This window comes from Vreelandella neptunia (genome assembly GCF_022489065.1).
GTDB lineage: Bacteria > Pseudomonadota > Gammaproteobacteria > Pseudomonadales > Halomonadaceae > Vreelandella > Vreelandella neptunia_A.
In genome coordinates this window covers 230687-287434 of the sequence record NZ_JAKVTW010000003.1, presented here as the reverse complement: position 1 = coordinate 287434, position 56748 = coordinate 230687, and the positions used below count along the sequence as shown (strand labels likewise).

Sequence of the window (56748 nt, the reverse complement as noted above, 5' to 3'; positions counted from 1 at the left end):
CTGGCGCACCCGGAAGCTATATCGTGATCGGCAGTTTGATAGGCAACCGCATTAAAAGCCCCAGAATCGTTCAGGGCTTTAATTGGTTGATGGCGGGGTTGTTACTTGCCGTAGCGTTATCGATTGGTATCGAGCATGTGTGGGTACCGCTCACTGCCCAAAGCTAATGCCCAAACGTAGTGCTTGTAGGCCATCAAATTCGACCGTTACTTCATCGGAAAACAAAGGGTGGCCCTGCACTGCCAAATCCAGCGTTGCTTGGGAGCCGCGATAAGTGACAGTGACGGCGATGTCCGCAGAGGTGCTAACCGGCGCCAGCACATCATATTCAACGTTATCGATGCTAACAGCGGAGAGTCCACGATCATCCAACTGTTCTTGGATTTCCCGCTCAACGACAACGCCGTAATAGAAGTAAATGCCCGCGTAGCCAAGCGCTACTATTACGATTAGTGAAAAGAGCTTTCCCATTGTTTCTCTCAGTTTTATTGAGTCTTGAAGGGTGACAGCGGATTGCTGGGCTGAAACCGATGGCGGCGCCTCGCTGTGCGAGCATCGCCCATCAGCGACTCTGGGAGATTATCATCATCCGGGTTAAAACTGGTGGTCTTCACTCACCTCCCTACACGCCCTTACGCTTTCAGCCAGCTCACTCACCAGGCCATGCACATGCTCAACAGCTTCATCAGGCGTATTGGCATTTTCGATACAATCGACGAGCGCAGAGCCAACGACGACCGCGTCGCTATAACGGCCGATGGTGGCGGCTTGTGCAGCGGTACGAATACCAAAACCGACGGCGATGGGCAGTTCAGTATGTTCCCGCAGTTGGTTAACGGCGCTTTCCAACCTTTCAGGCGTAGGAGCGCTGCCGCCGGTGACGCCCGCCACGGAGACGTAATAAATAAACCCAGAGGCATTCGCCAGCACTTTGGGCAGTCGCTTGGCGTCGGTAGTCGGTGTCGCTAGGCGGATAAAATCGATACCGTGCTGGGCCGCTGGTGTGCAGAGCTCTTCGTCATGCTCTGGGGGTAGATCCACCACGATCAGGCCATCAACGCCAGCGTGCGCGGCGTCGGTTAGAAAACGCTCAACGCCATAGCAGAATATGGGGTTGTAGTAGCCCATCAGTACAATCGGCGTAGTACTGTTTTCTTCGCGGAAGTGACGCACCATTTCCAGCGTTTTGGCTTGGGTTTGGCCATTTTCCAGGGCACGCAGCGCGGCTTTTTGAATCGCGGGACCATCAGCCATCGGGTCGCTGAACGGCATACCGAGCTCGATGACATCCACCCCCGCTTTTGGCAACCCGTGCAACAGGCGGCGGGAGGTCTCCGCGTCCGGATCGCCAGCGGTTAGGTAGCTGACCAGCGCCGGGCGGTTTTGTTGCTTGAGTTCGGCAAAGCAGCTTTCAAGACGAGAAGTTTTTTTAACACCATCGTTCATAACGTTGTGCTGAATCGTACTCATACGTTTTTCACTCCGAATTTATCGCCAAGATGATGGGCCACACTCATCATGTCTTTATCGCCTCGGCCACTTAAGTTGACCACCATTAAGTGCTCGCGGGGTAGCGTGGGCGCGCGCTTGGCGACTTCGGCTAGGGCGTGAGCGGTTTCCAGGGCAGGAATGATGCCTTCCTGACGGCAGCAGACCTGGAAAGCTTCCAGTGCTTCGTCATCGGTGGCGGAAACGTACTCAACCCGCCCCTGCTCATGAAGCCATGCGTGCTCAGGCCCAATGCCGGGGTAATCTAGCCCTGCAGAAATGGAATGGGCGTCAATAATTTGACCATCTTCATTTTGCAGCAGGTAGGTGCGATTGCCGTGTAGTACACCTGGCGTACCGCCGTTTAGGCTGGCCGCGTGCAGGCCGCTTTTCACGCCCTTGCCGCCCGCCTCAACGCCGATCATCTTCACATCAAGGTCATCAAGGAACGGGTGAAATAGCCCCATGGCGTTGGAGCCGCCACCTATACAGGCCACTAGCGAATCCGGTAAGCGGCCCTTCTTTTCGAGCATTTGTGAGCGAGTTTCGTGGCCAATGACTGCTTGGAAGTCTCGCACCATGGCAGGGTAAGGATGCGGCCCAGCCACGGTGCCTATGATGTAGAAGGTATCATCAACGTTAGTCACCCAGTCGCGCAGCGCTTCGTTCATGGCGTCTTTAAGCGTGCCTGTACCTGAAGTAACGGGGATCACTTCCGCGCCCAGCAGCTTCATGCGGAATACGTTGGGCTGCTGACGCTCAATGTCGGTTGCGCCCATATAGATGACACAAGGCAAACCAAAGCGCGCCGCAACGGTAGCGGTAGCAACGCCGTGCATGCCCGCACCGGTTTCCGCGATGATGCGCTTTTTGCCCATCTGCTTGGCCAACAGCACCTGACCGATGCAGTTATTAATCTTATGCGCGCCGGTGTGGTTGAGCTCTTCGCGTTTGAGATAAATACTCGCCCCGCCGAAGTGCTCGGTCAGCCGTTCGGCAAAGTAAAGCGGGCTCGGCCGCCCCACGTAGTCGCCGTGAAAGTAGGCGAGCTGGCGCTGAAATTCGGGATCATTTTTGGCGGTGGCGTATTCGTCTTGCAGCTCTAAAATCAGCGGCATCAAAGTTTCGGCGACAAAGCGGCCACCGAAGCTGCCAAACAAGCCGTTGGCATTGGGCAGGCTCTTGGATAAGTCTACAGGTTGATTCATCACGACCTCTGAATGCGTTATCAAACAATGTAGTGACATTAGCGCAAGCAGGCCGAGAGAAAAATCGATAAGATGTCATCAACATGTGAGCTGGAGTCACGTATTAATGCAGAACAGCATGCCACCGCTTAGCGCCTTGCGCGCCTTTGAAGCTACCGCTCGGTTGGGTAGCGTCACCGCCGCTGCGGAAGAGCTTAGCGTGACCCACGGAGCCGTGAGCCGACAACTTAAAAGCCTGGATAATCACTTTGGCATTCCACTTTTCGCTAAAGCTGGGCGCGGACTGGTGCTTACGCCACATGGAGAGCAGTTGCAAAGTGGCTTAAGCGAGGCGTTTATCAAACTTCGCGATAGTTGCGCATCGCTCAAGCGTGATGTAGAGGAAGCGCCCTTTACCCTCGCCTGCCCTGGCAGCCTGCTGGCCCGGTGGTTAATCCCCAGGCTGGATCGACTGCACCGTGATTTGCCTGAGTTAAAATTGAAAGTGGTGGTGAGCGAAACCGAGCAGCCCGGCAATCAGAGTGATGCCAGTGCGACATTGGCGTTTGCCGAGCCCCCTTGGCCAGCAGAGGTAGAGGTATTCGAGCTACTGCCGGAACAGATCTGCGCGGTAGTAAGCCCCCAACTGATGGCCCACATCGACGCCATCAAGCCACAAACACTTTTTGCCAACAAGCTGCTGTACACCGCTTCCCGCCCCCAGGCCTGGCCACAGTGGGCCAGTGCCCAGGGTCTTGAAACGGCACAGCTGGAACAGGCGCTATGTGAGGGCCAAGGATTCGATCATCTTTATTACTTGATGGAGGCTGCAGTGGCGGGATTGGGTGTGGCGATCGCACCCCGGCTACTTGTGGAAGATGACCTGAAGAGCGGGCGGCTTGTCGCGCCCTGGGGAAGTATCGAAACTCCCGCCAGGCTCTGCCTATGGCTACCCGTCCGAACCAACATTCTGGCTCAACCCCGCCGCAGCGAGCCGCTGGCGGAGTGGCTTAAGCGGGAGCTGGGGAGATAAATGTGAAAAAATTAGTGAGGCTGGTTGTTATCCGGAATCTTGTGAATCGCTTCGGCTTTCAACCGCTCAACCAGCCAGACCTTGATTATTGATTGCCGTGTAACACCGATACGGGCTGCCTCACGATCCAGGGAATCAACCACCCAAGCAGGGAAGTCGACATTGATACGCCTAGGATCCTGGTTAACACGGTGTGCAGTGGATAACTTAAGATCATCAACGATATCTTCGCTATCCTGGTCAAATTTTTGATCAAAGTCGTTAGCTTTCATAGAGCTCTACCTCTCTTTTACGCGAACGCCTTACCGAAATGAGTCGGATTTTTTCATTTCGATAGGTGATGACGGCAGACCAATGCTTATCGCCAATTAGCCCTATCATCAAAAAACGCGGCACATCATCAGACTTAGCTTGGACTTCCAGCAAATCAGGGTCATTCCAAAGCGCCTGAGCAGCAAAAAAGTCAATTCCATGCTTTGCCCGATTGGCTACGCTTTTGACATCATCATACTCAAAGTCGCTCATGAGTATAAATTATTCCTTTTCTACTCAAACCGCAAGACGGCCAAATACCCCCATGCTGCTAAACAAGCGTGCCGAGACTACTTTATCCCGCCTTTTTACCTCTACTCACCCACTCAAGCGCTCACGGTTACTGGCCACCAGTTCAGTCAGAAAGTCCGCCACGGCCCGGGTACGGCCTGATTGGGTGAGATCCGTCTGAATAACGAGATAGATGGGCTGATCCATGCCAATATCCTGAGCGACACAGACAAGCCCGGCCTCCCTGGCCAGAAAATGTGGCAATACCGCTATCCCCAGCCCCGCTTTGGCTGCTGCGAGCTGAGTCGCTAATGATGTGGTGGTTAACGCGGGCTCACGCCCTTGCAGAACACGCTCAACCCACTGGGCCGCGGGCAAATTCGTTTGCGTTTCACCCCAGGTGATAAAGGCATCGGAATCGTAATCGCCTGCGTCATGATGAGCCTCTCGCTGCGCTTCATAGCCAACGCTAGCGTAAAGCCCGAACCCCAGGGTACCCAGGCGACGCAAGGTGACATTACCCCGCACTGGCTTGACCATTCTAAGCGCCAAATCGGCGTCGCGACGGTGCAGGTTAACGGTGTTGATATCGGTCACCAGCTCAAGCCTGATGCCGGGGTACTGCGCGTTGAACTGTGGCAATGCGGGCAGAATCAGCGCCGTGGCCAGGTTCTCGGCGGTAGCCAAACGCACCCTACCGCTAAGCTGCCTAGCGCTGGAAACTCCGCTGGCAAATGCCGCTGCAGCGGCTTCCAGGGCTTCGGCTTTTTCGATTAGCCCTGCCCCCTCCTCGGTCAGTTGATAACCCGACTGTTGGCGCACGAACAGCGGTAGATTCAAGGCGTTTTCCAGCCGCTCAATACGGCGAGAGAGCGTCGCGATGCCCAGATGGAGTTCCGCTGCCGCACCGCTCAAGGTGCCATGACGGGCCACTGCTAGAAAGGTGCGCGTGTCATCCCAAACCCACCCGCGGGGCATCTGCTTTTCAATATCGGAAATCAGGTTATCGAATTCGTTTATTTTTTTCATTATTGGATAGTGCCACGCTGTCACTACGCTACTCAAGAACGCTTCAAGGAGAAACATCATGCAAACACGCACGCTTGGCAGCAACCTAACTGTTTCCGCCATCGGCTTAGGCTGCATGGGAATGAGCGAGTTTTACGGCCCCCGGGACGATAGCGAATCGTTGCGGGTATTAGCCCGAGCGGTAGAACTAGGAATCGACTTTTTCGACACGGCAGATATGTATGGCCCGCACCATAACGAGGAATTAATTAGCTGTTTTCTCTCCAGCCAGAAGACCAAAGTACGTATAGCCACCAAGTTTGGTATTGTGCGCAACCCCGGTGAGTACCAGCGAAGCCTGGATAGCAGCGGCCATTATGCCCGCCTAGCTTGCGAGGGTTCGCTGAGGCGGCTGGGCATCGAACAAATCGATCTCTACTACGTTCACCGCGTTAACCCGGAAACCCCTATCGAAGAGACTATGGAGGGCTTGGTACAACTGGTTAAAGAGGGAAAAATTGCCCATATTGGCCTCTGCGAGGTTAGCGACGAGACCCTACGCCGCGCGCACGCCGTTCACCCGGTGACGGCGGTTCAAACCGAATACTCACTCTGGACACGGGATGTGGAGCGAACGATACTGCCCACCTGCAAGGAGCTCGGCATCGGCTTTGTGCCCTACTCTCCTCTCGGCCGAGGCTTTTTGACGGGCAGATTTCAAGAGAACGCTGATTTCGGCGAAGGTGATTTTCGTTCTAACTTACCTCGCTTCTCTGAACAGGCCATGGATACTAACCGCCGAATCGCGGAGGTGATTGGCGACATCGCAGCGCTCAAAAGCTGCACCCCTGCTCAGCTCTCGCTGGCCTGGCTGCTCTCCAAAGGCGACAACATCGTACCGATTCCGGGCACCAAGCGGTTGCGCTACCTTGAAGAGAATGCCGCAGCAGCGTCCATTAAACTAACCACCGATGAGCAACAAAAGCTCGAAGCGGCCATTGCACGCCTTCCGGTCATCGGCGAGCGCTATACACCGGAAGGCATGAAGGGGGTCAATGCGTGAGGAGTGGCTGCGACTTGGCTACTGAATAATCTCGCCAATCGAACGTTTGCCATCCAGCAGCAGATACTCTTGGTTTACCACATCGGGCTTTTGCACAGCGTGAAGTAACGCGTGGGCAACGTTGGCGCGGGAGATTTGGTTGTCGCCGGCTTCCTCTAGTGAGCTGGCAAACTGCTGACTGGCGGATTCGTCAGTCAAACGCCCAGGCTTGAGAATGAGGTAGGGCATACCGCTGTTGCGAAGGTGGGCATCGGCAGCAAATTTTGCGGCCATGTAGGGGCGCATTTTCTCGGGCGCCTCAAGCGGTTGTTCCGCGCGCATGGCGCTGATCATGATGTAGCGGGAAAGGCCCTTTTGTTTGGCGATATCGGCGGTACGAATGGCACCGAAAAGATCAATCATCAGCGTTTTGTCTGGCCCGGTGTGAGGCCCTGAACCCGCCGTAAAGACCACTTGGTCGCAGCCGTCAAAGGCGTGCTCAAATTCGCCTTCTAAATCAGCCACCACGGTATCGATGCCGTGCTCTTTGAACCAGGCTGCCTGCTCTTCACTGCGAATCATCGCTTTGATAGGCGTGCCCGCTTTTTGGGCCAGTTCGCAAAACTGTTTGCCTATCTGTCCGTTCGCGCCAATCACTAACGTTGTCATAACGGCTCCTTGTGAATTAGTTACTTATTAATAAGTGCAGGTATCTAAGCGTAATTCAACCTATTGCTAACTTATACTTCCACACTTTTACTTACCTACGTTAAAACCTTCCCAGCCATGCTACTCTACCAACGCCTTCAAGGCAGGCGGCCGGTCGCTATAATGAATCAGTGAGCGCTTTGCGCCTAGTCGTTACCAGGAGGAGCTCTATGACTGAGGAAAAACGCAGTGCCGGTATTGATGTGAGTAACGATGCTCATACCCGAGAGCACGTTATATATCGCAAATCCAGCGTATTTCTTCTATTGCTAAAGCAGACCTCTCGGCAGGCAGAACCAGTTATCTTGAGGCAGCAGAGTACTGCCATGCAATGCGTAACCAAGTCATGGAGGAGTATAGGAAACTGACAAGTGTGCAGGGGCTGGCGAGAGCAGAGCAGATTAAAAAAACACCACCTAGCCTTGCTGCTCTTTTTGAGCGATACGCGCAAAAACTATTTGTCTGTTCGTATGAAAACCTCTCCGCTGAGCAACAGCAACGCATACACCATGAGATTATTGAGGCTTCTGGCCGCAGCAATGCTGAGGTGTGATGCAAGAACTTCAACATTAATAATTGCCAGAGATACACGAGCGGGATATCGGTAATGCTATCTGCAAGCCCCCCTCTTGAATCCAGTTCTTCAATAAGAACGCTCCATTCAGCGCTCACGCATTCAAGCCACAACTCCAAACATAAGCCCAATGGCAGCGGTTAACGCCATCGCAAGCGCCCCCCAGAGCATCACTCGTGCTGCAGCTTTCCAGATAGGTGCACCACCGACGCGAGCTGCTAAAGCGCCCAACAAAGCCAGGAAGAGCAGTGAAAACAGTGCTACCAGAGGCGTTAATAATGATGATGGTGCCCACCAGGCGACCAATAACGGCAGCAGCGCCCCCGTGGTGAAAGTCGCTGCTGATGAGAGGGCGGCCTGGAGTGGTCGAGCCTGACCAGTATCGGTGATACCAATTTCATCCCGAGCATGTGCGCCTAGGGCATCGCTGGTCATTAATTGCTCAGCGACCTGGCTTGCCAATCCAGGATCTAAGCCGCGGGTGACATATATAGCGGCGAGTTCATCCTGCTCTAGCTCGTAATGATCAGCCAGTGCTTTGCGTTCGATATTGAGATCGGCATGTTCAGTGTCAGATTGCGAGCTAACCGAAACATACTCACCGGCAGCCATCGACATAGCGCCAGCCACTAGACCAGCAACGCCAGCCAGCATGATATCGCTCTGTGAGGTACTGGCGGCTGCAACGCCTAATATCAGGCTGCTGGTCGACACAATACCATCATTGGCGCCCAGCACCGCAGCGCGTAGCCAGCCTGTTCGGTGTGATCGGTGGTGCTCTGTATGAACTGCCATTCTTAGGCGCCTTTCATTGTTTGCTTACTGCGGTGTTACTCGCAGCACTCTGCCTTCAGGGCTATCGGTAAGTAGATACACTGCCCCTTCTGGGCCGACGCGCACATCTCTAATACGCTCTTCCAGTTCGCCGAAAAGGCTCTCTACATCTTCCGCGCTTGAACCGTCAGCAGATAAACTGATTCGGCGAACTTGTTGATCGACCAGGGCGCCGACTAACAGATCTCCCTGCCATTCAGAGAAAAGCTCACCGGTATAGATCGCCATACCCGAAGGAGCGATGGAAGGTGTCCATTCCAGTACAGGTGTCACGGTACCAGGATACTCTTTGAACGGCGTGACTCGGGCACCGGTGTAATCCAAACCGCCCGTCGCAATGGGCCAACCGTAATTGGCGCCCGCTTCGATAATGTTAATTTCATCGCCACCACGGGGGCCGTGCTCGTGAGCAATCAGGCGCTGATTTTCAGTATCAAATACCAGTCCCTGCACATTGCGGTGACCATAGCTGTAGATTTCCGGTCGGGCATCGTCCCGACCTACAAATGGGTTGTCTTCCGGCGCGCTGCCATCGCGATTAAGACGAACGATACTGCCGATATGATTGTGAAGGTTTTGGGCCTCTTCCCGGTAATCAAAACCATCACCCAGCGTCAGTATCAGCGTGTTATCTGGCAGCCAGGCCAAGCGGGCACCGAAGTGGGCACCGCCCTGTTTGGCAGGCTGCACTCTGAAAATCTCTTCGACGTTTTCCAGGCTGCTTTCTACCAGCTCGCCGGTGGCAAGGCAGGTGTGATTAGCATCTGCACTGCCGCAGGCGTAGCTAAGATAAACCCGCTGATCGTCTTCGAATTGCGGTGATAAAAGCACATCAAATAAGCCTGATTGTCCTGAAGCGTACACGTCTGGAACGCCACTAATAGACGCCACGAGTGTATTACCCTCGGCATTGAGTAAGCGCAGTCGACCAGGGCGTTCGGTCACTAACATGCGTCCATCGGGCAGAAAAGCGAGCGACCAAGGGTGCTCTAAATCTTCTGCTATTGTATCAACCTGGTAGAAGTGACTCTGCTGAGCTTGAACAGGTGGCACAGCCAAGAAGCTCGTTGTGCCGAGCACTATTGCCACGCTAGCGTAGCTATTAATTGGAGGGGAGCGACGTAAACATCTTAGAAGAACCGCGAATAACCAGCCCGCCAGTGCGGCGGTGACCAGCATTGCCACTAGCCCGAAAATACTGCGCGTGGCCGCGATCAACGTTGGCATGGGAGCAAAGAAATCGACAGTTTTCAATGTCACCAACAGCGCTACCACTGCCGACCCCGCACTCAATAGTGAATGAAACCTTCCACCCAGCCAACGCGAGAGCCATATCGCTGCTAATTGAGCTAGCGCAAAGCCAACTGAAAACAGCGCTGCATAGATGGGTGCAAAAGTGATGAGATCTTGAAGCGTGGTTTTCAGACGCAGCGAAGTGGGTATTTCAACGCCCATGCCCTGAAGCGCAGCGAGATTAATTTGAGTTTGAACCACACTGCCGAGCAACACGCCCACCAGCAGCACGATTATAAAACTGATAACAGAGGGCAATCGTCCTGGTTTTGTATGCATTGTTGAAATCCAATTGAAAGTAGCATTACACGCTTAAACTCGTGCTCTTAAGATTAGCAGCTCTATAACGTTGATAATGTATGTTAATACCGCTTTTTAAGTTAAATTTATTTTATACAGCTTTCCATATAACTCTCTTGCTCACCCTACGAGCACTCATTAAAATGCCGCGCCAACCAAAGAGAATTCAGCATGAAAATCAACGTGGTCGGCACGAGTGGCAGTGGCAAAAGCACCCTTGCAAGGCAGTTGGCAGAAGCGTTGAGCGCTCCCTGCTTTCAGCTTGATCAGTTGTTTTGGCGTGCTGACTGGAAAGGAACACCTGACGATATCTTTTTTGCCAAGCTGGAAGAGGCTTTAGCAGCTTCACCTGAAGGTTGGGTACTGGATGGTAATTTTGATCGCACTCGGCATATTAAGTGGCGAGATGTTGACATGGTGGTGTGGATTGATTACCCCTTCTTGCTGGTATTCTGCCAAGCCATAAAGCGTGCATTTAAACGTATTATCCGCCAAGAAGAACTCTGGCCCGGTACCGGCAATCGCGAGAGTTTCCGAAAAACGTTCTTAAGCCGTGACTCAATTCTACTCTGGTCACTAAAAACGTGGCGGCAAAACCGTAAACGCTACTTTTCCGATATGGTAAATCCACGCTATAGACATATTCAATTTGCGCGTTTGAACTCCAGAAGAGAGGCACAAGCATTGATCAGCAAGGTCTACTCTATTCGTGCCACGCTGCAACGCTAATGTATTCCTGCCATTTGGCTTTAACGCTGCAGGGCCTGTAGGCTTATTGAACAAATATTCAATTAAGGAGCTCCCATGCAACGTCATCCTTTGATTGTCGCTGTGTCGCTAGGCCTTTTCGCTGGTGCTGCTACTTCTTCCGCATTGGCAGAAACCTCTCCCTTAGAGCAGCAGCTAAAAGATCTGGAGTCATTTCAGGTAATTGCTCATCGTGGCGCCAGCGGCCATGCGCCAGAAAGTACCTTGGGCGCCTATGAACTCGCCCATGAGTGGGATGTGGATTATTTGGAGCTGGACGTACAAATCACCTCCGATGGCGAATTAGTGGTGTTTCATGATGATGCCATTGATCGCACCAGCGATGGGGAAGGCGCAATAAATGATTACACGCTGGAAGAACTCAAAGCGCTAGATACCGGCACTTGGTTTAACGAAGAGAATCCCGAAAGCGCCGACGCCGCCTTTGAAGGCACGCAGATGCTAACGCTGGATGAGCTATTTGAGCGTTTTGGCCACGATGCCCGCTACTACATTGAAACCAAGTCTCCCCAGTTGAATCCTGGCTTGGAAGAGGCCTTGGTAGCGATGCTGGAAGAGCACAATATGATCGAGAGTGGCCGTGTGCTAGTGCAGTCCTTCGAGCAAGAGAGTCTGTTGAAAGTCCACGAATTAAACGACAAGGTGCCGCTCATTCAACTGGTTTGGTATTACCCCAGCGAAAAGGAAGACGGGCGTTTAGTTGAGTGGACTGGCGTAACACCAGGGCCGGAGGAAATCACCGATGAAGACTTTCAAGCGGTAGCAGATTACTCGGTAGGTCTGGGCACCAACTTCATCTACGAAGGTGAGGAAGTCATTGATGCTGACTTCATCCAACAGGCAAACGCAAACGGCCTGCCGGTACATGTTTATACTATCAATGAAACCGATGAGATGGAGCGTCTGATGGAAATGGGCGTAAACGGTCTTTTCACCAACTACCCTGATCGTTTGCTTGAGCTCGTTGAGTAAACATTGACCGAATAGCGATGACGCCCAGCCTAGCTGGGCGTTTTTTATTTCACGATGCTAAGTCATTCAGACTCTAAGCTTACCTGTTCTGCCCTCTTTCGATCACGCCCTATTAAAATATAAACCACCGTTGACCGAGTATCAGACATCGGAGTCTTTCCAAGCAACCAATCAGTGAGGCCGTATGAAACGAGCGTATTAACTCATCACTTTCTAATACGTTGACATAACAGCCTGTAAATCTAATGAATTTGTTGTAGTGTTTACGAATAATTTGTGCCGAAATGGCATTATTTTTCTTACAAACACCTATTATTAACGATTGTCAATAGGAAAAACAAATATTCAAGGGTTTTCAGGGGGAAATTGTCATCAAACCATACATGCATCAGTTGCAGTTCATTTCTAAATGCTGCCTTAGTTTTGCATTCAATAGACATTGGAACAGCATCCACCGATGACATCGTTAGTTTTAACAGGCTGTTCGTTATCACGAACAGTTAGGGCTATCTCAGTTGCTGTGTTTATAGCGTACTTTTCACTGTCCACCTCTCCGGTCATCGCCCGAGAGTCACCTATTTTTTTGGTCGCAAACCCAGATGTAACCATCAACTTGCTAAACCGTGATACGGTACGGGCCATTTTCGCCATGCGCCAGCGTACTTGGCCAAACGGACAAGCAGCAAGAGTCTTTGTACTAGACAGTAATAATGCAGTGCATGCTCGCTTCACCAAAGAGCATTTGTCTGTTTACCCTCACCAATTACAGCTCGCTTGGGATCGAATGGTCTTTTCCGGTACCGGTCAAGCACCTGATCGCGTTAGTAATCAAGTGGAGATGCGCGATAGGATCGCCAGCACTCCTGGAGCTATAGGATATATTGAAAGGGAGTATCTGGATGATAGTGTCCAAGTCATTTCGATTGAGTGAATATAGAGTGGTTGCTGCACTCTTAGGTTTTTTCATATTTTTATTTTCTACTCACGCGCAAAGCGAAGAAAGCATCGTGGATACCTTACAGGTGCATGGTTTTCTAAGTCAGGCGCTGATTATTACAGATGATAACGACTTTTTTGGCCCCAGTAGCCAAGGAGCAGGTAGTTTTAAGTACACAGAAGCTGGCCTCAATGCCTCGATGCGTCCTCATCAAGATATATTAATCGCTGCGCAATTGCTTAGTCGCCGAGCAGGAGGCAGTGGTAGCGATGCACATCCAGAGCTTGATTACGGTTTGATTGATTATCAAATGATCTCAGACCAGCAGCGCACCTTTGGCATTCAACTAGGGCGGATTAAAAATCCTTTTGGGTTTTACAATCAAACACGCGATGTTGCCTTTACTCGCCCTAGCATATTATTACCTCAATCCATTTACTTTGATCGAACTCGCTCGTTGGGCCTATCAGGAGATGGGGTTACGCTATATCACGACGAAAAGCTTGTAAACGGTACTATCCGCTCTCAAGTTGGATTTGGTAGGGCGCGTATTGAAAATGATGTAGAACGAACATTAGGCCTTGATAGCTTTCCTGGTTCTTTAAAGCCTGGCAGTTCAGCAATTGGCCAAATCCGCTACGAGCATGATGGTGGGCGCATTATTACAGCCATTAGCGCTGCAAAAGCTAATGCGGAATATAGTTCAGATGGTCATCGTCCTGGTGATGGATCTTTTCAATTCCAGCCCTTGATATTTTCATTACAATATAATCAAGAGCTATGGACACTTACCGCAGAATACGCTACTAGGCATCTTAAGCTTTCCGAATTCGACAGTGTTGCCAATTCAAGCACACGAGGAGAAAGCTGGTATCTTCAGTTTACCCGCCGTTTTAACAATAACTGGCAGTGGTTGGTACGCTACGATAGTTTAGTGAATAATCGAAATGACCGTTCAGGTAAGACATTTGAAGCAAACGGCTTTGGACCTGCACATTCTCAGTTTGCAGATGACCTGACGTTTGGCCTGCAGTGGACTCCACATCCTCAGGTGATGATTGCAAGTGAATATCATCATGTCGATGGCACAGGGTGGTGGCCTAACCAAGGAAATGATGACGCAGTTGAAACCAGTAGACGTTGGAATATGTGGCTGTTTCAGGTATCGCTTCGTTTCTAACGATTTACTCGCTACTGGCTAGGATAAACTGCGATGAACACATCTGAATTTTTCCGGATTCCTCAGCGCCTTAGCCTCACTTGGCGCGTCATCGCTTTAAGCAGCCTTCTGCTCTTAGCGCTAGTGAGTCTGTTTACCTGGCTGGGGCACGAGAACCTAACACGCCAGTTTCAAGAAAGCCGCAGTCAACACCATGATCGTCAGCAGCGTGAAATTCGTTTAGCGTTAGCTCGTTCCTCTGACAACTTACGTCAGTTGGCGGGCTTGACCGCCGCATCTGCAAGCTTAGGTTCACCTTTGCAAGAAGGAAATAACATTGATGTTGAACAAGCACTAGATTCGCAATGGCCAGCACTTCAGCTTGAGGCAGGCATCGATGAAATTTTAATTATCAATACGAATGGCCAAGTGCTTGGCAGTTGGGGCTTAGGCAATACTGAATCGCAGCTACCCATCCTCAGTTGGGTCCGGCGAGTTATGAATACTGAACAGCCACTAACAACGCTTCGCTGCTCAACCAACTGCCAACAATTCGCTGCTGTGCCAGTATTGGTAGAAGGTGAAAGCGTCGGTATGGTGGTACTTTCTCGCTCATTGGCTGATGTTACCCGTCAAGCAAAAGAAGTCTCTGGCAGCGAAGTCGCGTTATTGGTTACAGGGCTAGCTGAAGACAGCCATATAACAGCCTCACGAAAGTTGGAAGGATGGAACGGTCACCTTTTAGCACTAACCAGTGAAGAACAAAGCCTAGTACCGTTGCAGCATGCGGCAGACGCCGTGCCCGTTCGACGTTTAATGGAAGCACCACTAAGCCTTCAAGATGCAGGCAGGCATTTGGAACTTAGCGCAGTACGAATGGAAGAGGACAACGAGCGTAGCAATATTGGCTATTTCCTGCTGATATCAGATATTACCGGTCAAATTGAAGCTATTAATAAAGATACTCGCACACTGCTGTTCGTGGGGGTGCTCGGCTGGATTGCCGCTGAGTTACTACTCCTTGCCATACTACTTGGCCCTATGGCTCGATTGCGCAGAGTCGCCGGACTACTGCCAGCCCTGGCCAACGGGAAGTTTAGTGATATACATGCCGCCATACCCAACCATCGTCGCGGCATTCCAGACGAAATAGACGTACTTGAAAGCATCACGCTGGAGCTTTCACACCAGCTCGCAATGCTTGAAGGTGAGGTTCAAGAACGCGGTAATCAATTAGCTGAGCGTATTGAGGAGTTGGCCAAGGAGCGTGACTTTGTCAATGGCTTACTCGATACCGCTCAGGTATTTATCATTGCTCAAGACAGTACGGGACGAATCAATCTAGTTAATGAATATACCCAACTGATGCTAGGAATGAGTCAAACGTCCCTGCTTGGACGTCTTTTTGTGGATGTATTTGATGCTGGCATTACTACCTCATTGAATACATTTACCCTTCCTCAACAAGAAGAACAAACACTTCGCACCCCCGACCAACACATACACACCATTGCTTGGTATCACGCGCCTTTACAAACGGGTAACCAAGTCAAGGTCTCCCGCATTTCGGTTGGCCTAGATATTACCGAACGCAAGGCTGCTGAAGCCCGGCTTACGTGGCTTGCCGAACGCGACCCGCTCACGGAGCTTTACAACCGACGCTACTTCCAAAATGCGCTGCAAATCGCAATTGAACGCGCGCCTAATGCACAAGGTGCAGTACTGCTACTGGACTTAGACCAGTTCAAAGAAGTTAACGAGCTGAGCGGGCACCACGTAGGAGACAATTTATTGCGTGAAGTGGCAGACACCCTTTTTCATAACCTAGGGCGCCGCGGTGTCATCGCCCGCCTAGGGGGTGACGAATTTTCGCTTCTACTGGAAGATGACAATGCCGAACAAGCGGTTAGAGTCGCGCAATATATCGTTCAGTTATTAGAAGGTATCGGCTTTGTTGTTGGAGAGCGACGGCATCGAGTTACAGCCAGTATCGGCATAGCCCTATTCCCAACCCATGGCAATACGCCTGCCGAGCTAATGGCTAGCGCCGATGTGGCTATGTACAAAGCTAAAGAGAGCGGGCTCCAGCAGTGGCACTTACTTTCCGAAGCCGAGAATGCCAAAGACGAGCTACAAGAGCGGGTTTATTGGGTTGAGCAAATTCACAATGCGCTAGAAACAGATAGTTTTGAGCTAATGGTGCAACCCATTATGCGCTTAGCCGATCAAGACATTAAACACCACGAGGTGCTACTGCGGATGCGAAACGCAGACGGCAGCCTAATTGCTCCCGCGCACTTTATTCCTATTGCTGAACAGAGCGGTCAAATCGTATTAATTGATCGCTGGGTCTTACGGCACAGTTTAAAAGCACTGAGCCGACTTCAGGATAGAGGCATTACGCTGGCCGTTAACCTTTCTGGTCAGTCTCTCCACGATGAAGGGCTAAAGCGTTACCTGGCTGAGGAATTAGCCACGAGTGGCGCTGACCCCCACCACTTAATATTGGAAGTCACTGAAACGGCGGCCGTTACCGATTTCTCTACCGCACGCGGCGTATTGCAGGCCGTGCGTGACCTTGGGTGCCGCACTGCTCTGGACGACTTCGGTGTTGGCTTCAGCAGTTTCCATTACCTTGGGCAGTTACCCGTTGATTATATTAAAATTGATGGCTCATTCATTCGAAGCTTACTGATTAGCCCTGACAGCCGTGTGATTGTCCGAGCCATAGCCGACATAGCCAAAGGCTTCGGAAAGCAAACAATTGCCGAATTTGTGGATCAAGAAGCTCTGTTACCAATATTAAAATCTTATGGCATAACTTACGGTCAAGGTTTTCACTTAGGACGGCCAGAAAAAATGAGCAACATGATAAAAAAACTATAATTCAGCCGCGAATTTCCTTCATAATTTTATTAAAATCACATTCTTTTAAAGGAAATTAAAGCATGATCTCTCCAGGAGCCAAAAAGCCTACAAGATCATTAGATCACGAAGTATTGAGAAATTTTTTAAACGACTATCGATTCATATTAGCTAAAACGCCCCAAGAAAAACAAAGAGCTTTAGAGCTACGCCATGAGGTTTTTTTAAAAGAGTTTAACTACGAAATGAAAGAAGATAAATCAAAAAAAATTGAGACAGACGGATATGACGAAAACTCTCTACATTGTTTAATCGAACATAAAAGAAGCGGTTTACTAGCTGGATGCATGCGCTTGATTATACCTTCAATTGACCCAACCTCTAATTTTAACAAATTACCTGTAGAAATACAGGGAGACAGAAGTCTAAACCACGAAACCATCCATCCCGCCAGAATGCCGAAGCTCGAGCAATGTGAGGCATCACGTTTAGCAATTTCAAGAAACTTTCGTACTTACCATAAAATAAAAAAACAAAATGAAAAAAAACTAACTGACCAAAATTTTACGATCGAAGAAGAAAACACGTTCCCGATGATAGCAGTTGCACTCTTTCTATGTACTTATTCACTAGCTATTTTAAGTGGAAAATACCATGTTTTTGCTATGATGGAACCTCGGCTACCTAGGTTACTAGCTTTATCAGGATTCCACTTCATACAAGTGAGTGACGCTATAGAGCACCATGGCACTAGGTATGCCTATTACATCGATCATATGAAAGCTGAACAAGGTATGCATGAAGGATTAAAACCTTTCCACGCAAAAATCAGGGAAGCACTTGAGCCACAACTTAAAGAACTACTGACTATAAAAGACAGTAGTTCAGTAGCTTGATTTTTATAAATCTTACTGAGCCTTGCTTTTATCACCTAATGAAATGGGCTGAAAATCATTAACCGTAACGCTAGTAAATTTCTCTAAGAAAAACACTAGCGTTTCGGGATACTGGAATCGCTCTTCGAATCGTTCCTGCCCCTCTTGTGTACGTCGCGTCACGCTGGCTTGGTAACCGTTAGCAGATTTTGACACTTTAACGCTATTTTCCCGCGTCCCATCACGCGTGACAGCTTTTAATGGAGAACTACTCGTTAATAAATTATCTAACTGACGAGCAGCTACGTGCTCTTCATCCGTCGCCCATAGAGGTTGATCGCGATTGCCATAGTGGTAAAGCATGATGACTAACAAAACGGAAAAAATGCTGCTGGTAAGCATCCACGTTAAGACGGCGCTGGAGAGCGGTGTAGTGAGCATTATGAATAACTGAAGCGCAATACCCACCGCCAATACCCCTGCTAGGGGCCGCCACATACGAGGATTCATAAACCCTCGTTTGAGGATATATCCCCACAGCCCAATCACCGCTAGCGCCCCTAAAAGCAAATACACGGGCGCTAACAGCGTTCCACCACCTGCCATTAAAGCGATAACACCTATGATCAGGATCACTGTGTAGAAAGCGGCTAACAGTCGGTAAGCGCGGTTTAGATTCATCGTTCAATCTCCATGCTGTATGACCGAGGCCATGGGTAGTGGCTCGGTCTTTGTTGTTCTCATCTGTCGTAATCGTCTATTGCTATCATCTTGCTTATACAGTTAAGGCCATCTCATTACGACTTAATGACGCGTCTATGTCATAACGACTCGTCAACGTATTAACGTATAGCTCTATTACAGCCCTTGCGCACCCCGGCGCAGCCAATCATGTACAAACGCAAGCTTATGACGCGCGGCTTCTGAGAGCACAAAGGGGTAGAGATCAGGCAAGCCCATTGAACGGTTAACGTGATTCACCCCCACCGTGAGCTCTGCCGCTACGTAAATCAAACGCTCCGGATCTGGTTCTGCATACGGCTCCCACTGATGGCTGGGCAGTTGCGGCGATGAGAGTTCTGATGCTGCAAAACTATCGGCTATGTCCGTTAAATGCAGCAGGTGTGCGGCAGTCTCAGCCCAGTCTTCATGAGGGTGTGCGGAGGCATAAGTCGTCAGAAAGCTCTCTTTCCAATTCGGTGGCGGGCCTTCTGTATAGTGACGTTGAAGCGCTGCGGTATAATCTTGACGCTCATCCCCAAACATCTCGCGAAAAGCGTCTAGAAAGTCATCACGCAGGCTTAGCCGCCACCAAAGCATGTGCGATATTTCATGACGCATATGGCCAATCATGGTGCGGTAAGGCTCATCAAGTGCCTCGCGACGGGTGGTGACAAGGACGGGATCCACTTCCGCCACACTAATGGTTACCACGCCTTCTATATGCCCCATCGGAACGGGTGTGCGACCCTCAGCCAGCAGATGGAAAGCTGGCGGCGCACCTGGGTCCTCCGGGCGGAACCAGTGCCAACGACCCAAATTATCGAGCACCCAACGTTTGGCCGCTTCGGTTTTCGCCCAATTGGGTATCGCATTGGGAAGTTCCGGGTCGGGTGCCAAAGCCGTCATGGCACAAGAGCGGCAAAAAGCGCCCTCTTCAGGTGCGATCCAGTTGCAGCCGATAATGTCCCGATTAATACAGAACGGTGGCATTGGTACAAAAGCTCGCGCCTGAGGGTCATAGGCAACGGGGGTACCGTCAGCAGTAGTGAGATTGTCGAACCAAAGAGAGCCGGAACCGACGGGGTTAGCAAATACGCGCATGCGGTGAAGCTCCTGATAGCGAGGAAAAGAGAATCTCTAATAACGAACAGAGCATTCGCTTTTCCAAAAATCCTATTAAAAAGTGTGCCAAGCCCTTATTTCACCTCAACGCTACTTCATTTCAAAACCACGTTTGATCAAGAAATCACGCATGTGAGGGCGAAGCTTGTTGTCGAAAAGTGGCTTAAGATTATGCGACCAGTCGGTATTTTTATTACTGTTGCTACGGGCTTGGTAGTAAGCCTGCATAGTGGCGTCGAAGGTTTGTACCTGCTCGCTATCATCAGTGTAGTAGTCTTCTTTAAGAACCGCTTCTACTGCTAGGCGGGGCTTTACCTCAGGGTCTTGATCAGGGTAGCCAAGACACATGCCAAACACGGGATAGACGTGATCGGGTAGGCGTAGCAGATCACTAATCTCTTGCGGATTATTGCGGATACCGCCGATATAGCAGATCCCCAACCCTTCAGACTCAGCAGCTACCGCTACGTTCTGTGCCATTAACGCCGTGTCCACAGTGGCCACCAGCAACTGCTCTGTCATGCCTCGGTTAACATTGGATCCAGTACGCTCCGACGCCTCCGTAGGACGCTTCATATCGGCACAAAACACCAAGAAATCTGAGCAGCTAGCAATGTAACCCTGCCCCCCAGCTAATTCGGCAATTTTTTCGCGGTTAGCCTGATTTTTGACATGGATAACGGTATACGCTTGAACATGGCTAGACGTAGCCGCGCCCTGCCCGGCTTGAATAAGCTCCACTAACAGTTCGTGGGAAATTTTCTTGTCGCTAAATTTACGAATTGAACGGTGAGATTTTAGGAGATCAATAACGTTGTTCATGAAACCTCGCTTATCTGAATAATACTTAATTGAATACAACTGAATCTAGTGTAACAGATTTGTACAGCCTAATGAGATTTGGGCAATGCTGTACGCATAAACAATGTCGACATTGACAACAATTACTTGTCGACATTGTTATTAATATTAGATCTTTAATGTTTATAGTTGATCACAGGAAAAAGCTAACAGATTGATAGTAAATGTTTAACCCGCCTATGGTATGCATAATGCTCTTACACTTTGTCGATATAACATAAGACAGCTATATACAACACCATTGCCACTTTGATGATGCAAGGAGCCTACCATGGCAACCGCAACAGACACGCCTCAAACCGTTAGCCACTATTTGCGCCCTATTGATCGGGAGGGGCTTTTAGGCTTCGCCGAAAAAGGCCGTAATAATCCTAAAATGCGCGGTACTAACAAAGTGCATACTGTTTGCGAAGGTCAGTATCGCACGCTGAACTATGTAGGTGAGCACCAGCCAGTCGTGGTTGATGAACCTCCACACCTATTTGGCCAGGATACTGCTCCCGCTCCTGGTGAAATTGTCCTTGCTGCGCTAGGAGGCTGCTTGGCCGTAGGCATTACCGCGGTCGCCACATGGAAACAGGTTAAGCTATCTAAATTGGAGATTTTTATTGAAGGGGATATTGGCAACCCTGCCGCTTGGGGCGCTGGGGGCGCTGAAATGATCTCTTCCGACATGGGTTTTCAGGATATACGGGTAAAAGTGGTGATTGAGGGTGATGCCTCACGCGAAGCTCTTGACGATATTGTCAAACACGCCAATTTCTATTCTCCCGTCGCTAATACTATGCGTAACCCAGTCAACTTCCATATTGAATTGGCAGACAGCTAGCCAATTGGCTACAGCCATTATCGCAAAGTAACCCCAAGGCCATTCCAAAGCCCTTGCGCAGACAGGGGCTTAAGATTGAAGACTTAGATTGAGGCCTTGCGATTGAGAGCTTAGCGATAAAGGGTTTTATCGATACCCAATTTTTGTAGCCGGTAGGCTAACTGACGAGGACTTAGACCAAGCTGCCGGGCTGCTTCAGTTTTGTTGCCACGTACCTTACGCAGCACGGCAATTAACTGGTCGGGATCGGCATCAGCTATACGTTGATATGGCCGTCCAACACCGTCAAACGGCAATCCATCTTGTAAAGCATTACCTATTCCTGCATAGGTGCGCCCAGGAATTACTTCAGCATCATCAATCCTTAGCTTACTCGTATTGCTTACTATTGAATTAACATGATGATTAGGCCCAGGATAGCGTTCAATTTGCGACTCATCATGCAGGATGTGCTCTATGTGAGCAGATGAAATACCCACGCCACGTGAAGTAAGCACGGCACGTTCGATGACATTTTCAAGCTGACGAATATTGCCAGGCCAAGGATAGCTATCCAGCCGACTGACAACGCCTGAGTCGAAATTCAGCTGTCGATCATGGCGCAAATTGAACACGTTAAGAAAATAGTGTGCCAGCAGTGCTACGTCACCCTCTCGCTCCCGTAGCGGCGGCAAACGCAGTGGTACCACATTAAGGCGGTAGAAGAGATCAAGACGGAACTCGCCATTATTAACCGCCTGCTGAAGATCCATATGAGTGGCGGTGAGTACGCGAATATCGACGGGGATTTCCTGATCCCCACCTACGCGCTGCAGACTGCGCTCTTGTAATAAACGTAGCATTTTAGTTTGCAGCTCTAGAGGCATGTCGCCAATTTCATCCAGAAACAAAGTGCCGCCATTAGCAGCCTCTACTTTGCCTGCACGGCTACGTATCGCTCCGGTAAATGCGCCTTTTTCATGACCAAATAGCTCAGCCTCCAATAAGTGCTCAGGAATGGCTGCGCAGTTGATACACACAAATGGATTTTTGGCACGCGAGCTATGTGCATGTATCAGTCGTGCGAACCGCTCTTTACCTGTGCCTGATTCGCCCTGAAGCATAATAGTGGCATCGCTATTGGCAACTTGAATCGCTTCATCAAGCGCTTGCTTAAGCTTAGAACTGCTACCGAGAAGCTGATCTTGGACTTTGTGGCGCTCTAACGCCGAGCGCAGCGCACTATTTTGATTCTCTAACCGCTCAGTACGCTGCCTAATTAACTCTTTGATGCGCAGCATTTGCCCAATCATGGCAGCAATAATGCGCAGCAGATGCAAATCGGTTTGGATACCACGCGGGCGATTGCGCAATCGATGACATGCCAAAACACCCACGGGCATTTCATCCAATAGGATGGGAACAGCGATAAATGCTACGACATCATTTGGAAGCACATCACGAGTAACCGCTCGAAAAAGAAAATTATCTTCTTCATCAATGTTCTGCACCACACAGACACGCCCCGCCTCCATGACACTGCCAGTAATACCTTCTCCCCGGCGATAGATACCCCGCGCTTTTTCAAACGGCTGCAGCCCATAAGCGTAGGCAATCCGGAGCATTTGATTATCAGCGTCTGGAAGAACCACACGACCCCGGTTTAGCCCTGCCAACTGCGAGAGCGAACGTAGTACCGCAGGAATCGTGGTATCCGCTTCTAACGAGCTTCCCAGAAAATGCGCCGCCTCAGAGAGGATCAAGGTATCTTGGTTGATATCCTGACTCTTGTGTCTCAATGGCGGCGTATTCATAGTGCTTCTCCCTGTAACTTCTGTTCGCGCAAGGCGTTTGAAAAGCTTATCTTAATCACTGTTTTGCCACCCGAGATATCGAATTAGCATCACGATAACGCTATCCAATAAGTAGCCAATAATGCCGATAATAAGCACTAAGGCAGCGAGCAGGTCATAAGCGAGAATATCTCGGGCATCATTAATCGCGTAGCCAAGGCCACTTGTCACCCCCAGGTATTCGGCGGGCACTAACACTACCCAGGCGATACCTAACGCCAAGCGAAAGCCCGCTAAAATATCGGGCGCTATAGCGGGCAACACAAGTCGCTGTAGGCTAGCTAGTGGTGAAGCCCCAAAGTTGCGCGCAATCTTGAAATACATCGGGTCGATACGCTGAACCGCAAAGGCAGTTGAAAACAGAATGGGCCAGAGCGCAGCCATAAAGATAAGAAAAATAATTGCCCCGTCCCAGGTCGCAAACGCTAGTACCGCGATGGGCATCCACGCCAAAGGGCTTACCATTCGAAGCAGTTGAAAAGGAAAGCCGGTGATTTGGCGTAATACCGGGGAAGCACCTACTAAAATGCCTACCGGCACCGCCACTAATATTGCCCATAATAACCCCATTCCAATACGGTAAAGGCTCGGCAAAACAGTCCCCATTAACGTGCCTGAAATAAATAGCTGCCAAGCTTGTGGCAGTGCTTGCGCTGGAGCAAACCCCGCAAAAGCCTGCGTTGCAGGATTACTGGCAATTAAGTAGCCACCGAACCACCAAAAAGCCAAGAGAATCGCTAGGCCAATCAATGGATACGCTATTTTGCCCATCAATTGGCGACGAAGCTTAATCCATGGCATGGCTCTCGGCCGGGCAGCTATATCTGCGCTGCTGATACTATGACTCATAGCTCAATCCTCTCTTCGCGCTCCCAGCGCTGGGCTTCTGGCGTATTGGGCAAGTGCGCCTCCGGATACTGCTCCATCGCTCGTCGCACAAAACGAGAATCCACTAAATCTTCTGCCACGAAATTAGGATCCAGCCCATTCAAGAACGTGGTATCACCGCCTACTAGCGTATCGTTCATTGCGCTAACCAACTGGCGCGTGGCCGATGCATAGGGAAAAGGAGCGAAATCGATCCGGCCGCTTCCCCACTCGCTATGGCGAATCGCCCTGGGGCTTGCGTAGTCATCAACGTCATAATGGCTCATGGCACGAATAACCACCTCTGCAGGCATCGGCAAATAACCTCGACCATCTCGCGATAGCATTTCGGCTGTTTCAACTTTGTTTTGCTGTGCATATATAGACGCTCTTACTAACGCATTGAGCGTTTTTTGGGTCCACTCTGGATTGGCTTCTACTTGGTTTTCGTTCATGCACACGACACAGCAAGGGTGGTTCTGCCAAATATCACCGGTAAAACGCAGCAACTTACCCCCCGCAAGTAATTCACCTGCGGCGTTAAAAGGCTCAGCAACGGTAAAACCATCAATGCGACCAGCAGCCAAGGCCGGTGGCATATCTGCCGGGGGCAGAATCATTAGATTGACCTGATTATCGGCCAAGGGCGCTGTCTGATCTTGAATCACAGGTTCTAAACCGGCATTGCGCAACGCCATCTGTAATAACGTATTGTGAATAGAGTACCAGTAAGGCACGGCAATTTGCTTACCACCTAAATCAGCAAATTCCTGCGCTCCACTCTGCCCACTAACGAGTACGGCGGAACCATTAATATGCGCCCAGGCCATAATTTTAACGGGGAAGTTATTGTTATAACGCATCCAAACAGGGATAGGGTTTAGCAAATGCACAAGGTTAAAACGGCCCCGGGTAAACCCTTCTACCAGCGGCGACCAGCCACGAATAAGCTCTGGCTCGGCCACTTTAAGCCCCTCTTCCTCAAAATAGCCTAATGCATGGGCAACTAAGAGCGGTGTTGCATCGGTGATAGGTAAATAGCCAATTCTTACTGTCCCGTCATCCGCCATCGCTTGGCGCATCATATTAGGCATACTCATCGCCGCCGCCAAACCGCCAGCGGCAGCCAGGCTATCTAGCATAAAACGACGACGACCAGCGTTAGTCACTTGATAGTCTTGCGGATCGTTAGGGTGGCAATTGCAAGGGGGCATAGTGATGACTCCAGCGATTAGCGGTTGAGAGGCAAAGAGGAAGAGCGACCATTGTTTTGGTCTAAGGGCCTTTCGTGGGCTGGCGTTTTGATTTTGTTAGTATTGTTAGCAATTGCATCAAAGCTTGTTTGGCGTGCCTGTGGCTGCCCTTCTACGGAGTGCTTAAAACGTGCCATCAAGTCTTCGCGCAATTTAGCAAACTTGGGGTCTATAGGGTTACGTGGGTAAGCAAGATCAATATTCATCACGCTTTGAAAGGTGCCTGGGTTACGCCCCATGACGACGACGCTATCCCCCATGGTGAGTGCCTCGTCAATATCATGAGTCACTAACACAAGCGTAATATTTTTCTCACGAGCGATATGACGGACTTCAAGCTGCAAATTGCGGCGCGTGAACGCATCTAATGCTGAAAACGGCTCGTCTAATAAAATAACGTCAGGCTCAACGGCCAGTGACCGCGCTAGGGCAACGCGCTGTTGCTGACCACCCGACAGGTCTTGGGGACGCGCCGCCCCCTTATCACTTAGCCCGACTAGCGCCAACATCTCATCAACACGCTGCGCTAGCGCTTCTGTCTTCCCGGTAAACTGAAGACCAAGCGCCACATTTTGACGAACGTTTAACCAAGGGTATAACCCCGGGCGCTGAAACATCATGTTCCACTCTGGATGTGGTTTGGTAACTTGTTGTCCGTTAATTCTCACGCAACCTTCCGTGGGCAACATCAAGCCAGCCAACATGTGTAAAAGAGTGGACTTTCCACAGCCGCTTTCACCAATGAGCGCTGTACTTCGTCCTGCCGCCATATCAAAGACTAAGTTTTCAAGAACATTCGGTCCTTTACCGCTGAAGCGATGAGTGATGCCATTAATCTGAATTGATGCACCCATGATGCGTCCTCTAGCCAAGCATGTATTTTTTAATTGGCGGATTCGCCTCTATGCTTAACCGTTGCAAAACTGATGCCGTGTCTTGGTAATTTTTTGATTTACTGGTGAAATTTAAATATGGAGGGCAACTTTGAACAAATTAAAACTCGCTAAGTAGCAAGGTGAGGAAGGATATCGCGCTCAAACGCAGACAATGTCGTCACTTATGTCTTGATTGTCGACATTGTACATATGGGTAACTTAATTAACTGATCAAACCCCATCAACATGCACTTTAAATAAATTAAATTATTTTAATTATTAAATAGTTAGCACTTTTTTGACCGTAACTGGCATGAATTCTGCCGTGTTAATGACAAAGAGACTCGATGCACCCTTACAAGGTGCTTTACCGAATCCAACCTTTGTTTGAAGGCTCAATCATGAATGCTATTAATCGTTTCACTCACCTAACAGAACGCCCCGTGCTAACAGAAATAGATCAATTAGTTCGTCAACAGTTGGCACCCCACACGGTTGCAATTGACCGTAAAGGATTTTATCCAGGCGATTTCATGCATGCATTGGGGCAGCAAGGCGCTTACCGCCTTCACCTTGCATCTCAGCAATTAAATACGGGTACGGATTTCACCCGCGCCATTTCAGCAATGGAATCTGTGTCACGAGAGTGTATGTCGACAGGGTTCTGCGTATGGTGCCAAGACGCGCTGGCTTGGTACTTAGAGCATGCAGATGACGCGAGTGTGAGAGATTACTGGCTACCTCAAATTAGTAGCGGCAAGCAGTTAGGCGGAACCGGGCTTTCCAACGCCATGAAACATTTCGCTAGTATCGAGCCACTTAAGATCCATGTACGACGAGTTGAAGGTGGCTACCTGGCCAATGGTACTCTGCCGTGGGTTTCTAATCTTGGGCCAGATCACGTCTTTGCGGCTATTTTTCAATTGGAAGGTAGTTCTCGCAACATTATGGCGCTCACCCGCTGTGACCAGCCTGGATTTCGCCTACAGCAGTGTACGGAATTTACCGCATTAGAAGGTAGTGGCACCTACGCCTGCCATTTTCAAGATAGTTTTATTCCTGACCAACAAGTGATTAGCCACGAGGTCGGCACACTCATCCCCCGTATTCGGTCAGGTTTTGTGCTGCTCCAAATGGGTATGGGGCTGGGTGTCATCCAGGGATGCATAGACATCATGCACGCGATGCGAGAAACCCATCAGCACGTTAATGGTTTTCTGGATGAACAGCCTGAAACCCTTGAAGTAGCGTTAAACGATGCCCGCAAAGCCACTGCGCTATTGGGACAGGAAGTCACAGGCGATGCGTCAAATGAATTATTTGCCGATGTTTTACAGCTGCGCTACGGCGCTTCAGAACTTGCGTTGCGTGCCTCGCAAGCAGCCATGCTGCATGCTGGCGCACGCGGTTATCTTGCCGATGCACCCGCCCAGCGTAAGCTTCGTGAATCCTATTTTGTGGCCATTGTAACGCCAGCTATGAAGCATATCCGCAAAGAACTCCATCGCTTGCATGCCGCTTAAAGGAATTTCACCATGACGACTGTCACTGACCAGCCTTACCGTCGCTATTTATGTATTGTCTGTGGCTTTATATACGATGAAGCCCATGGTGACCCCGACGGAGATCTGCCACCGGGCACGCGTTACGAAGATATCCCCGATGACTGGGAGTGCCCCGATTGTGGCGTGCGTAAGCAAGACTTTGTGCTACTAGAAGCGTTGCCAGCCAGCTCATCTGAAACCGTCATTAGTGATAACCGAGCAGACGGATTACCCAATAATGCTGAACAGATCGTCATTGTTGGCGGCGGTATGGCAGCGTGGGCACTTGTGGAGAATATTCGCCAGCGTGATCTCACGGTTCCTATTGTGGTCATTTCACGCTGTTCCAGCGACATTTACTACAAGCCCCAAATCTCAGTGGCGGCGACAAAAGGCCAAGCGCCTGATGAATTAATAACGAGCACTGGCGAGCATCAGGCCAACCGCCTCAATGTAAGCTTAGTCGCACGTACCCGAGTATTAGGCATTGACCGTGACCAGCAACGCTTGGTTACGCCCAGGGGAGGTATACCCTATCGCCAGTTAGTACTGGCACTAGGCGCTCAGCAGCCTAAACCTCGCTTAGCGGGTAATGCGGCTCATGAGGTAATGCAGGTTAACGATCTTATTAGCTATCGTCAGTTACGTGGAAAGTTGGATAGCCAACCTAAATCCCGCATTGTGATTCTTGGTGCGGGCTTAATCGGCTGTGAATTCGCCGATGATTTATCGGGTGCGGGGCATCAAGTCACGTTAGTAGATCTGGCGCTACGCCCGCTTGCACGCCTGTTACCAGAAGCCCTCAGCCATCAACTTACCGAGCAGTTTCAACATAAAGGCATAACGATCATCAATGAAATGACGCTCAACGCGGTTGAAAAGCATGAAGATGGGCACTTATCAGTCACACTCACTAACGGTCAGCACCTAGAAACAGATGTGGTTGTAAGTGCCTTGGGCCTCAGCCCCAATATTGTGCTGGCGTCACAAGCGGGTTTAGAGGTTCAAAAAGGCATCGTGATAGACGCTAAGCTACAAACCTCTGATAAGCATATTTTTGCTTTAGGCGACTGCGTTGAGCACAAAGCCCAGCTACTGCCCTACATTAGGCCGTTAAAAGCACAAGCTAGCGCATTAGGGGGCCTGCTCTGCGGTGAAACAAAACACTACGAAGGCAAGGCCTCCACCATTATCATTAAAACCCCTTCCTATCCAATAGCGGTATGGCCCTCTCAAGAACAAGGCGAGTGGGTTGAGCAGTCAACTGATGAACAAGGCGCAACGTTTTTACACTATAGCCACAGCCTAAATGAACCGCCGCGTTTAACAGGATTTGCCTTAACGGGGAGTTGCACACGCCATGTAAAGCAATATGAAGCTCAAATGAGCGACTAAGCATAGTGATGGCGAAGGTTGAGGTGCAGGGCAATTTAAATTAAAGGTCAGCCTATAACGGTAGATGAACAATTGCGCCGCGCACGCCGCGTTCGTCTACCCATAACTTACCTAACGTAATCGGCAGCTTGAAACGACGCTTCCCGGCGGCCCCAGGGTTGAAGAGTAGCTTGTCGGCTTGGCGCTCATTGCGGGGTTTGTGGGAGTGCCCGTGTAGAACGGCATCGCAATAGGTGGTTGGATCAAAATCCTCTAAACGGTGAACAAGATGTAAGTGCCGCTCATTAACGATTATATCCTGGCACATTGGCAAGTTTTCAGCCCAAGCAGCCGTGTCGATATTGCCTCGGACACAGTGAACGGGAGCTATTGCTGACAAGCGCTCTAAGATCGCTTTATCCTCATCTTTATTGCCTACATCACCCAGGTGTAGGATCAGCTCGCACTCTTCCAGCAACTCCAGTGCTTCATCACGAAGTAACCCATGGGTATCGGCAATGATCCCGACAGGAGAAACGATGCTGTAACGCGGTATTGATAGATTCATTAACACCCTCCATTGGTATTGTTAAATACGCCACGCACGCTGCTCACAGTTAGCAAAACAGTCTAGATAAAAATAGGTAATATCACTGTTATTTATTAGAATTTCATTGTCTATCTAATAAGTTAGCCTTCGGCAAGCTATACTGCTATGGCTATACGCTTGTGACTGCCCCTTGATGGAATAATAACGACGCCAGGAAGCCGACATGACCAATATCTCTCAAAACGCACCAGGGCAAGAGTGGAATGCCAGCGACTACGCCCAAAATGCTAATTTCGTACCTAAACTAGGCAGCGAAGTCGTTAAACTGTTAGCGCCTCAATCCGGTGAACGCATTTTGGATCTTGGCTGTGGCGATGGCTCGTTGACAGAGCGCTTAGTACAGTTAGGGGCTGATGTTCTTGGGATCGATGCTTCTGAAGAGATGGTAACGGCGGCACGTCAGCGTGGTATTACTGCACGTGTGGTCGATGGCCATCAACTGCCTTTCGACCATGAGTTCGATGCTGTATTTAGCAATGCGGCTCTGCACTGGATGCTTGACCCTCAGGCTGTTTTAGCAGGCGTTAAGCGTGCTTTAAAGCCGGGGGGGCGGTTTGTGGCCGAGTTCGGTGGTCATGGCAACGTCGCTGCTATTTGCACAGCGCTAATTGCGGCCCTTCAATTCCGTGGCATTAGCGCTCGAGGCCGTCATCCTTGGTACTTTCCTACTCCACATGAGTACGCTGGCATGCTGGAAACGGTGGGGTTTAAAGTAGAAAGCATTGAGTTGATTCCTCGCCCTACCCCCCTACCCACCGGCATGATTGGATGGCTCGAAACCTTTGCCAGCCCGTTTTTACATGGGCTTGATGAAGACGTACGTGAGGCCGTGCTGGAAAATACCTTAACGCTGCTAGGCCACAGCCTACGTGATGAGCAAGGAAACTGGACGGCCGATTATGTACGCCTGCGCGTTTCAGCACGCGCATAAAAGCTTTTAAACAAATAAGCGTTTAAAGCCGCCGATGAGACTATATGTACCTCGGCGGCTTTTATTTAGCTAAGACTTAAAACTCATCCCATTCGTCAACCGTGGCCTTTTGGCTTGGCGTCGTTTGCTGGCGGGGTGCTGATTCAGCGCGTTTATCAGCTTCTTGCTCTTGCGTGGCATGTTTGTGTGTTAGCGCAACACTGCTGGCTGCACTCTCATCAAGGCGGAAAGTAGCCATCAAATCGGCTAGTTCGCGGGCCTGTTCTTCTAAAGCACTGGCGGCGGAACTGGTTTGTTGAACGAGCGTAGCATTTTGCTGGGTCACAGAATCCATTTCAGTAAGGGCCGCGTTGATCTGCTCAATGCCACTATTCTGCTCCCGGGTTGCCGTCGAAATTTCACCCATTAACGTTGTGACCTGGTGAATGGCGTCTACCGTTTTATGAATCGTCTGCCCACTGCGCTCTGCTTGCTCAGCTCCACCGTTAATTTTCGTGGTAGTTTGCTCAATCAAACTACGTATCTCTTTGGCAGAATCTGCACTGCGCGTTGCTAATGAACGCACTTCGCTGGCGACTACCGCAAAGCCTCGGCCTTGCTCACCTGCACGGGCGGCCTCAACCGACGCATTAAGTGCCAAAATGTTGGTTTGGAAGGCAATTGAATCAATCACGCCAATAATATCGTTGACCTGGCTTGCGCTGGCGGCAATCTCGCGCATGAGTTGCACCGTCCGCTCTACCTCTTCACCACCTGACTCAGCAGACTGTGATGCCGCGACCGAAAGCTGGTCAGCTTCTTGGGCCGTTTCAGCATTTTTACTCACGGTGGTCGACATCTCTTCCATGCTGGAGGCAGTTTGTTGCAGTGCTGACGCCTGTTGCTCAGTGCGCGAGGAAAGATCCTGGCTTCCCGAAGAAATATCACCCGCACCACTGAAAACTCGCTCACTACTGCCACGTAAGGAAATAACCAGCTGCTTTAATTTCTCCTGCATAGCCGCTAGCCCACTGAACAACTGGCCAATTTCATTACGGCCACGATTTTCAATGTGCCCCGTTAGGTCGCCATCGGCAATCCGAGCGAAATGTTCACTGGCATCCCGCAATGGCCTTACAACGCTACGCATCATTGCCCACCTGATGGCAACCGCCGCCATGAGTGATATCACTAGCAGGGTGATAGCAATAACACCAATCACAGTGGCTAAGTGGTTCACCTGTTGAAGGACACTAGCGCCTCGGCCTTCGGTATAGGCAATAAATCCACTCATTGCCACATCCAGATCCGCACTTAATACCCCTAACTCCTCCTGCCTACGCTGAATTTGAAAAGGAGCAGCCTCTAGCAATGGGGAAATACCCTCTGTCACAAAGGCTTCATAAGCGCTGATAATCGCCTCGCGATGTGGCGCAAGCGTGCCTTCGGGATCGATAGGTAAAGCTCGAAACTCATTAAAACGCGTCTCTGCGGCAGCGACGGCCTCGGCGGCCATGGCGAGACTCTCTTGCCCTTTTTCTGGGTTACCTTGTGTACTAAAACTAGCCGAACGGTCTAGGAAGGTTTGTGCTCTAAGAGAGTGTACTTGTGTACGGTTGGCTAAGTTCGTGAGCCGTACGTTAGTGTCTGTCAGCTCCTCAAGTGCTTGAGAGCTGTTGTGATTTGCATAGAAACCAAGCGCACTTATCAACCCAATCATAAGCACCAGCAAGGCTAACGCGGCAGTCAGGCTCCATTTAATAGAGAGGTGCTTCATCCCGTTGATCCCTTTTTCATTTATAAGTCATTCAATTAGGTATCGGCGAGGGTCAGACCAACTGAAACGATTTGGAGTGATTTTAGACGTTTGTATAATGCGTAGGGTAAAGAGCCATCATCGTCTTTAAGACACCATCGCCACTTTTGGTCGGTTACGAGCAGCTTGCTGAGCAACCTCAACGTTTAGCCACGCGCCCGCTACACACTCCAACCGTGGCGCTTCGATCACACCTTGTATTCGTGCACACGCTAGTAGCGTGGCCTTGGTGTTGGCTTTAAGGACGCCCTCCACGTGGCCATCAATATCGACACGATTCCCTTCCAAATAAGACGTTACATAGCCGGTGGATGTCACTGTCACCGTGTGGTTAGGAGCAATCACCGTTCCCGTTACGCGGCCTTTAATAAGCACCGGTTCGTCAGCGATTACTCTGCCTGCAATATGCGTCGCTACCCCAATCCGGCTGCCCTGGTGGCGATGGTCTAAGACGGACTCCCCCTCTGCAGCAGTAAACGCTTCCAGCGGTGAAATCTCTTTATGGAATTCGCTATGCACAGGTGAAGCACTGACGGCAGAGAGGTGTTGCGGCGGTACGGACACACCAGAAACACGCTGTTTTCTCTTACACCGCTTGCCGTCCAATACAATCAGCGTCATGGCACCAACGCCTAGAATAATAAACCATGCTTGAATGCCCATGCCGCTACCCTATCGCCTCAGAGGTGGTTGTCCAGCTAACGTTATACGCCCTCTAAGGTGTGTTCGGCAGCGCGAATAGGCACCCTCACTCGGCTTAACTCCAAGCTTTGTTAAGCAAGTAAGCAGATTAAAGTGCTAGATGGAAATTTTTAGTGTTTAACGTGCGCCCATTGAGCGCTCGGGGTCTTTCAACAGGAGTCACCCAATGTTTAACAAAGCAAAGAATGCCTCAACAGAGAATAAAGCGGCGACGTTGATCGCGGCCGAGCCCCGTTCATCATCGTCTCCACCCCCGTCAAACAACAGTGCACGTTCAAGCCTCTCCGTTATCGGTAGTAACACGCAAGTAGAGGGCGATATTAATAGTGATGAAGACTTGACTGTAGAGGGACGCGTCAGCGGCATCATCACTTGTAAACAGCACACGGTGACACTGGGCGCTAATGGTTATATTAAAGGTGATGTTTTTGCCCACACACTGCATGTGTCAGGCGAGGTAAACGGTAACCTAGTGGCACTTCACCGCGCGACCATTCATAAAGGAGCTAAAGTCTCAGGCACCATTATTGCTCCGTGTCTGGTGCTGGAAGATGGCAGCACGTTCCACGGCAGCATCGATATGAACCCTGACAACGACGTGCTAAAAAGCGCTTTTAACGATGGTTCAGTCAGCACCAAAACATCATCAACTCTGAGCAGCACGTCAGGCTCTGCCGCTCCAAAAACAACCACAGACAAACCTGCCGCTAATAAGAGCCCCGCTGCTCAGCATGATCAAACCGAAGCGTAAGTGGTATCTAAACGTCTAACGGAACTGAGCACATACGGGACAGGCGGGATCACGGGGGACTTGAAAATGCCGCCACTGACCAATGAGCCCGTCAAATGTGGATAACCCCTGATGGGCAGTCCCAGCACCGCTAAGCAGCTTAAACGCCTCGACTGCCTGAAAGCAGCCGATTAAGCCTACCAATGGCGCCATCACCCCACTTTCTGCGCAACTGAGGGCTTCGTCGCCACTATCATCAGGTGGATAAAGGCAGGCGTAGCAAGGGGAAGCGGCATTTCGGGGATCAAACACGGCCAGCTGTCCTGAGAAACGAATGGCGGCACCGGAAATCAGCGGGATCCCGGCCTTCTGTGAAGCGGCGTTGACCGCATAACGGCTTGAAAAGCGATCCGTGCAGTCCAGCACCACATACGCTGAAGCCACTAAGCGCCCCAGCTCATCACCCTCTAGATGCTTGTCTAACGCCACGATCTCACAATGTGGATTAAGTGCTTGCATGCTGGCCTGAGCAGAGAGCGCTTTATTCAAACCTACGCTTTTCTGCTGATGCGCTATTTGGCGCTGAAGATTGGAAAGCTCTACGTGGTCGGCATCAGCAATCGTAATACGGCCTACCCCTGCTGCCGCTAAATAGAGCGCCGCCGGCGACCCCAGACCACCAGCACCAATAATCAATGCATGGGCAGATTGCAGGCGCTCTTGCCCTTCGATATCCACTTCGGGCAGCATGATTTGGCGGCTATAGCGCAGCAGCGCCTGATCGTCCATCATTGGCTTACTTATCCTCAAATTCCTCGAAAGCGGGGATGTGCAAATTGAAGCTCTCTTTCACCTCTTCCATTACCACATAGCTTTTCGACTCTTTTACCCCGGGAAGCGTTAACACTACATCGCCCAAGAGTTGACGATAGGCGGCCATTTCAGGGATTCGGCACTTTAAAATGTAGTCAAACTGACCTGATACTAAATGACACTCTTGAATCTGGGGTAGTTTCTCAACGGCACGCCGGAATTCATCAAATACGGCGGGCGATTGTGTTTCTAAACTGATTTCGACAAAGACTAATAAATTGGCCTTTAAGGCACGCGGATCGAGAATTGCCTGATAGCCTCGGATAATACCGGCCTTTTCCAAGCGTTTGACGCGCTCAAGGCAAGGGGTTGTGGATAAGCCCACTTCCGAGGCCAAATCTACGTAGGAAATACGTGCATTCTCCTGCAAGCAGCGCAGGATTTTAAGGTCGATACGGTCCAGCGTTCTATTTTTAGGTTTCATGCCAGAGTCCTTCATGCGAGCCCCTTGCTAAAGGTTGTACTCAATGGCGCTGAGTAAGCAGACCATTTATATACAAATTCTAATCAATCAGTTAGTTATTAATGTAGCCTATCAACATCCGCGCTTGAGAATTGGCGGCGGTTATAAAATTAGCGCTGTTGTTTGTACTCAATGAGTTTAAGTGGCTGTTATTAGGCGACCTAGAGTAACCCGTTCATTCGCCCCCAGGTCACGAACACTTTCAACGTTCTGATAACCAGCGCTACCAAGTGCCATGCGGACCATACCGGCTTGGGTATAACCGTGTTCCAGTAGCAGCCAGCCAGACGCTGATAAATAGTCCCGAGCGGAATGTACCAAGTGCAATAAATCAGCCATGCCATCAGCTTTTGCAACGAGCGCTGAGCGAGGCTCAAAACGAACATCCCCTTCGGCGAGGTGCGGATCATCGGCAGCAAGATAAGGAGGGTTACTAACAATGATATCGAAAAGCGTGCCTATCCCATCATAGCTTTCCAGCACGCCAAACCAGTCACTCTCTAAAAAACGCGCGTTCCCAATGCCTAAGGCCTGCGCGTTATGTGTTGCCAGCTTGACCGCCTCTTCACGCACGTCCACGCCGAGTACTTTCCAGCCGGGCTGCTCGCTGGCAAACGCCAACGCGATGGCACCAGTGCCCGTTCCAAGGTCAAGCAGTCGGCCAGTGGGGTTTGACGCTCGCGCAAGGGCAAGCTCGACCAGCGTTTCGGTATCGGGTCGGGGAATTAACGTATTGGGTGACGTCGCCAGGCGCAGCCCCCAAAATTCGCGCTCGCCGGTCAGGTAGGCGACAGGGGTGCCCTGAACACGTGCGTCAATGAGTGCATCAAAAAGGGTATGCTCTTGGGGCGAACACATCTTATCGCCCCAGGTGTAAAGCCAGGTACGGTCCCGCTCGAGTACATGGCACAGCAGCACTTCGGCATCGATACGCGGCGAGGTCGATCCCGCCGCGTGTAATCGCTGGGAAGCCTGCTTTAGCAGCGCATCAAGGGACATTAGGCGTCCTGAAGGGCTGAGAGCTGTTCCGCTTGGTACTCGTGAATCAGCGGGTTGATGACGTCGTCCAACTGCTCGCCGCTGACCACTTCGTTGAGTTTATATAAGGTCAAATTAATGCGGTGATCGGTAATTCTCCCTTGGGGGAAATTATAAGTGCGAATTCGCTCACTTCGATCCCCAGAACCCACCAACGAACGGCGCGCATCGGCCTGTTCCTGACGCTGGGAATCTACCGCGTTGCGCTTGAGCTTAGCCGCCAGCAGGGACATCGCTTTGGCACGGTTTTTGTGCTGGCTACGCTCTTCCTGGCACTCCACTACCACGCCGGTTGGTAGGTGGGTAATGCGGATCGCGGAATCGGTGGTATTTACGTGCTGGCCGCCAGCCCCGCTGGAACGATAGGTATCGACGCGTAAATCGGCTGAGTTGATATCAATATCACCCACATCCTCGACTTCAGGCATGACCGCCACGGTGCAGGCAGAGGTGTGAATGCGGCCCTGTGATTCGGTCGCCGGTACGCGCTGTACGCGGTGGGCGCCAGACTCAAATTTTAGCTGGGCGTAAACGCCATCGCCTTTGACGCGGGAAATAATCTCTTTGTAGCCGCCCTGCTCGCCATGACTGGCGCTGACAATCTCGACCCGCCAACCGCGTTTTTCAGCATAGCGGGAGTACATACGAAACAGATCACCAGCAAAGATGGCGGCTTCGTCACCCCCTGTACCGGCACGTACTTCCAAAAACACCCCACGCCCATCATCGGGGTCTTTAGGTACCAGTAGGCGTTTAAGTTCGGTATCTAGCTCGGTTAACCGTTCGCGCCCTTCGCTAAGCTCCATCTCCGCCAACTCGCGCATATCAGCGTCGCTATCGTGGCTGAGCTGCTCGGCTTCCTGCATATTGGTTTCGATATCACGATAACGCTGCCAAGCGGCTACCAGCTCTTCTAGCTCAGAATATTCTCGTGAATAGTCACGAAAGCGCTGCTGGTTATTAATCACTTCAGGATCCGACAGCAGCATTGCCAGCTCTTCAAAACGTTCTGTAAAGCTGTCTAAGCGTTGGCGCAAAGTCTCTTTCATGCGGGCGTATCATCCTTCTGGCGGTTAGCCGGGGGCGCAGGCGTGGTTTCAAAGGCAGGTTTTATAGGCAGCAGCAGGCGCGGTGCGGCATCCAGCAGTGCATGATGCTCTTCTGATGCGGCATCGCGTATGGCTTGAGTCGGCTGGTGCAGCAGGCGATTAGTCAACTGATGCGCCAACCGTTCAATGACTTTAGCAGGGTCTTCACCGCGCGCCAGCCGTTCAAGCGCCTGGTCTCGTGAGAGATCGCGCAGCGCTTCGCCATGCTGGCGATAGTCACGAATCAACTCTCCACCGTTGCGAATGCGTCGCTCATGCTGCCAACTGCCCACGCCGTGCTCAATCAGCGACTCCGCTTGATCAGCTGCAACTTGACGATGACGGCGATTCTCTTGAATCACCTCTTCTAAATCGTCAACGGTGTAGAGGAACACATCGGCTAGGTCGCCCACTTCAGGCTCGATATCACGCGGAACGGCGATATCGACCATGAAGACCGGCCGATGGCGACGCTTTTTGAGCGCCCGCTCAACCATGCCTTTCCCGAGGATAGGCAGCGGGGCCGCGGTGGAAGAGATGACGATATCGGCATGCTCTAGGGCGTCAGGAATTTCCTGCAGGGTAATCGCCGTGCCACCCAGCGGGCCTGCCACAAGTTCGGCGCGTTCGCGGGTACGGTTAGCGACAGTAAGCTGGCGAACACCGGCTTCATGCAAGTGCCGAGCGACCAGCTCAATGGTTTCCCCAGCACCAATCAGCAGCGCGCGTGAACGACTGAAGTCGTCAAAAATACGGCTAGCCATACTGACCGCGGCATAAGCCACAGAAACGGGATTTTTGCCGATACCGGTTTCAGTACGTACCTGTTTGGCCACAGCGAAGGTGTGCTGGAAGAGACGCTCTAGCTCACCACCTAAGCCTTTTGACTCTCTAGCCTGTTGATAAGCGTCTTTCAGTTGACCCAGAATTTGTGGTTCGCCCAGCACCATAGAATCCAGGCCAACGGCCACACGCATTAAATGGCGCGCGGCATCGTTGTCTAAATAATGGTAGGCACAGCGAGCTAGCTCATCGACGCGTAAATTATGAAAGCGTCCGAGCCAATTCAGTACCGCCTGTTCGCCAGCCGCATCCGTGACACAGTAAAGCTCCGTGCGGTTGCAGGTCGATAGCACCGCCGCTTCACTGATTTGTGGCAGGCTGCGCAATTCAGCCAACGCGGTTTCAAGCTGCGCTGGTGAAAAAGCTACCTGCTCACGCACGGCCACGCTGGCAGTACGATGATTTATTCCCAGGGCAAGAAGCGTCATGCGTTATGCGTCTTCGCTAGTGTGTCGGACTTTCGTCGACCGCTGGTCTTACGCGGCCGCACCGTCAATTAGGGCTTGCTATCACAGGTCTTTGACGTGGCTCAAGCAATGCATTTAAGTATGCATAAAGATTGCAGGCCACTTTTTCAAGGAGGAACATTCTATCACAGCAGGCTATCATCTGGCCCACACCACTTTGCCGCAGGCAGGCAAGCCGCTATGCTGAGCATTCGGCCACTTAATCGAGAGACGCATGCGACCTCGTTCTACACTTCTGGGCTCTACTATTGTGGGCTTTACACTGCAGGGCTTTTCATTCCAGGGCTCTGCTTTACGGCATTCGACTCTGCTACTACCCGTTGCCGCCGCGCTTTTCCTTAGCGGCTGCCAGTCCGCGCCTAGCCAGCAGGACGGGCCCCTGGGCACGTGGGCCGATGACCCAATGCGCGGCGCCCCACCCATTACCCGTGGTCTAGACGCTGCGGGGCTGAGCACGCTGCTTGGCGCTGAGCTGGCGGGTCAACGAGGCGATTATCGCCTTGCAAGCCAAGGCTATCTTGAGGCCGCTCAGCGCTATCGCGAGCCAGCGCTTGCCGAACGCGCAACATTTGCTGCGCGCTTTGGCAATGAAACCTCATTAATAGAGGCTTCAGCACTTCGCTGGCGTGAACTAGCCCCGCAGGCAGAGGCGCCCAATCGCTTATTGGCGGCTTTTTCTCTCCAGCGGGGTGACTGGCTCGACAGCCTTGAACAGCGTCTAGATATTGTCGAAGTAGGTGGCCATGGCGATTTGACCGCCTTTGCTGAAATCGCGGTGGCTGAAGAAGCGCCACTCACATTAATAGCTCAGCAGTTGCGCGCGCACCTAGCCCAGCCCAATGCTGATCAGTTAGAGCACCACAGCGATGTGCTGCTGGGCACGGCCCTGATTGAGGCGGCCCTTGGCGATACCGCCGTTGCCCAGCGGCGGCTTGATCAAGTCGCGCTGCTTGACCCTGAATCAGCAGCATTATGGTTGGTAAGAGCACGCCTTGCGCTAGAGGTGGAAGACTACTCGACCGCTCGGAGTGCAGCACAGCAAGGTTTAGATCTCGCCCCCGACGATGTGCGATTTATCTTACTTCTCGCTCAAGCAGAAATTCGACTTAACAATATCAGTGCCGCCGAAGTGCAAACCAACGCCCTGCTAGAGAGCCATGGGGGAAATCAGGATCTGCGTTTATCGCTGGCACAGCTGTATCTGGAAGAGGGCCACCCTGAACCCGCTCAACGCTTGCTCCAGCCGCTAATTGGCCAATCTGAAGTGCCGAATCTTGCCTATTTCCTGCTGGGCGCTATTACCCAAGCACAAAAAGATACCGATAGCGCGCTGCTTTATTACCGCCAAGTCAGCGAGGGTGATGAATTTTTGCCTGCTCGCGCAGCGGCGGCGCAAATGCTGATTGAGGAAGACCGCTTACTTGATGCCCGGGCTTTTCTGCGCATTGAGCGCATGCGCTACGACAGTTACTTTACCGAACTGGTGATGCTCGAAGTTCAACTGCTTGACGAAATGAACCAACCAGCGGATGCGAATGCGCTCCTAGATCGTGAAATCACCCGCACACCGGACGACGTCTCACTGCTTTATATGCGCGCCATGCGCCGCTGGGAAGCGGGTAACATTGCCGGAATGGAGCAGGATTTACGCCAAGTACTGCGCACCGACCCCGACAATGCTGAAGCGCTCAACGCGCTAGGGTATACCCTGGCAGACCTTGGCCTACCAGGGCGTTTACAAGAGGCTTTTGAGCTTATCGAGCGCGCCTACGAAGCCGACCCAGATAACCCCGCTGTACTCGACAGCATGGGCTGGGTCTATTTCCGGCTTGGGCAGCCTGAAGAAGCTCTACCCTGGCTTGAGAGCGCCTACACACAACTGCCTGATCAGGAAGTCGCTGCGCATCTAGCCGAAGTATTACAAGCGCTAGGGCGCGATGAAGAAGCTCGCCGGTTGATAGCGCAGATTATGCAGCGAACCAACTTGCATCCGCAGATTGACGACTTGCTTGAGCGCTATCCTGAACTAACGCCGCCAGGGGCACCCTAACCCTGCGAACCACCCTATTAAGCGCACCATTCATGCTACCCTTGCGCCGACATCACCTAACATGGAGCCTGTTTATGCTGACACTGACGTCCCCTTCACCGCGCTGGTCATTAACACGCCACTCTCAGCACCTGTCTACGCGCCTGTGGGCTGCGGGCCTTGCGCTAATGTTACTTGCCGGGTGCGCCTCCCAGGCCCCCGTCGATGAAAGTGGCCGCCAAGCAGGCCAGTGGGAGCGCCAGTTAGCTGAGGTAGAAGCATTCGACACCTGGACAATGGTTGGCAAAGCGGGCTTACGCACCTCTCAAGAAAACGTCAGCGCCAACCTTGACTGGAACCAAACGCCCTACTATTTTCGTATGCTGATCAGCGGGCCGTTTGGCGGCGGGCGCAACGTGCTTGAAGGTCGCGAGGGGCGTTTTTCACTATCCAATAGCGATGGTCGTTTTGAAGCAGAAACACCGGAAGCATTAATGCAGGAACAGCTTGGTTGGGCGCTTCCCGTCAGTGCTATGCCTGATTGGGTGCGCGGCTTACCCGGCGACCATGATAGCTTTCAGCTAGAAACCGACGAGCTTGGTTTCCCGAGCCACCTTGAGCAAGATGGCTGGGAAATTGACTATCGCGACTGGGAAAAATTTGCCGATATTTGGCTTCCGCGTCGGTTAATCATGAATTACGACGATGTTCGCATTACCCTCGTCGTGAACCAGTGGCAAGCCAGCGAAGAGTAATGGTGACTGTCTAGATGAACGCGGCACTAACCCTCCCCTCACCGGCCAAGCTTAACCGCATGCTGCATATTGTGGGCCGTCGTGAAGACGGTTACCACGCTCTGCAAACGCTCTTTCAGTTCATCGATCTTCATGATCATCTGACACTGGCTTCCCGGGATGACGGCGAAATCCAACTCAGCAGTGATATAGAAGGTGTCTATCACGATGACAACCTGATTGTTCGCGCTGCGCGTTTGCTCCAGCATCATAGCCGCACCCCGCTAGGCGCTACGCTGGCTATCGAAAAGCAATTGCCTATGGGAGGGGGCCTGGGCGGCGGCAGCTCAAATGCGGCCACCACGCTTGTTGGGCTTAATCACCTATGGCAGCTCAACCTGCCATTTGACGAATTAGCGCGCCTGGGGCTTCAACTGGGCGCCGATGTCCCTGTGTTTATCTACGGCCATAGCGCCTGGGCTGAAGGGGTAGGTGAACAGCTTACTGCGGTAACACTCGATACCCCTTGGTTCGTCATTATTCACCCTGGCATAAGCGTTTCTACCCCTGGCGTCTTCCAAGACCCGCAATTGACACGTGACAGCCGCCCCATTACTATGGCGCGCGCACTGCAGGGGGGAGCGCCGGAGTGGCGCAACGACTGTGAGGCCGTAGTAAAGAAGCGCTATCCGCCAATTGCGGAAGTTCTTCACTGGCTGGCACAGCACGCACCTAGCCGGTTGACCGGCACGGGCGCTTGTGTGTTTGCTGCTTTTGAAACGCAGCAATCGGCACAGGCAATCGCGCAACTAGCGGATCAACATTGGCCGACATGGGTAGCACGCGGGCTCAACACCTCTCCCCTACATGATGCTCTGGGTCGTTATTAGAACCGCTCTGGGACGTTGAAAACACCGCACCATTGCAGTAGGCCATTGTTGGGGTATCGCCAAGTGGTAAGGCACCGCTTTTTGGTAGCGGCATTCCCAGGTTCGAATCCTGGTACCCCAGCCAACTGAGCTCTTAAATGACTTAGCACTCGAATACAGTCTAAGTATGCTGTGTGTTTTCTCCCCCGATTCCCAACACTGCAAAGGTGGCTGCACGTGTCAAAATTGATGGTTTTCGCCGGGAATGCTAATCCCGCACTCGCTCAAAAAATTGCCGAGAGCTTAGACAGCCGTATGGGTAATGCTACGGTGGGTCAATTCAGCGACGGCGAAATCGCAGTCGAGATCAATGAGAACGTGCGCGGTAAGGATGTTTTCATCCTGCAATCCACCTGTGCACCGACCAACGACAATCTGATGGAGCTGATCCTGATGGTCGACGCTCTGCGTCGCGCCTCAGCCACTCGCATCACGGCCGTTCTGCCATATTTTGGCTATGCGCGCCAAGATCGTCGCGTGCGCTCGGCGCGGGTCCCCATTTCCGCCAAAGTCGTGGCTGACATGATGGTTAAAGCAGGCGTTGACCGGGTAATGACCATGGATCTTCACGCTGATCAGATTCAAGGCTTCTTTGATGTACCGGTCGACAACGTCTACGGCTCGCCCATTCTGTTAGATGACATTGAGCGCCAGAATTACAGTGACCTCGTCGTGGTCTCCCCTGACGTTGGCGGCGTTGTTCGTGCACGCGCCATCGCCAAACAGTTGAATGCCGATCTCGCCATTATTGATAAGCGTCGCCCTCAGGCTAACCAAGCCCAGGTGATGCACATTATTGGTGAGATTGAAGGCCGCACCTGTGTCGTGGTCGACGATATGATCGACACCGCAGGCACGCTATGTAAAGCCGGTGAAGCGCTGAAAGATCACGGCGCCAAGCGCGTTGTGGCTTATGCAACGCATCCGATTTTATCCGGCCCAGCGGTTGATAACATTACCAACTCCGTACTGGATGAAGTGGTGGTGACCGACACCATCCCGCTATCTGACGTTGCACGTCGAAGCGGTAAAATTCGCCAGTTGAGCGTTGCCGGCCTGATCGCAGAAGCGATTCGTCGGGTCAGCAACGAAGAATCTGTCAGCGCGATGTTCCACTAATTCGCTGACGATATAGCCCCCTTCTGGGGCCCCGGAAACGTCGCCTGTCTGGTCGCGGTCGGCGGCGTCTTCCTTACTTAAACTAAGAGGCAATTCCATGTCTGATTTTATCCTGAAAGCCAGCGTTCGTAACGACCTGGGGAAAGGTGCGAGCCGCCGCCTGCGTCGTGCGAACCAGCAAGTGCCTGCCGTGGTATACGGTGGCGAGAAAGGCGCGCAGTCTATCTCTGTCGAAAAAACCGCTTTCTACAAAGCGATTGAAGACGAGTCCTTCTTCTCCTCGGTCATCAAACTGATGATCGAAGGTAAAGAAGAGCAAGTGGTTGTCCGTGATCTGCAGCGTCACCCGTTCAAGCCGCTGCTGACCCACGCCGACTTCCTGCGCGTTGATGCAACTCACGAAATCACCATGAACGTGCCGCTGCACGTGACTGGCGAAGAGGCGTGCGTAGGTATTAAAGACCAAGGCGGTGAACTGCACGTACTGGCCAACGAAGTTGCGATCAGCTGCTTGCCGAAAGACCTGCCTGATTACTTGGAAATCGACATCTCTGGTGTTGAAATTGGCACCACGCTGCACCTGTCTGATCTTACCCTGCCGGCTGGCGTCACATCTGTTGACCTGTCTCACGGCGAAGATCACGACAACGCCATTCTCAACGTCACCAAGATGAAAGAGCGTCTTGAAGAAGATGATGAAGAAGGTGAAAGCGAAGGCGAAGAAGATTCCAGTGCCGAGTAATCACGCTGCTAAGCATTCTACTACCGGGGCCATGCCTTCATGGCCCTTGTGTTGCTAGGATGATGTTAAAATCAAGCGCCCCGGCGCTTGATTTTTTTTGTGAGGTGAGACGATGAGCCAGGTAACAGCCGTTATTGGATTGGGTAACCCCGGCGCAGAGTATGATGCCACGCGACATAACGCTGGCTTCTGGTTGGTAGACGCGATTGCGCAGAGTGCTCATACAGAGCTGCGTCCGGAAAAGAAATTTTTCGGCCACTACGCGAAAGTACGCCTAGGCGATCATGAGCTGCACCTACTCAATCCAGCCACCTTTATGAATCGTAGCGGTGCCGCAGTGGCAGCTTTGAGTCAATTTTTTAAACTGTCTCCTGAAAATTTACTGGTCGCCCATGATGAGCTCGACCTCCCCCCCGGCCAGGCGCGCTACAAAACCGGCGGCGGGCACGGTGGCCATAACGGACTGCGTGATATTATTAGCGCCCTAGGCGATCAAAAACAGTTTCATCGGGTGCGCATCGGCATTGGCCACCCTGGCGAGGCACGCCAAGTCACTAACTACGTATTGGGGCGCCCCGGCAAGCCCGAACAAGAAGCGATCGTACGTGCCATGGATGAGTGCATTGCCACATTACCACTAGTGCTAGCGGGGGACTGGTCAAAAGCAATGAACCAGTTACACAGCCTCAAGTCAGAATGAACTTCGCCGAAAGCTGTCTTGTTACGCCGGTGGCTGACGGCTAGCGCATCTCGTAGAATGGCGATTACTTTTACGCCCTACCACTTTATTTCCAGGAACATTTTATGGGTTTCAATTGCGGCATCGTCGGTCTGCCAAACGTCGGCAAGTCGACACTATTTAATGCACTGACGAAGTCAGGCATCGATGCAGAAAACTTCCCTTTCTGCACCATTGAGCCGAACGTCGGCATCGTTCCGATGCCGGACCCACGTCTTGATAAGCTCGCTGAGATCGTCAAGCCGCAAAAAGTGCTGCCGACCACCATGGAGTTCGTTGATATAGCGGGCTTGGTCGCGGGTGCTTCAAAAGGCGAAGGCCTGGGCAACAAATTCCTGGCTAACATCCGCGAAACTCAGGCAATTGCCCATGTAGTACGCTGCTTCGATAACGACAATGTTATCCACGTAGCCAATCAGGTCGATCCTCGCGCCGATATCGAAACGATCAACTTGGAATTAGCACTGGCTGACCTGGATACCGTCGAAAAAGCCAGCCAGCGCTTGGTTCGCTCTGTCAAAGGCGGCGATAAAGACGCTATTGCTACTAAAGCGATCCTTGATCGTATTCAGCCCCACGTGGCAGAAGGCTTGCCGCTACGCAGCTTTGGCTTAAGCGAAGAAGAGCAGCGCCAGGTGAAGAGCTTCGGTTTTTTAACCCTGAAGCCGACCATGTATATTGCCAACGTCAATGAAGACGGTTTCGAGAACAATCCCTATCTGGATATTGTTAACGAAATCGCTGCAGAGGAAGGCGCACTGGTGGTACCTGTGTGCAATCAGTTGGAAGCCGAAATCGCAGAGCTGGATGATGAAGAGCGCTCGATGTTCCTAAGCGAGATGGGCATGGAAGAGCCTGGGCTGGATCGCGTAATTCGCGCGGGCTACTCACTACTGGGCCTGCAAACCTACTTCACGGCAGGCGTTAAAGAAGTGCGCGCCTGGACAGTAAAAGAAGGCGCCACAGCCCCAGAAGCCGCTGGCGTCATTCACACCGACTTCCAAAAGGGCTTTATTCGCGCTGAAGTCGTCGCCTATGACGATTTTGTCTCATTGAATGGCGAGCAAGGCGCTAAAGACGCCGGAAAATGGCGCCTGGAAGGCAAAGAGTACATTGTAAAAGATGGCGATGTGGTTCATTTCCGCTTTAATGTGTAAATGGCCGCCAGCATACAATCAGCAATAAAATATTGACGGGAGGCGTGGTTGTCAGTATCATTCGCCCCCGTTGAAAGGCTACGTAGCTCAGCTGGTTAGAGCACATCACTCATAATGATGGGGTCCCCTGTTCAAATCAGGGCGTAGCCACCAAAGCTTATAAAAAAGCCCGCTGATTCTGTCAGCGGGCTTTTTGCATTACTCAACTAACGTCAGTCATTAACTCAACGTTGCGCGATTTAAAAAGTGTGTCAGGGCACGGGTTAGATACTCGACATCTTTAGTCCCCGCGGTTTCTCGAATCGAGTGCATCGCCCACTGGGGCACACCGACATCAATGGTCGGCACACCTAATTCCGTCGCAGTGATCGGGCCAATCGTGCTGCCACAGCCCATATCCGCCCGTGTCACAAATGATTGAACCGGCACATCCGCTTCACGGCAGACATCACGAAACAGCGCACCCGTAACGCTATTAGTGGCGTAGCGCTGGCTCGCATTTACCTTGATTACCGGGCCGCCGTTAATCGACGGGCCGTGCCGCTCATCATGCTTATCGCGAAAGTTAGGGTGGAGCGCGTGGGCATTATCGCAAGAGATCATTAGCGACGATTGAATCAGTTGAATCAGCGACTCGTCACCGCCCTTCTCACCTTCGCCGCCGCCAACTTGATTATTAATACGCTTAAGCACATCTGCCAAGAAGGGGCCTTGAGCACCACAGGCGCTAGCACTACCGACTTCTTCGTGGTCATTGGCGACCAGCAAAGCACCCTGAGTGCCATCGCAGGCCAAGAGCGCTTCTAAACCAATGAAGCAGGAGAGCAGATTATCCAGCCGCGCACTCGCGACTAATTCGTGCTTAACACCGACCAGGGAAGGTGGTTGAACATCGTAAAACCCTAATTCAAAATCGACCACTTCCACAGCGCGCAAGCCATGCTGCTCTGCTAACCACTCGGATACCAACTCGGTTAGCGTTGCTGTCTCGCTCTGCATCAATACCGGCGCCATTTGCGTCTGCGGATTAAGCGGGCGGCCGCTGTTAACATCGCGGTCAAGGTGAATCGCCAAACTCGGCACCATGGCAATAGCGCGGTCGACATTAAGCAGCACGCTCTCTAAACGACCATCGGCGTGGCGCACATGTATACGCCCGGCTAATCCCAGGTCACGGTCAAACCAAGGTGCCAACAACACGCCGCCGTATACCTGCACACCTAACTGCAGCCAGCCAGCAGAGCGCTGCGTAGCGTTAGGCTTTAAATGCAGCCCGGGGCTATCAGTATGAGCCCCCACCATGCGTAGCCCAGATAATGTTGACTCAGGCAATTGAAAAGCAATAATGGCGGAATCATTACGGGTAACGTAGTAGCGCTTGCCCGGTGTAAGCTGCCAATTCGCCTTCTCTTCCAGCCGCTGAAAACCGGCTTGCGCCAATCGCTCGGCCATGTTGCCTGCGGCGTGCCAAGGGGTCGGTGACTGGCGCAGAAAATCGCATAGACGCGTTAAACGATCAGCGTTGAAAGTCTCGGACATGGAAATCCTCATAACAGTAATGATTGAGTCTCATAGCGCAGGCGACCTGCTACAATACTCCCTCGACCTACGCAACTCATGGGTCATATGCGAGTCTAGGGAAGAATGAGTGTACACAAATCCGGGAGAGCTTGACTGATGAGCTTGTTTGCAACGCTTTCGCGTTCGGTCGCCCTGGCTGTCATGCTGGTTGTTACCAGCCCAGCCGCCTTAGCGCAACTTGAGCCGACCGACGAACAACGCCAGGCGGCAGTGGAAATCGCGGACTCGCTCCGCTACGGACACTATGCTGATATAAATTTTGACGAAGCTTGGTCACAAGACACATTCCAACGCTATTTGGATATTCTTGACGGCCAGCGTGCCTACCTGCTGCGCAGTGATATCGAGCCCTACCGCCATTTAGAGACTAGCATGTCAGACGCCATTTTTAATGGCGACCTGGATGACGCTTTTAGTCTTTATAACGCGTTTAGCGAGCGTCAACGTGCTCGCCTGGAGTCGTTGCTTACCCAGCTCGACGAAGGCCTTGATTTTAACTTTGATAGTAACGAACGCTTAGAAATTGATCGCGAGGAGTCCTCATGGGCTTCGCGGCAAAGTGAGCTCGATGAGCTATGGCGTAAACGACTCAAAAACGATGCCCTAACGCTTGCCTTAACCGATCAGGATAACGAACAGATTGAAACCAATCTGCGCCAGCGCTACGAAGGCCAACTGACGCGTTTGGAACAAACTGAATCGGAAGACGTGTTTGGCGTACTGATGGCGGCTGTGACAAGCAGTATCGACCCGCACACCGGCTACCTCTCCCCCCGCCAGGGTGAGTCATTCGATATTCAGATGAGCCTCTCCCTTGAAGGTATTGGCGCCCTACTTCAGTCTGATAGCGATTACGTTAAAGTCGCAAGCCTCGTGCCCGGCGGCCCAGCCGAACGTGCTGGCGTGTTAGAGCCCGCTGATCGCATTATCGCCGTTGGCCAGGAAGATGGCGAAATGGTCAATGTAGTGGGCATGCGCCTGGACAACGTCGTCGATCTGATTCGCGGCCCTAAAGGCTCTGTCGTTCGTTTGGATGTGGTACCTGCCCAAGCGGTCGATATGACCCGCTCGCAAATCGTCGAGATCACACGTGATACCGTCAGCCTTGAAGATCAAGCCGCTCACGGCGAAGTGATTGAAGTTGAACGCGACGGCGAACCTCACCGCCTTGGCGTAATCAACATCCCAACGTTCTACGTTGATTTCGACGCCTGGCAAGCCGGTGAAGAGGAGTATCGCAGCACCACGCGCGATGTCGCCAAAGAAGTCGAACGTCTTAAAGAAGAGGGCGTAGAAGGTATCGTGCTTGATCTACGCAACAACGGCGGCGGTGCCTTGCAGGAAGCCAACTCGCTCATCGGTCTGTTTATTGACCGCGGCCCCACCGTACAGGTGCGCGATGCCCAAGGGCGTATTCAGCTCTATGGCGACAGTGAAGCAGGTACGCTTTATGACGGCCCGTTAGGCGTTTTAGTGAATCGCCTCTCCGCTTCCGCCTCCGAGATTTTTGCAGGTGCGATTCAGGACTACGGTCGTGGCTTAGTGCTAGGCACACCGACGTTCGGCAAGGGCACCGTGCAAACGCTTAACGAGCTGAGCCATGGTCAGATTAAGCTAACCCGCGCCAAGTTTTACCGTATTTCTGGCGATAGTACCCAGAACCGCGGCGTGGAGCCAGATATCGACTTCCCCAGCCTGATCGATCCTGAACGTATCGGCGAAAGCAGCCTGGACAATGCGCTGGAGTGGGATACCGTGCAAAACGTTCAGTACCGTCGCTATGGCGAGCCTGAAAACATGCTGGACAAACTCATCGCCCAGCACGATGCACGCGCTCAGGACAACGCTAATTTCCGCTATTTAGAGCGTCAATCCACCTTGGCCCGTCAGCTACGCGAGCAGCACACCAGCGTAAGCCTTAACCGTGAACAGCGTAAGCGCGAAATGGAAGCCCAGGAAGCGGAGCAGCTCTCCCTGGAAAACCAACGTCGGCGTGCGCTGGGCCTTGATGAGCTGGATGAATGGATGGATGCCCGCACAGATAGCACCGAAGGCATCTCAGAAGGCCTAGACGATGCTGAAACGCCGCAAGGTAGTGAAGGTGAAAGCGAAGAGAATGAGGCCCTGGCGGTTGATCGTGCCTACGTGCTCGAATCAGCTGAAATCCTGCTCGATTACGCGCACCTGCAAGAGACTCGACGGTTAGCGGCTAAACGCTAATCTGCTTGAGTAAAACCTAACGCCGACCCTTCACAAGGGCCGGCGTTTTAGGTTGGGCTTCAGCAAAGCGCCGCAAGGCGAGCAGGCCGATCCCCCATACGGGTTAGCCGCTGAGTGAGTGCCGCCAATTGAATGGCGCTACCCTGCGTAGCCGCCTGGATAATATCGTAGGTCCAGGCAGGAAGCTGAGGAGCAAGGCGATAATAGACCCACTGCCCTTCACGCTGATCGCTGAGCAGCCCACATTGGCGCAACTGGGCCAAATGCCGCGACACTTTTGGCTGCGACTCCTGCAGTGCATGGGTCATTTCACACACGCACAGCTCCTGCTCTTGAGCGATCAATAGCACTAGCATCAAACGCGTTTCATCACTTAAACACTTAAATACTTTCAGCGCCTGGAGCGCAGAGTTGTTACCCACCATGAACTTCCTAAACCAATGGATTATTCATCTAGTTTACGTCACTAAAGCGGTTGACGGTAAGCGCCAATACTTCTCGTAGCGCATCCGCTCGCAACGTCAGACACGACAACGCTGCCAAGGGGTTAGCTGGCAGTAGATACAACAACTGAAAAGCGCTAGATATTAACGATTTCAACCAACGCAGAACAAGCTGGACGCTAATCAAAAGCAAACAGAGGGGCAAAAGCAAAAAGAAGGGAGAAATTAATTGGCTCCTCGAGCAGGACTCGAACCTGCGACCCAATGATTAACAGTCATTTGCTCTACCAACTGAGCTATCGAGGAATCATGCGCTATCCTACACGGCAAACCGTAAAAGATAGTTAAAGAGGTAATAATAGCAGTACAACTTGGCTCCTCGAGCAGGACTCGAACCTGCGACCCAATGATTAACAGTCATTTGCTCTACCAACTGAGCTATCGAGGAACATTTTAAGTTGTGCCGTGTTAAGCGAAGCCAAATCACTAATGAATATTAGTAATTTGATTGGCTCCTCGAGCAGGACTCGAACCTGCGACCCAATGATTAACAGTCATTTGCTCTACCAACTGAGCTATCGAGGAACTGCTCAAACACGGTGCGTAGTATACTCATAGAAATGTGCCGGTCAAGTATCGATTATGGATGAACGCTAGCCGCTGGTTTCCTCTATCCGTATAATGCGCCCTATTCATATAGTGGCTTGGTGATCATAATTACTGGCCACAAGACGACACTCCATTCATCCTCGTCCCCCGACGACTCATAGATGACAGGTACCGATGGCGAAGAAGCTCTTCATCAAAACGCACGGCTGCCAAATGAACGAGTACGACTCCTCCCGCATGGCGGATCTGCTCGGCGAATCTCACCAGCTCGAACTCACTGATAATGAGCGTGAAGCCGATGTTATTCTGTTAAACACCTGCTCGATCCGCGAAAAAGCGCAGGAGAAAGTTTTTCATCAGCTGGGACGCTGGAAAAAACTCAAGGATGCCAACCCCGATCTAGTGATTGGCGTAGGCGGCTGCGTGGCAAGCCAAGAAGGCGAAGCGATTCGCAAACGGGCACCTCATGTGGACATGGTATTTGGGCCGCAAACCCTTCACCGCGTGCCCTCAATGCTGGATGCCCGCAGCAATAATCAGATTGCCGCTGTGGATGTCACTTTTCCTGAAATCGAAAAGTTCGACCATCTGCCCAAGCCTAGCTCCGATGGCGCCACCGCCTTCGTATCGATCATGGAAGGCTGCTCTAAGTACTGCACCTTCTGTGTGGTGCCCTACACCCGCGGTGAAGAGGTCTCGCGTCCCTTTGAAGCGGTGATGGATGAAGTTATCCATCTTTCTGATCAAGGCGTGCGTGAAATTAACTTATTGGGCCAGAACGTGAATGCCTATCGTGGCGAGAACCAGCTTGGCGATGAGATTGACCTCGCCGAACTGATTGCTTGTGTTGCGGCAGTCGATGGGATTGATCGCGTCAGGTTCACCACCTCGCACCCGGTAGAATTTACCGATAGCTTAGTCGACGCCTTCGCTGATATTCCAGAGTTGGTGAGCCACCTGCACCTACCGGTTCAGTCCGGCTCTGACCGCATTCTCAATGCTATGAAACGGGGTCATACGGCGGCCGAGTACATCGAGAAAATGGAGCGTATCCGCGCCAATCGTCCGGATATCAGCTTCTCTTCTGACTTCATTATTGGCTTCCCCGGCGAAACAGAAGAGGATTTTGAAGCCACGATGAACTTGATTCACCAAATTGGCTTTGATCACTCGTTCAGCTTTGTTTACTCCGCACGCCCCGGCACCCCTGCCTCTGGCTTGCCGGATGAAACGCCTGAAAGTGTTAAGAAGCAGCGCTTGGCGATCCTACAAGAGCGTATCATCCAACAAACCGCGCAGATTAGCCGACGCATGGTAGGCAGCACTCAACGGGTGTTGGTGAACGGGTTTTCACCGCGCGACCCCGGCCAGCTTTCTGGACGCACCGAGAATAACCGCGTCGTTAACTTCCGCGCCGCCAACCCGACGGAGCTGATCGGTTACTTTGTCGATGTTGAAATCACTGAAGCATTCCCCAACTCGCTGCGCGGTGAGCTAGCCTCGCCCGAGCGCTATTGATCGTTCTCTTCGCACAGCAATTAACACAGGTAATTGCCCCGGCCATGGTCGGGGCAGTAAGCTGAACGATACACACACTAACGAGGGGTTCCCCACTCTTGAGCCAGCCAACACCTCAGGCCAATCGCATCATCACCTTAAGCCTTGAACCCAATGATCCGCAGCGCCTTGCTAGCCTTTGCGGCCAGCAGGACGAGCATTTGAAGCTGATTGAAAGCCGCCTGGATGTGACGCTGCGCAACCGGGGCAATGTGTTTCAATTGGCAGGTCCAGCCAACCGCATCAAGGCAGCGGCAAACGTGCTGGAACACCTCTACCGCGAAACTGCTTCTAGCGAGCTTGATGCCGACACCGTACACCTGTTTCTTCAGGAGTCTGGGCTTGAAGCGATAGAAGACGAAGTGGATGGCACGGAAAGCAGCGGCGAAGTGATCATGCGCACACCGCGCACCATGATCAAACCCCGCGGGCTTAACCAACAGCGCTATGTTTCCAGCATTCGGGAACACGATATCAACTTTGGCGTAGGCCCTGCAGGCACCGGTAAAACGTACCTAGCCGTCGCGGCAGCGGTTGAAGCACTCAACCAGCAAGAAGTGCGCCGCATTCTGCTCGTGCGCCCAGCAGTTGAGGCGGGTGAAAAGCTTGGCTTCCTGCCCGGTGATCTAGCCCAGAAAATCGACCCTTACCTTCGTCCGCTTTACGATGCCCTGTATGAAATGATCGGTTTTGAGCAGGTAGCAAAACTGATTGAGCGCCAGGTGATTGAGATTGCCCCGCTGGCCTACATGCGCGGCCGTACGCTCAATAACTCCTACATCATTTTGGATGAGAGCCAGAACACCACGCCAGAACAGATGAAAATGTTTCTGACCCGGATTGGCTTTGGCTCTACCGCAGTGATAACCGGCGACGTTACTCAGGTCGATTTACCTAAGGGTCAACGCTCAGGGCTGATCCAGGTGCTTGACGTATTAAAAGACACACAAGGCATTGGCGTTACCCACTTTGCTGCTAAAGACGTGGTACGCCACCCGTTGGTTCAGCGCATCATCGAAGCTTACGATATGTTCGAATCACAGCAGGAAGTGGAAGAGCGCGCCCAGCGCGAAGCGCGTCAGCAAGAGCGTGATGCGCGCATGCAAGCGCGCGAAGGCTCGTGGGTTGGATCGGATGGTTCACGATGAAAGAAGCCAGTGCAGAGGGTCTCCTTATTGATCGTCAGGCAGCGATCAATGAACCCCTGCTGCCCTCTCTGACACAGCTCACCCACTGGGTGAGCTGTGTGTTTGCACATCACCCCGATGATCAGCGCCGCGAAATCACTATCCGGTTTGTAGATGAGCGCGAAAGCCAAACACTTAACCGTGATTACCGCGGTAAAGATAAAACCACCAACGTCCTGTCGTTTCCGTTTGAAAGCCCGCCTGGGGTTGATTTGCCCCTACTCGGCGACTTGGTGATTTGTCATGCAGTCGTGGCCCATGAAGCCAGTGAGCAAGGTAAACCGATTGAAGACCACTACGCGCACATGGTGGTGCATGGCATCTTGCATTTAATGGGCTACGATCATATTGACGATGAGGAAGCTGAAGAGATGGAGCAGTTCGAGCGCGAGCTGTTGGCCGAGCTGAACATCCCTGATCCCTACTCTGACGACAACCACGCACCTGATGGTGAAGACGTCTAAGCGCCTACAACTTTATTATTTGTTAGCGGGTGCGTTAAATCAGGTAACTATGAATCTGGTACTATCCCCCGCTTCAGTGATAAAACAGCTACTTGTCTGCCCGCAAACGAGAGAATTGACGCATGAGCGAAGACCGATCGAGCAACCCTAATCAAAAATCCTGGCTCGAGAAACTCTTTGGCGCCCTTTCCGGAGATAATGACGAACCCAGCTCGCGGGATGAGCTGATGACGTTTTTACGCCATACCGCAGGGAAATTGAAGCTGGATCAAGACGCCATCATGATCATCGAAGGCGCGCTTGAGATCAGCGATCAGCAGGTTCGTGAAGTACTCATCCCCCGCTCCCAGGTCTCGGCCATCGCGCTTGACCAAACCAGCGACGGCTACCTACCGCTGATTCAGGAAACCGGCCACTCCCGCTACCCGGTGATTGGCGAAAATCTGGATGATGTAAAAGGCATTCTGCTGGTAAAAGACCTACTACCACTGCTTTCTCAGACCCAGGCGCAGCGAGATGCGTTTAAGCTTGATGATATCTTGCGCCCAGCGATGTTTATCCCCGAATCAAAACGCCTCAACAGCCTGCTTAAAGAGTTTCGTGATACGCACAACCATATGGCCGTTGTCGTTGACGAATACGGCGGCACAGCAGGTATTATCACCATTGAAGATATTCTTGAGCAGATCGTCGGTGATATCGAAGATGAGCACGATACCGATGAAGAGGATGATATCCGCGAAATAGAGAGTGGCCGCTACGCCATTCGCGCGCTAACCCCCATCGAAGACTTCAACGAACGCTTCGACACTGAGTTTTCCGACGACGAGTTCGATACCGTTGGCGGCCTGGTAATGCAGCAGTTCGGTCATTTACCTCGGCGCGGTGAACACACCATCCTAGGTGGCTGGCGTTTTGTCATTCTTAATGCCGATACTCGCCGTATTCGTCTGCTCGAAGCCTATCGCGACACTCGTCGTGAAGATGAAAAAGAGGACGACGAAGACCAAGAAGACACTCGAGATTAGGCTGCGCTAATCACTTCTCTCTCTGCACATCCTCGACCTTAACCGACGATAGGTTTATCGCTATGGGTTTACCCCCCGCGTTTTTGTTACAGCTGCTTGCCGCTTTAGTGGCAGGCGGTTTCACCACCCTAACGGCCTCTCCTTTTGAGCTTTGGTGGCTGGGCCCTGTCGCCATTGGTTTACTTTACACCGGCCTACACGCTTTAACGCCTGCCCAGGCGGCCCTTAAGGGCTGGCTATATGGCGTCGCCCTGTTTGCTAGCGGCACTTCTTGGGTGTATGTCTCTATTCACGACTATGGCTATACCGGCGTCCCCCTGGCGGTCTTTCTCACCACGCTGTTCGTGACAATTTTAGCGCTCTTTTTTGCCGGTACTTTTTGGCTTTACCGTCGTTTCACCTCGGCTCGGCTCGCATTTATTAGCTTTGCCGGCGCCTGGGTATTGGGCGAGGTGCTGCGTACCTACCTATTTACCGGCTTTCCATGGCTGCTGCTAGGCTCAGGCTACGTCGACTCACCGCTGGCCGCCTGGGCGCCCGTTGGTGGGGTTTACCTGCTTTCATTACTGGTAGCGCTTAGCGGCGCCTTCGCTGCAGAGCTGCTGCGTCGTCAGTGGTGGGCACTCGCGCCTCTAGCCGCTATTTGGTTAATTCCGCTGGCATTGCCACAGCAGTGGACCACTCCGGTCAGCGAGCCCACCCGAGTGGCCCTGCTGCAAGGCAACCTGCCACAATTGTTAAAATGGACCCCTGAAGGGCAACGCGCGGCGGCGAACACTTACAGCGAGCTCACCCGTGAAGTCGCTGACGAAGTTGATTTGATCATCTGGCCTGAGACCGCCCTGCCCATGATGGAAACCCAGGCACGCCCAGTCTTAGAGCGAGTGCAAGCGAGCCTGCCGCCTGACGTCGCCCTTCTGACCGGCATTGTTCAGCGCGATGAACAAGAACGCTACTTCAACAGCGTGATTGGCGTGGGCAATGTTGAGGGAAGCTACCAGAAAGAGCATCTAGTGCCCTTTGGTGAGTACCTGCCACTGGAGAGCGTACTGCGCGGCGCGATTGATTTTTTTGACCTGCCCATGTCGACCTTTACCAAAGGTGAGCATGAGCAAACGCCAATGCAGGCCGCAGGGATTAATATTGGCAATGCGATCTGCTACGAGATTATCTACCCACAACTCGTTGCTCGTCGTGCTCAAGACAGCGGTGTCATTATGACGGTATCTAACGACACTTGGTTTGGCGCCTCTATCGGCCCCCACCAGCATCTTCAGATGGCACGCCTGCGAGCGCTAGAGAATGGTCGTTATGTCGTGCGCGCCACCAGTAACGGCATTACCGCGATTATCGATCCCAATGGTCAGATCGTGGAGCGCGCACCGCAGTTCGAAACGACGCTGATAACTGGCGAATTCTACGCCATGGAAGGTTTGACACCGTTTACACGTTCAGGCAGTTGGCCCGCCTGGTTGCTAGCTGGCTTGATGCTTTTACCCGGCGTTGTTGCTGCGCGCCGCAAACGAGAAGTAAAAAGCTGAGACTTATTACTCGCTTGTAGAGATTAATACTCGACAGTAGAAAAATGGCCCGCGTCCTTTGTAGGAGGCGGGCCATTTCTTATGCTCAAACGAATGCCAATAGATTAGGCAGCGCTATTTTTCAACGTCGCCATATCGATCACGAAACGGTAGCGAACGTCGCCTTTTTCCATCCGCTCAAAGCCTTCGTTGATATTGTTGATGTCCAGCATCTCAATATCACAGGTAATACCTTGGTCGGCGCACAGCTTAAGCAGCTCTTC

General features: G+C 51.9%; 54 protein-coding genes and 5 tRNA genes (2 of these 59 only partly in view). 29 read left to right on the top strand and 30 right to left on the bottom strand.

Annotated elements, in window-relative coordinates:
• On the top strand, positions 1-167 hold the 3' end of the coding sequence (locus MLE19_RS07525) for a LysE family translocator (RefSeq protein WP_240717564.1). 469 nt of this gene lie to the left of the window's left edge; only the last 167 of its 636 coding nucleotides appear in the window; its start codon lies off the left edge, out of view; its stop codon occupies positions 165-167.
• Here the strand turns inward: MLE19_RS07525 and MLE19_RS07520 are convergent.
• The 3 genes from MLE19_RS07520 to trpB form a co-directional block, all read right to left on the bottom strand.
• The gene (locus MLE19_RS07520; RefSeq protein ID WP_240717563.1) at positions 151-471 is read right to left on the bottom strand and encodes a hypothetical protein; all 321 of its coding nucleotides are present in this window, start codon (positions 469-471) and stop codon (positions 151-153) included. The two genes, MLE19_RS07525 and MLE19_RS07520, sit on opposite strands and share 17 nt — an antisense overlap.
• A 123-nt stretch (positions 472-594) precedes the next feature.
• Entirely contained in the window at positions 595-1470 is an 876-nt protein-coding gene (gene trpA, locus MLE19_RS07515; protein ID WP_240717561.1) for a tryptophan synthase subunit alpha, read from the bottom strand.
• Complete coding sequence (trpB, locus tag MLE19_RS07510) at positions 1467-2696, bottom strand: tryptophan synthase subunit beta (protein ID WP_240717560.1); 1230 nt, start codon at positions 2694-2696, stop codon at positions 1467-1469. The genes trpA and trpB overlap by 4 nt, the downstream gene beginning before the upstream one ends.
• A 106-nt stretch (positions 2697-2802) precedes the next feature.
• Between trpB and MLE19_RS07505 the strand changes: the two genes are divergently transcribed.
• On the top strand, positions 2803-3708 hold the full coding sequence (locus MLE19_RS07505; RefSeq protein WP_240717558.1) for a LysR family transcriptional regulator: 906 nt from the start codon (positions 2803-2805) through the stop codon (positions 3706-3708).
• An 11-nt stretch (positions 3709-3719) separates the two neighbouring features.
• On the opposite strand, the gene brnA is transcribed toward MLE19_RS07505, so the two are convergent.
• The 3 genes from brnA to MLE19_RS07490 form a co-directional block, all read right to left on the bottom strand.
• Positions 3720-3980, bottom strand: a complete 261-nt coding sequence (gene brnA / locus MLE19_RS07500; RefSeq protein ID WP_240717557.1) for a type II toxin-antitoxin system BrnA family antitoxin — start codon at positions 3978-3980, stop codon at positions 3720-3722.
• Positions 3970-4233, bottom strand: coding sequence for a BrnT family toxin (locus tag MLE19_RS07495; protein ID WP_240717556.1), 264 nt, complete (start codon positions 4231-4233; stop codon positions 3970-3972). Before MLE19_RS07495 ends, brnA begins: the two co-directional genes overlap by 11 nt.
• Before the next feature lie 105 nt (positions 4234-4338).
• Positions 4339-5280: a LysR family transcriptional regulator gene (locus tag MLE19_RS07490; RefSeq protein ID WP_240717601.1), complete on the bottom strand. Its 942-nt coding sequence runs from the start codon at positions 5278-5280 to the stop codon at positions 4339-4341.
• Positions 5281-5338: 58 nt separating this feature from the next.
• Between MLE19_RS07490 and MLE19_RS07485 the strand changes: the two genes are divergently transcribed.
• Complete coding sequence (locus tag MLE19_RS07485; RefSeq protein ID WP_240717555.1) at positions 5339-6322, top strand: aldo/keto reductase; 984 nt, start codon at positions 5339-5341, stop codon at positions 6320-6322.
• Between the two features lie 18 nt (positions 6323-6340).
• Here MLE19_RS07485 and MLE19_RS07480 read toward each other — a convergent pair whose 3' ends face one another.
• Positions 6341-6970 carry an SDR family oxidoreductase gene (locus MLE19_RS07480; protein ID WP_240717554.1) on the bottom strand — a complete coding sequence of 210 codons (630 nt, stop codon included), beginning with the start codon at positions 6968-6970 and terminating at the stop codon, positions 6341-6343.
• Positions 6971-7382: 412 nt separating this feature from the next.
• On the opposite strand from MLE19_RS07480, the gene MLE19_RS07475 reads away from it, so the two are divergent.
• On the top strand, positions 7383-7562 hold the full coding sequence (locus MLE19_RS07475) for a hypothetical protein (protein ID WP_240717552.1): 180 nt from the start codon (positions 7383-7385) through the stop codon (positions 7560-7562).
• A 123-nt stretch (positions 7563-7685) separates the two neighbouring features.
• On the opposite strand, the gene MLE19_RS07470 is transcribed toward MLE19_RS07475, so the two are convergent.
• Together MLE19_RS07470 and MLE19_RS07465 are read right to left on the bottom strand one after the other, a co-directional pair.
• On the bottom strand, positions 7686-8378 hold the full coding sequence (locus tag MLE19_RS07470; RefSeq protein WP_240717550.1) for a VIT1/CCC1 transporter family protein: 693 nt from the start codon (positions 8376-8378) through the stop codon (positions 7686-7688).
• Between the two features lie 24 nt (positions 8379-8402).
• Positions 8403-9989, bottom strand: coding sequence for a PQQ-dependent sugar dehydrogenase (locus MLE19_RS07465; protein WP_240717548.1), 1587 nt, complete (start codon positions 9987-9989; stop codon positions 8403-8405).
• A 192-nt stretch (positions 9990-10181) separates the two neighbouring features.
• On the opposite strand from MLE19_RS07465, the gene MLE19_RS07460 reads away from it, so the two are divergent.
• The 5 genes from MLE19_RS07460 (at position 10182) to MLE19_RS07440 (ending at position 17607) form a co-directional block, all read left to right on the top strand.
• Positions 10182-10739: an adenylate kinase gene (locus MLE19_RS07460; RefSeq protein ID WP_240717546.1), complete on the top strand. Its 558-nt coding sequence runs from the start codon at positions 10182-10184 to the stop codon at positions 10737-10739.
• 75 nt (positions 10740-10814) lie between these two features.
• Complete coding sequence (locus tag MLE19_RS07455) at positions 10815-11750, top strand: glycerophosphodiester phosphodiesterase family protein (protein ID WP_240717544.1); 936 nt, start codon at positions 10815-10817, stop codon at positions 11748-11750.
• Between the two features lie 899 nt (positions 11751-12649).
• Positions 12650-13867 (top strand): hypothetical protein, encoded by a 1218-nt coding sequence (locus MLE19_RS07450; RefSeq protein WP_240717542.1) that lies wholly within the window; start codon positions 12650-12652, stop codon positions 13865-13867.
• 33 nt (positions 13868-13900) lie between these two features.
• Positions 13901-16732: a bifunctional diguanylate cyclase/phosphodiesterase gene (locus MLE19_RS07445; RefSeq protein ID WP_240717540.1), complete on the top strand. Its 2832-nt coding sequence runs from the start codon at positions 13901-13903 to the stop codon at positions 16730-16732.
• A 62-nt stretch (positions 16733-16794) separates the two neighbouring features.
• Positions 16795-17607: a PEP-CTERM/exosortase system-associated acyltransferase gene (locus MLE19_RS07440; RefSeq protein ID WP_240717539.1), complete on the top strand. Its 813-nt coding sequence runs from the start codon at positions 16795-16797 to the stop codon at positions 17605-17607.
• A 12-nt stretch (positions 17608-17619) separates the two neighbouring features.
• Here MLE19_RS07440 and MLE19_RS07435 read toward each other — a convergent pair whose 3' ends face one another.
• From MLE19_RS07435 to nfsA, 3 genes are all read right to left on the bottom strand, one after another.
• Positions 17620-18267 carry a hypothetical protein gene (locus MLE19_RS07435; protein ID WP_240717538.1) on the bottom strand — a complete coding sequence of 216 codons (648 nt, stop codon included), beginning with the start codon at positions 18265-18267 and terminating at the stop codon, positions 17620-17622.
• Positions 18268-18444: 177 nt separating this feature from the next.
• Positions 18445-19410: a zinc-binding metallopeptidase family protein gene (locus MLE19_RS07430; RefSeq protein WP_240717536.1), complete on the bottom strand. Its 966-nt coding sequence runs from the start codon at positions 19408-19410 to the stop codon at positions 18445-18447.
• 111 nt (positions 19411-19521) lie between these two features.
• Positions 19522-20253: an oxygen-insensitive NADPH nitroreductase gene (gene nfsA, locus MLE19_RS07425; protein WP_240717534.1), complete on the bottom strand. Its 732-nt coding sequence runs from the start codon at positions 20251-20253 to the stop codon at positions 19522-19524.
• 310 nt (positions 20254-20563) lie between these two features.
• Here nfsA and MLE19_RS07420 point away from each other — a divergent pair, with 310 nt between their 5' ends.
• Positions 20564-21121, top strand: a complete 558-nt coding sequence (locus MLE19_RS07420) for an OsmC family protein (protein ID WP_240717532.1) — start codon at positions 20564-20566, stop codon at positions 21119-21121.
• A gap of 110 nt (positions 21122-21231) precedes the next feature.
• On the opposite strand, the gene MLE19_RS07415 is transcribed toward MLE19_RS07420, so the two are convergent.
• Genes MLE19_RS07415 through MLE19_RS07400 form a run of 4 tightly spaced genes read right to left on the bottom strand, consistent with a single transcriptional unit; the run spans position 21232 to position 25927 of the window.
• Positions 21232-22914, bottom strand: coding sequence for a sigma-54-dependent Fis family transcriptional regulator (locus MLE19_RS07415; protein WP_240717531.1), 1683 nt, complete (start codon positions 22912-22914; stop codon positions 21232-21234).
• Between the two features lie 51 nt (positions 22915-22965).
• Positions 22966-23802 (bottom strand): ABC transporter permease, encoded by an 837-nt coding sequence (locus tag MLE19_RS07410; RefSeq protein WP_240717530.1) that lies wholly within the window; start codon positions 23800-23802, stop codon positions 22966-22968.
• On the bottom strand, positions 23799-25034 hold the full coding sequence (locus MLE19_RS07405) for an ABC transporter substrate-binding protein (protein WP_240717528.1): 1236 nt from the start codon (positions 25032-25034) through the stop codon (positions 23799-23801). Before MLE19_RS07405 ends, MLE19_RS07410 begins: the two co-directional genes overlap by 4 nt.
• Before the next feature lie 17 nt (positions 25035-25051).
• On the bottom strand, positions 25052-25927 hold the full coding sequence (locus MLE19_RS07400) for an ABC transporter ATP-binding protein (protein WP_240717526.1): 876 nt from the start codon (positions 25925-25927) through the stop codon (positions 25052-25054).
• 422 nt (positions 25928-26349) lie between these two features.
• Between MLE19_RS07400 and MLE19_RS07395 the strand changes: the two genes are divergently transcribed.
• Positions 26350-27471 carry an acyl-CoA dehydrogenase family protein gene (locus MLE19_RS07395; RefSeq protein ID WP_240717524.1) on the top strand — a complete coding sequence of 374 codons (1122 nt, stop codon included), beginning with the start codon at positions 26350-26352 and terminating at the stop codon, positions 27469-27471.
• Between the two features lie 12 nt (positions 27472-27483).
• Positions 27484-28887, top strand: a complete 1404-nt coding sequence (locus tag MLE19_RS07390) for an FAD-dependent oxidoreductase (protein ID WP_240717522.1) — start codon at positions 27484-27486, stop codon at positions 28885-28887.
• Positions 28888-28939: 52 nt separating this feature from the next.
• Here MLE19_RS07390 and MLE19_RS07385 read toward each other — a convergent pair whose 3' ends face one another.
• Complete coding sequence (locus MLE19_RS07385) at positions 28940-29434, bottom strand: metallophosphoesterase family protein (RefSeq protein ID WP_240717520.1); 495 nt, start codon at positions 29432-29434, stop codon at positions 28940-28942.
• Positions 29435-29639: 205 nt separating this feature from the next.
• Here MLE19_RS07385 and MLE19_RS07380 point away from each other — a divergent pair, with 205 nt between their 5' ends.
• Entirely contained in the window at positions 29640-30407 is a 768-nt protein-coding gene (locus MLE19_RS07380) for a class I SAM-dependent methyltransferase (protein ID WP_240717518.1), read from the top strand.
• A gap of 76 nt (positions 30408-30483) precedes the next feature.
• Here MLE19_RS07380 and MLE19_RS07375 read toward each other — a convergent pair whose 3' ends face one another.
• Both MLE19_RS07375 and MLE19_RS07370 read right to left on the bottom strand, forming a co-directional pair.
• Positions 30484-32163, bottom strand: a complete 1680-nt coding sequence (locus tag MLE19_RS07375) for a methyl-accepting chemotaxis protein (protein WP_240717516.1) — start codon at positions 32161-32163, stop codon at positions 30484-30486.
• A 126-nt stretch (positions 32164-32289) separates the two neighbouring features.
• Positions 32290-32865, bottom strand: coding sequence for a bactofilin family protein (locus MLE19_RS07370; RefSeq protein ID WP_240717515.1), 576 nt, complete (start codon positions 32863-32865; stop codon positions 32290-32292).
• Between the two features lie 205 nt (positions 32866-33070).
• On the opposite strand from MLE19_RS07370, the gene MLE19_RS07365 reads away from it, so the two are divergent.
• The gene (locus MLE19_RS07365; protein ID WP_240717514.1) at positions 33071-33655 is read left to right on the top strand and encodes a bactofilin family protein; all 585 of its coding nucleotides are present in this window, start codon (positions 33071-33073) and stop codon (positions 33653-33655) included.
• A 15-nt stretch (positions 33656-33670) separates the two neighbouring features.
• Here MLE19_RS07365 and MLE19_RS07360 read toward each other — a convergent pair whose 3' ends face one another.
• The 5 genes from MLE19_RS07360 to hemA form a co-directional block, all read right to left on the bottom strand.
• Positions 33671-34426, bottom strand: a complete 756-nt coding sequence (locus MLE19_RS07360; protein WP_240717512.1) for a HesA/MoeB/ThiF family protein — start codon at positions 34424-34426, stop codon at positions 33671-33673.
• A gap of 4 nt (positions 34427-34430) precedes the next feature.
• The gene (locus MLE19_RS07355) at positions 34431-34931 is read right to left on the bottom strand and encodes an Lrp/AsnC ligand binding domain-containing protein (protein ID WP_007113443.1); all 501 of its coding nucleotides are present in this window, start codon (positions 34929-34931) and stop codon (positions 34431-34433) included.
• A 177-nt stretch (positions 34932-35108) separates the two neighbouring features.
• A complete protein-coding gene (gene prmC / locus MLE19_RS07350; protein ID WP_240717510.1) occupies positions 35109-35969 on the bottom strand; it encodes a peptide chain release factor N(5)-glutamine methyltransferase in 861 nt (286 codons plus the stop codon).
• On the bottom strand, positions 35969-37057 hold the full coding sequence (gene prfA, locus MLE19_RS07345) for a peptide chain release factor 1 (protein ID WP_240717509.1): 1089 nt from the start codon (positions 37055-37057) through the stop codon (positions 35969-35971). Before prfA ends, prmC begins: the two co-directional genes overlap by 1 nt.
• On the bottom strand, positions 37054-38367 hold the full coding sequence (hemA, locus tag MLE19_RS07340) for a glutamyl-tRNA reductase (protein WP_240717508.1): 1314 nt from the start codon (positions 38365-38367) through the stop codon (positions 37054-37056). The genes prfA and hemA overlap by 4 nt, the downstream gene beginning before the upstream one ends.
• A gap of 253 nt (positions 38368-38620) precedes the next feature.
• On the opposite strand from hemA, the gene MLE19_RS07335 reads away from it, so the two are divergent.
• The 9 genes from MLE19_RS07335 (at position 38621) to MLE19_RS07295 (ending at position 46008) form a co-directional block, all read left to right on the top strand.
• Positions 38621-40456 carry a tetratricopeptide repeat protein gene (locus tag MLE19_RS07335; RefSeq protein WP_240717507.1) on the top strand — a complete coding sequence of 612 codons (1836 nt, stop codon included), beginning with the start codon at positions 38621-38623 and terminating at the stop codon, positions 40454-40456.
• 74 nt (positions 40457-40530) lie between these two features.
• On the top strand, positions 40531-41190 hold the full coding sequence (gene lolB / locus MLE19_RS07330; RefSeq protein WP_240717506.1) for a lipoprotein insertase outer membrane protein LolB: 660 nt from the start codon (positions 40531-40533) through the stop codon (positions 41188-41190).
• A gap of 14 nt (positions 41191-41204) precedes the next feature.
• Positions 41205-42059, top strand: coding sequence for a 4-(cytidine 5'-diphospho)-2-C-methyl-D-erythritol kinase (ispE, locus tag MLE19_RS07325; protein WP_240717504.1), 855 nt, complete (start codon positions 41205-41207; stop codon positions 42057-42059).
• Positions 42060-42108: 49 nt separating this feature from the next.
• Positions 42109-42183 (top strand) — tRNA-Gln (locus MLE19_RS07320).
• A gap of 92 nt (positions 42184-42275) precedes the next feature.
• Complete coding sequence (locus tag MLE19_RS07315; protein WP_009287569.1) at positions 42276-43217, top strand: ribose-phosphate pyrophosphokinase; 942 nt, start codon at positions 42276-42278, stop codon at positions 43215-43217.
• A 97-nt stretch (positions 43218-43314) separates the two neighbouring features.
• Complete coding sequence (locus MLE19_RS07310) at positions 43315-43959, top strand: 50S ribosomal protein L25/general stress protein Ctc (RefSeq protein ID WP_240717502.1); 645 nt, start codon at positions 43315-43317, stop codon at positions 43957-43959.
• A 112-nt stretch (positions 43960-44071) separates the two neighbouring features.
• Complete coding sequence (gene pth / locus MLE19_RS07305; RefSeq protein ID WP_240717501.1) at positions 44072-44659, top strand: aminoacyl-tRNA hydrolase; 588 nt, start codon at positions 44072-44074, stop codon at positions 44657-44659.
• Between the two features lie 104 nt (positions 44660-44763).
• Positions 44764-45855, top strand: a complete 1092-nt coding sequence (gene ychF, locus MLE19_RS07300) for a redox-regulated ATPase YchF (RefSeq protein ID WP_240717500.1) — start codon at positions 44764-44766, stop codon at positions 45853-45855.
• 76 nt (positions 45856-45931) lie between these two features.
• Positions 45932-46008: transfer RNA gene (locus tag MLE19_RS07295), tRNA-Met, on the top strand.
• Between the two features lie 66 nt (positions 46009-46074).
• Here MLE19_RS07295 and MLE19_RS07290 read toward each other — a convergent pair.
• Positions 46075-47394 (bottom strand): M18 family aminopeptidase, encoded by a 1320-nt coding sequence (locus tag MLE19_RS07290; RefSeq protein WP_240717499.1) that lies wholly within the window; start codon positions 47392-47394, stop codon positions 46075-46077.
• Between the two features lie 138 nt (positions 47395-47532).
• On the opposite strand from MLE19_RS07290, the gene MLE19_RS07285 reads away from it, so the two are divergent.
• The gene (locus tag MLE19_RS07285; protein ID WP_240717498.1) at positions 47533-49656 is read left to right on the top strand and encodes a carboxy terminal-processing peptidase; all 2124 of its coding nucleotides are present in this window, start codon (positions 47533-47535) and stop codon (positions 49654-49656) included.
• Between the two features lie 59 nt (positions 49657-49715).
• Here the strand turns inward: MLE19_RS07285 and MLE19_RS07280 are convergent, their stop codons facing one another.
• The 4 genes from MLE19_RS07280 to MLE19_RS07265 form a co-directional block, all read right to left on the bottom strand.
• Positions 49716-50081, bottom strand: coding sequence for a metalloregulator ArsR/SmtB family transcription factor (locus tag MLE19_RS07280; RefSeq protein ID WP_240717497.1), 366 nt, complete (start codon positions 50079-50081; stop codon positions 49716-49718).
• 248 nt (positions 50082-50329) lie between these two features.
• A tRNA-Asn gene (locus MLE19_RS07275) sits at positions 50330-50405 on the bottom strand.
• A 66-nt stretch (positions 50406-50471) separates the two neighbouring features.
• Positions 50472-50547 (bottom strand) — tRNA-Asn (locus MLE19_RS07270).
• A gap of 61 nt (positions 50548-50608) precedes the next feature.
• Positions 50609-50684 (bottom strand) — tRNA-Asn (locus MLE19_RS07265).
• 198 nt (positions 50685-50882) lie between these two features.
• Here MLE19_RS07265 and miaB point away from each other — a divergent pair.
• The 5 genes from miaB to lnt all read left to right on the top strand — a co-directional run bounded on the left by miaB (position 50883) and on the right by lnt (position 56485).
• Complete coding sequence (gene miaB / locus MLE19_RS07260; protein ID WP_176301940.1) at positions 50883-52226, top strand: tRNA (N6-isopentenyl adenosine(37)-C2)-methylthiotransferase MiaB; 1344 nt, start codon at positions 50883-50885, stop codon at positions 52224-52226.
• 98 nt (positions 52227-52324) lie between these two features.
• The gene (locus MLE19_RS07255) at positions 52325-53413 is read left to right on the top strand and encodes a PhoH family protein (protein ID WP_240717495.1); all 1089 of its coding nucleotides are present in this window, start codon (positions 52325-52327) and stop codon (positions 53411-53413) included.
• Positions 53410-53916 carry an rRNA maturation RNase YbeY gene (gene ybeY / locus MLE19_RS07250; RefSeq protein ID WP_240717493.1) on the top strand — a complete coding sequence of 169 codons (507 nt, stop codon included), beginning with the start codon at positions 53410-53412 and terminating at the stop codon, positions 53914-53916. Before MLE19_RS07255 ends, ybeY begins: the two co-directional genes overlap by 4 nt.
• Before the next feature lie 122 nt (positions 53917-54038).
• Complete coding sequence (locus MLE19_RS07245; protein WP_240717491.1) at positions 54039-54944, top strand: HlyC/CorC family transporter; 906 nt, start codon at positions 54039-54041, stop codon at positions 54942-54944.
• 62 nt (positions 54945-55006) lie between these two features.
• A complete protein-coding gene (gene lnt, locus MLE19_RS07240) occupies positions 55007-56485 on the top strand; it encodes an apolipoprotein N-acyltransferase (RefSeq protein ID WP_240717490.1) in 1479 nt (492 codons plus the stop codon).
• Positions 56486-56589: 104 nt separating this feature from the next.
• On the opposite strand, the gene MLE19_RS07235 is transcribed toward lnt, so the two are convergent.
• Positions 56590-56748: the 3' end of an NAD(P)-dependent alcohol dehydrogenase gene (locus MLE19_RS07235; RefSeq protein ID WP_240717489.1), read on the bottom strand. The gene runs 903 nt beyond the window's last position; only the last 159 of its 1062 coding nucleotides appear in the window; its start codon lies beyond the right edge, outside the window; it ends in the stop codon at positions 56590-56592.

Coding starts and splice junctions, on each gene's coding strand:
- MLE19_RS07430 (WP_240717536.1), bottom strand. CDS start 19,410: ATGCGCGTATTTGCTAACCCCGTCGGTTCCGGCTCTCTTTGGTTCGAC.
- MLE19_RS07415 (WP_240717531.1), bottom strand. CDS start 22,914: ATGAATACGCCGCCATTGAGACACAAGAGTCAGGATATCAACCAAGAT.
- MLE19_RS07480 (WP_240717554.1), bottom strand. CDS start 6,970: ATGACAACGTTAGTGATTGGCGCGAACGGACAGATAGGCAAACAGTTT.
- MLE19_RS07470 (WP_240717550.1), bottom strand. CDS start 8,378: ATGGCAGTTCATACAGAGCACCACCGATCACACCGAACAGGCTGGCTA.
- hemA (WP_240717508.1), bottom strand. CDS start 38,367: ATGACGCTTCTTGCCCTGGGAATAAATCATCGTACTGCCAGCGTGGCC.
- miaB (WP_176301940.1), top strand. CDS start 50,883: ATGGCGAAGAAGCTCTTCATCAAAACGCACGGCTGCCAAATGAACGAG.
- lnt (WP_240717490.1), top strand. CDS start 55,007: ATGGGTTTACCCCCCGCGTTTTTGTTACAGCTGCTTGCCGCTTTAGTG.
- MLE19_RS07410 (WP_240717530.1), bottom strand. CDS start 23,802: ATGAGTCATAGTATCAGCAGCGCAGATATAGCTGCCCGGCCGAGAGCC.
- MLE19_RS07355 (WP_007113443.1), bottom strand. CDS start 34,931: ATGAAACCTAAAAATAGAACGCTGGACCGTATCGACCTTAAAATCCTG.
- prfA (WP_240717509.1), bottom strand. CDS start 37,057: ATGAAAGAGACTTTGCGCCAACGCTTAGACAGCTTTACAGAACGTTTT.
- MLE19_RS07360 (WP_240717512.1), bottom strand. CDS start 34,426: ATGATGGACGATCAGGCGCTGCTGCGCTATAGCCGCCAAATCATGCTG.
- MLE19_RS07440 (WP_240717539.1), top strand. CDS start 16,795: ATGATCTCTCCAGGAGCCAAAAAGCCTACAAGATCATTAGATCACGAA.
- MLE19_RS07505 (WP_240717558.1), top strand. CDS start 2,803: ATGCAGAACAGCATGCCACCGCTTAGCGCCTTGCGCGCCTTTGAAGCT.
- MLE19_RS07245 (WP_240717491.1), top strand. CDS start 54,039: ATGAGCGAAGACCGATCGAGCAACCCTAATCAAAAATCCTGGCTCGAG.
- MLE19_RS07465 (WP_240717548.1), bottom strand. CDS start 9,989: ATGCATACAAAACCAGGACGATTGCCCTCTGTTATCAGTTTTATAATC.
- MLE19_RS07435 (WP_240717538.1), bottom strand. CDS start 18,267: ATGAATCTAAACCGCGCTTACCGACTGTTAGCCGCTTTCTACACAGTG.
- MLE19_RS07420 (WP_240717532.1), top strand. CDS start 20,564: ATGGCAACCGCAACAGACACGCCTCAAACCGTTAGCCACTATTTGCGC.
- ychF (WP_240717500.1), top strand. CDS start 44,764: ATGGGTTTCAATTGCGGCATCGTCGGTCTGCCAAACGTCGGCAAGTCG.
- MLE19_RS07445 (WP_240717540.1), top strand. CDS start 13,901: ATGAACACATCTGAATTTTTCCGGATTCCTCAGCGCCTTAGCCTCACT.
- MLE19_RS07460 (WP_240717546.1), top strand. CDS start 10,182: ATGAAAATCAACGTGGTCGGCACGAGTGGCAGTGGCAAAAGCACCCTT.
- MLE19_RS07450 (WP_240717542.1), top strand. CDS start 12,650: ATGATAGTGTCCAAGTCATTTCGATTGAGTGAATATAGAGTGGTTGCT.
- lolB (WP_240717506.1), top strand. CDS start 40,531: ATGCTGACACTGACGTCCCCTTCACCGCGCTGGTCATTAACACGCCAC.
- MLE19_RS07485 (WP_240717555.1), top strand. CDS start 5,339: ATGCAAACACGCACGCTTGGCAGCAACCTAACTGTTTCCGCCATCGGC.
- MLE19_RS07455 (WP_240717544.1), top strand. CDS start 10,815: ATGCAACGTCATCCTTTGATTGTCGCTGTGTCGCTAGGCCTTTTCGCT.
- prmC (WP_240717510.1), bottom strand. CDS start 35,969: ATGTCCCTTGATGCGCTGCTAAAGCAGGCTTCCCAGCGATTACACGCG.
- MLE19_RS07375 (WP_240717516.1), bottom strand. CDS start 32,163: ATGAAGCACCTCTCTATTAAATGGAGCCTGACTGCCGCGTTAGCCTTG.
- MLE19_RS07405 (WP_240717528.1), bottom strand. CDS start 25,034: ATGCCCCCTTGCAATTGCCACCCTAACGATCCGCAAGACTATCAAGTG.
- MLE19_RS07400 (WP_240717526.1), bottom strand. CDS start 25,927: ATGGGTGCATCAATTCAGATTAATGGCATCACTCATCGCTTCAGCGGT.
- MLE19_RS07280 (WP_240717497.1), bottom strand. CDS start 50,081: ATGGTGGGTAACAACTCTGCGCTCCAGGCGCTGAAAGTATTTAAGTGT.
- MLE19_RS07520 (WP_240717563.1), bottom strand. CDS start 471: ATGGGAAAGCTCTTTTCACTAATCGTAATAGTAGCGCTTGGCTACGCG.
- MLE19_RS07335 (WP_240717507.1), top strand. CDS start 38,621: ATGCGACCTCGTTCTACACTTCTGGGCTCTACTATTGTGGGCTTTACA.
- ispE (WP_240717504.1), top strand. CDS start 41,205: ATGAACGCGGCACTAACCCTCCCCTCACCGGCCAAGCTTAACCGCATG.
- MLE19_RS07395 (WP_240717524.1), top strand. CDS start 26,350: ATGAATGCTATTAATCGTTTCACTCACCTAACAGAACGCCCCGTGCTA.
- MLE19_RS07490 (WP_240717601.1), bottom strand. CDS start 5,280: ATGAAAAAAATAAACGAATTCGATAACCTGATTTCCGATATTGAAAAG.
- MLE19_RS07385 (WP_240717520.1), bottom strand. CDS start 29,434: ATGAATCTATCAATACCGCGTTACAGCATCGTTTCTCCTGTCGGGATC.
- MLE19_RS07370 (WP_240717515.1), bottom strand. CDS start 32,865: ATGGGCATTCAAGCATGGTTTATTATTCTAGGCGTTGGTGCCATGACG.
- MLE19_RS07310 (WP_240717502.1), top strand. CDS start 43,315: ATGTCTGATTTTATCCTGAAAGCCAGCGTTCGTAACGACCTGGGGAAA.
- MLE19_RS07285 (WP_240717498.1), top strand. CDS start 47,533: ATGAGCTTGTTTGCAACGCTTTCGCGTTCGGTCGCCCTGGCTGTCATG.
- MLE19_RS07380 (WP_240717518.1), top strand. CDS start 29,640: ATGACCAATATCTCTCAAAACGCACCAGGGCAAGAGTGGAATGCCAGC.
- pth (WP_240717501.1), top strand. CDS start 44,072: ATGAGCCAGGTAACAGCCGTTATTGGATTGGGTAACCCCGGCGCAGAG.
- MLE19_RS07365 (WP_240717514.1), top strand. CDS start 33,071: ATGTTTAACAAAGCAAAGAATGCCTCAACAGAGAATAAAGCGGCGACG.
- MLE19_RS07390 (WP_240717522.1), top strand. CDS start 27,484: ATGACGACTGTCACTGACCAGCCTTACCGTCGCTATTTATGTATTGTC.
- MLE19_RS07495 (WP_240717556.1), bottom strand. CDS start 4,233: ATGAGCGACTTTGAGTATGATGATGTCAAAAGCGTAGCCAATCGGGCA.
- trpB (WP_240717560.1), bottom strand. CDS start 2,696: ATGAATCAACCTGTAGACTTATCCAAGAGCCTGCCCAATGCCAACGGC.
- brnA (WP_240717557.1), bottom strand. CDS start 3,980: ATGAAAGCTAACGACTTTGATCAAAAATTTGACCAGGATAGCGAAGAT.
- MLE19_RS07290 (WP_240717499.1), bottom strand. CDS start 47,394: ATGTCCGAGACTTTCAACGCTGATCGTTTAACGCGTCTATGCGATTTT.
- trpA (WP_240717561.1), bottom strand. CDS start 1,470: ATGAGTACGATTCAGCACAACGTTATGAACGATGGTGTTAAAAAAACT.
- ybeY (WP_240717493.1), top strand. CDS start 53,410: ATGAAAGAAGCCAGTGCAGAGGGTCTCCTTATTGATCGTCAGGCAGCG.
- nfsA (WP_240717534.1), bottom strand. CDS start 20,253: ATGAACAACGTTATTGATCTCCTAAAATCTCACCGTTCAATTCGTAAA.